The sequence below is a fragment of the Wolbachia endosymbiont (group A) of Volucella inflata genome, assembly GCF_947250665.1.
GTDB classification, from domain to species: Bacteria; Pseudomonadota; Alphaproteobacteria; order Rickettsiales; family Anaplasmataceae; genus Wolbachia; species Wolbachia pipientis.
Map to the genome: position 1 here is coordinate 1,441,787 of NZ_OX366338.1, position 57,671 is coordinate 1,499,457.

Here is a 57,671-nt window from a genome sequence, read left to right on the forward strand (position 1 = left end):
AAGCACTGGAATCTGCCACGCAAATTGCAATGTTCGTACAGTTGGTGCGACCCGAAAGTCGTGATTTTGTGATGGTTAAATTCCATCTTCCCTAGGTGTACAGTCCCAGAGTGTGATGGTATGATAAAATATGAGAAAAAAATACCATCAAAGGAGGAGTTATGGGACAAATATTACATGGGTGCGCCAAAACAACACAGACGATTCGTAGAGCAATACAAAATAGAAAAGAGAGCATAGCAAAACTCTCCAAGCATTATAACCTTAATCCAAAAACTATTATTAAGTGGAGAAAACGTTCATTTACGAAAGATGCTGATATGGGTCCAAAGCGTCCAAGATCGACTGTTTTAACGCTAGAAGAGGAAGCTATAATAGTTACATTTCGCAAGTATACACTACTGCCACTAGATGATTGCCTTTACGCTCTGCAGTCTACAATTCCGCATTTGACTCGCTCTAGCTTGCATCGTTGTTTACAAAGACACAACATTAGCAGATTACCAACTGTTGATGGAGAAGTTAAGTCAAAAAAGAAATTCAAACAATATCCTATCGGTTACTTTCATATTGATATTGCTGAAGTTAGAACTGAGGAGGGCAAATTACATTTGTTTGTTGCTATTGATAGGACATCCAAATTTACCTATGTTGAGTTGCGTAACAGTGCTACAAAACCCATAGCTGCTGAGTTCTTACGTAATTTGATTAGAATTTTACCGTATAAAATCCATACTATTTTGACAGATAACGGTATACAATTTACAAACCAGAAGCGTCATAAGTATGCTTTCCAACATATATTTGATAGAGTTTGCGAAGAGAATGTTATTGAACATCGTTTGACAAAAGTTAGCCATCCTTGGACGAATGGGCAAGTCGAGCGTATGAATAAAACTTTAAAGGATGCTACAGTTAAGAAGTATTACTATCAATCGCACCAGCAACTTAAAGAACACCTTTATAACTTTGTTATGGCTTATAATTATGCAAAGAGACTCAAAACTCTTAAGGGTCTTACTCCTTATGAATTTATATGTTATCAGTGGACACAGTCTCCAGAATTATTTATACTAAATCCACACCATCACACTCTGGGACCATACACCTAGAGTTACAAAAGCGCCAAAAAATACTTAGAACAGTACCGGGAATAGGTATCAAGTTATCTCAAGATTTTGTATGCCTGATGCCAGAACTTGGCTACTTAAACAAAAAAGAAGTTGCAAGTCTTGCTGGAGTTGCCCCGCATCCAAAAGAAAGCGGTAAAACTATTGGTTACCGAAGGATAACAGGTGGTAGAAGCAATGTTCGTGCAAAGCTTTTTACTGCTGCTATGGCTGCTGCAAAGTCTAAATCTGTACTTGGTGCTTTTTATTCTGATCTCATTGGTAGAGGTAAAAAAAAGATGGTAGCTATAACAGCTCTAATGCGTAAAATTATAGTGATTGCTAATGCAAGACTTAAAGAAGCAGTCAACGTAAATTTTTAAAATCTGTATAGAAAATAGGTTGATGAATATGTGCGCCCACACAAATTTAAAGCACATATTCATCAACCATACGGTCTAAGCAGTGGTAGTTGTTTGATATAAATTTCTTTCTGTAGTAAACTAGGGTTTTTGTTGCCAAAAATACATTTTTTAATTGAATAAAAATACAAAGTTATAAACAAGAGTTGTAATAAGACTAAATTCAAAAAATTTAAAAAAACATAGTTGATCTGCTGCAATAAGTCTATAGCCTCTCCAACTCAGGTTCATCCTGATAGGCTGTTTGGATGCTTAAATTCTTGAAAGCCTGTATGGCAAATCTTATACCTTGCTTTAGAAAAAGCTTGCTTTGAGGGTACATGTCAATGGCTCCATAAGTTCATATTCTATTCCCAAACTTTTTTTAACTAACTTTAAAATCATAGAAAATACTGTCGAAAAAGGAAGTTTTCTTGTTCGTGTAAAACTCAACACAATGGATTTTCTGAAAAGTTTTCGAGTATATTATATTTTTAATTTGTAGAATAAGGTTTTTTCCTTTTTGCATATTTCACCTAAAAAAGACACATTTTAAACTTTTTTGTTGCAATAAAATAGAAACAAAAGTGCTGTCCCTTGCACTCTTTGGATAATTTAATGATAAAAAATTTAGAGAGAAATTTTATACACTATCGCTGATATTTTTCCTTAAGTTGACGCCATTGCCTGAACGGATACAACTTAATTTTTAATCTGCAGGAGTCAAGTTGAGAATGTCCAATTTTCCACTTTCTTTATAGCATAACATACTTCAGCGCCTCTTGCTCCTCTTGAAGTCCAATGGGCTCACCACTTATGTGTAAATTAATCGTTAATGTTGTACACGTTCTTTTCTTTTTCTACTCTCTCTTGCTCTTCAATACAATATATAGCAAGCGGATTAGCTTTAAGTCTTTCGACTCCTATTTCTTCTCCTGTTCCATCGCAGTAACCATAAGTGCCTAATTTTATTTTTTCTAACGCCTCCTTAATTTTTTCTTTTCTATCTTTTCGACGCTTGATTAATTCCTCGTTTCCACTATCTCCATCAGAATAGTATGTATCAATACTATTCTCTTCTAGTTCTTGTTTCTCCAGCTCAGCGAGTATTGACTGTAACTTTAAGCTGAAGTATTCCAGTTGTTTTTCGCTCATATATTCTTCATCTTCTGAAGGAGTGTAATCTTCTGGTGACTTTATTTTTGGTAACTTTTCCATAATTGCATTATCAAAAAAATAATAAAACCTATATAATTTATGAACAAAAAATTATACTACCTCAAAGTAAACACTATAATTTATAATAAACATTTAAAAGCCTAGTATGATCGATTCAGCAAAAAAATTAGTAATAGATGACAAGAACTTTACCTATATAGTATGTATTTTTATCATAATGTTAAATTTATCTTCATTTACATTTGAAAACAACAATAAACAAGAAGTTATGTTAACATTAACATGGATATGTGCTACATTTGTTTTGCAGATTTCTACAAATAATTTGTTTACATCTGATTATCATGATGGAATATTAGAGCAAATCTTTGTACAGCCACTCTCTTCTAGGCTTATAGTTGCTTATAAAATTTTCGCTCACTGGTTATTATTTGGGTTACCGATTTCAGTAATTTCTTCCATATTCAGCTTTGCAATTCTAGGCAATAGTATTGAACACTCAATAGCAGTTGGAGTGTCTTTATTATTTAATACGCTGATAATCATTAATATTTCAGCTACTGGAAATGCATTGATGATTGGTCAAAACAACTTAACATCAGGAGTATCGCAAATTCTTGTTTTGCCAATGATAATGCCAACCTTTGTGTATTTTAAAATGCTAACTCAATTTGAAAATTTATCCTTGAATATTTATACACTACTAATCACCATCTTAGTTTTTGTTATTTTGATTGTTAACAGCACCATAACTACTCACATGGCACTAAAATTTGCTGTGGAACAGGATTGAAAAATCTTACTGTTATTCAGTAGACTTCTTGCATAACCTAGGCTCTGTGGACAAAAAATATGAAAAGAGAGAAAAAGATGGTAGTTTAGCCTAATAGGTAAAAAATGGAGAAACTACCATATGCAATATTACATCAAAGAGGAAAATTGGAAACAAATTTTAGAGTTCATAAAAAGCGTAAAAGGAATGCACAGCAAAAATGAAAAACGTTTAAGAATATTCATAGAGGCAGTGTGGTACATAGTGCGAAGTGGTTGCCAATGGAGACTTTTACCAAAAACTTATGGTAATTACAGGAGTATACATAAGCGATTTAAAAGATGGTGTGAAAGAGATGTCTGGAAAAAATTGCTTGAATATACTAAACAAGAGCCTGATTTAGAAGTTGCTATAATCGACGGTACGATCATCCGAGCCCATCCATGTTCATCTGGATATACAAAAAACTCCAAGGATCAAGAAGCTTTAGGGAGGAGCAAAGGTGGCTTTACAACTAAAATACATGCGCTTGTCGATGCACTTGGAAATCCACTTAAATTTACTCTGACTCCTGGTCAAAGAAATGAAATTACGCAGGCACAAGTGTTGACCGAAAGTATCTATAACTCTACTGTAGTAGCTGACAAGGGCTACGATAGCAATGCCTTTGTTACAAGTCTTGAAGACAAGGGATGTACAGTAGTTATTCCGCCAAAACGGAATCGAAAAGTGCAAAGGTATTACGATGAGCATATCTACAAAGAACGTCATTTGATTGAGTGTTTTTTTGGTAAAATTAAAAATTTTAGGCGCATTTTTTCCAGATTTGATAAAACTGCTGAGGTTTTTATGGGTTTTCTCAATTTTGTTGGAGCTCTTGTATGGCTTCTCTAAAATTTTGTCCACAGAGCCTAGACATCGGGGATAATGTATGTCTCACATTTTAGAGAGTGGCAACCTCTAGGATGCAAGCATGAGATAAAAGCAGGTAACACTAAACCTTATAGTAAATCCCTGCAAACAGAGTTAGATATGGTTACGAGAGGAACCAATGCCTGAATTGTCGTAACGAACGATATGCGAAATAAGGTTGGTTAACGCATAGACCAAAAGGTACGGAGAAAGTGGATAATTAGAACTTGACTGGTCTGATTAAGATGTTTCCCATCTCCCGGCAAAAAGTTGGAACCTAAGTCTAACATGAAACAATTTCATGGAACGGAGTAACATTATAGATGCTCTTATTCTTTAAGCAGGGAGCCACCCGTATGCACCTATAATGAGGGATTGTCTAAGAAGCCAAGGCCTAAAATAATGTTTAGGATATGCTGACGTGGACACTGTAATTTGGAAGGTAAAGTTGTGAGTAGTGGTTAATATGTTATGAGCCAACATTAAGTGTTAGGTATGAATGAATACGACTTCTCTAGTAATATAGAGAATGCTGTATTTAAGCTATAAAAACAAATTTACCAAGCTTTGAAATGTTAATTACATGGAGAAGTATGTATGACAAACACCAAGTTAGAGAGAAGCCGGATGTGGTGAAAGTCACAAGTCCGGTTTTGAAGTCGAGTGGGGAGAGGTGACTTTCTCCACTTAGATAACTGCGTCAAGCCTAAAAGTAATTAGCTAATAGGTTTAATAAAAATTCACATATACAGGAAAGATTGGTAACATTACTTGAATAGAGACCGTTATTGTAATTATGCCGAAACGCACAGATATAGAATCTATATTAGTAATAGGAGCAGGCCCAATAGTTATAGGTCAGGCATGCGAGTTTGATTATTCTGGAACGCAAAGCTGTAAAGTATTAAAAAGTGAAGGTTATAAAGTCATTTTGGTTAACTCCAACCCCGCAACTATAATGACAGATCCTGAATTCTCTGATGCAACTTATATTGAGCCGGTACTGCCTGAAATCATAGAGAAAATTATAATTAAGGAGAGGCCAGACGCAATATTGCCAACAATGGGCGGGCAAACAGCACTCAATTGCGCAATAAAACTTGCAGATGATGGAGTGTTAGACAAATACAATGTAGAATTAATAGGGGTAAATAGAGAAGCAATAAAAAAAGCAGAGGATAGAGAGTTATTCCGTCAGTCCATGGATAGAATAGGACTGAAATACCCCAAAAGTATCATTATAAAAAATCAAGAACAAATAAAAAAGGCTTTGGACTACGTTGGATTACCAGCAATCATCCGTTCATCATTCACTCTTGGTGGCGCAGGTAGTGGCATAGCATATAATAAAGAGGAGTTTTTCAATATCGCAGAAAGTGCTCTCAAAATTTCGCCAATAAATGAAGTTCAGATAGATGAATCAATTATCGGCTGGAAAGAATATGAAATGGAAGTTATCCGCGATTGTAAAGATAACTGCATAATAGTCTGTTCGATAGAAAATGTTGATCCGATGGGAGTGCACACTGGGGATAGCATAACTGTTGCTCCTGCTTTGACTCTGCGTGACGTAGAATACCAACAGATGAGAAATGCATCTATAGCAGTGCTGAGAGAAATTGATGTTAGTGCCGGTGGTGCAAATGTTCAATTTGCAGTGAATCCTAAAGAAGATGGAAGCCTCGTTGTGATTGAGATGAATCCAAGGGTTTCTCGCTCTTCTGCACTTGCTTCGAAAGCAACAGGCTATCCTATTGCAAAAGTTGTAACTAAACTTGCTATTGGCTATTCGCTCGACGAAATACGTAACGACTGTGCTCCAATAATACCAGCAGCATTCGAACCAGTGATTGATTATATCGTCACTAAAATTCCTCGATTTGAGTTTGAAAAATTTAAGGGGACGAATTGTGAATTATCAACTTCCATGAAATCAGTGGGAGAAGTAATGTCTATAGGCCGCACTTTTAATGAGTCACTACAGAAAGCTTTCCGTTCACTTGAAACTGATCTTACAGGACTTGATGAAGTATTTCCTGAGAACATTGATATTGATCACGTAAAATCTCAATTAGCAAAATTGCTGCCAAACAGATTACTGATTGCTGCTGACGCAATGCGCCACGGAATTAGCATAGAAGAAATAAATTCGATTACAGGATATGACTTATGGTTTCTGCAAAATATACAGCAAATTATATTAGCTGAACAAAAAATCAAGGAAAATGGCCTTCCTGAAACTGCATATGAAATATTAGAACTAAAAAAGATGGGATTCTCGGATGCAAGGTTGGCAAAGTTAAGTAATAGACCTACCTCTGTCATCCCAGTACCCTCTAATGTCATCCCAGTGCGTGACACTGGGATCCAGCCAGCGTTACACGCTGGAGATCGAGTAAAACAAATCGAAGAAATAAGAAAAAAATTTGGCATTAAACAAGTTTATAAACGCGTAGACACCTGTGCAGCTGAATTTGAATCGAGCACTGCTTATATGTATGGCTGCTATGAGGGTGATGTTGAAAATAAAACGGAATGTGAGGCGAATATTTCTGACCGAGAAAAGGTTGTCATTTTAGGAAGTGGTCCAAATCGCATTGGTCAAGGTATTGAGTTTGATTATGCATGCGTACATGCAGCTTCTGCCGCCAAAGAAATGGGGTATGAAACAATAATGATCAACTGTAATCCCGAAACTGTCTCAACTGACTACGATACCGCTGATCGTTTATATTTTGCACCACTCATTGCAGAGGATGTGCTTGAAATACTAAGTAAAGAACAAGAAAATGGCACACTGGTTGGTGTAATAGTTCAAATAGGCGGTCAAACACCTTTAAAGTTAGCCAAAGTGCTTAACGAGAGAGGTTTCAAAATTCTGGGAACTTCGTTTGATTCTATTGACCTTGCAGAAGATCGCATGAGGTTTAAAAACCTTGCTTTGCAACTTAATTTAAAACAACCTGAAAATTCTATCTGCCATTCAGTAGAAGAAGCGTTAACCAACGCAGAAAAGGTGGGGTTTCCACTAGTAGTCAGGCCATCATATGTCCTTGGCGGTCAGTCTATGTCGATTAGACACGATACTCAGAGCTTCAAAGAGTATCTCTTGAATCAAACCAAAATTTTTGAACACGGATCGCTGCTTCTTGATAAATTTTTAGTCAATGCAGTTGAGGTTGACGTTGATGCTGTATGTGATGGGGAAAAAGTTTTCATTGCAGCGGTCATGGAGCATATTGAAGAAGCTGGTATCCACTCTGGTGATTCAACATGCTCAATACCGACAAATACATTGAGTGACGAAGTAATAAAAGAGATTAAGCTACAAACTGAAAGAATAGCTCTTGCACTAGAAGTGAAAGGTCTGATAAACATTCAGTTTGCTGTTCAAGAGAATAGACCTCTTGCAGAACCTGTTTGTGATGAGAAATTTTTAGAAAAAGTGCAGATGAGCACCACAGAATACTCGAATGTATTTGAGGAGCGCAGACAAGCTTTGACGACAAAATTGCCTTCAGAAATCGAGTTATGCAAGAGGTCTAGTGATGTATACATACTTGAAGTGAATCTAAGGGCTAGTCGCACAGTTCCTTTTATTTCCAAAGTAATTAACATCCTTATTGCAAAACTTGCCACTCAAGTTATTTTGGGTAAAAAATGGAATCAGGAAAACAAGCCTTTCAATCATTTTGCAGTTAAAGCTGCTGTTTTTCCATTTACCCGCTTTGCAGGAGTGGATACTTTACTTGGTCCTGAAATGAAATCAACAGGAGAAGTGATGGGAATTGACTCATCTTTCGAAGCTGCACTTGCAAAAGTGCATATGGCTGCAGGATACAAGTTACCAACAGAAGGAGCAGCTCTGGTTTCAGTAAAAGATGATGATAAAGAGTATATATTGCCTGTTGTACGAATGTTGAAAGAACTGAGTTTTGAAATATATGCCACCAAAGGCACAGCTTTGTATCTGAACAATAATGGCATTGCTGCACAAACTGTAAATAAAGTGAGAGAAGGCAGACCTCACATAGTTGATATGCTCAAAGATGGAAAAATAAATCTAGTGATCAATACTTCAAAAGGTGTGAAATCAGTCTCAGATAGCAAAGATATCAGGAGAACTGCTATTTTGCAAAATATAGCTTACAGTACCACAGCTTCTGGGAGTAAAGCGTTAGTGCTTGCAATTCAATATGTAAAGAATAGCAAATTGGAAGTGAAATCATTACAGCAGATACAAAACGTTTAAATATCAAAACTAGAATAATTCACTCTCAAAATGCTAAAGAGAACATAATAAAAAGATGGAAATTTTGAAGGAAATAGTATACCTAAAAAATCAACTAGCGTAATTGAACAGCCAAATGCTACAACGAATACTCCACAATCTTACCTAGGCTCTGTGGACAAAAAATATGAAAAGAGAGAAAAAGATGGTAGTTTAGCCTAATAGGTAAAAAATGGAGAAACTACCATATGCAATATTACATCAAAGAGGAAAATTGGAAACAAATTTTAGAGTTCATAAAAAGCGTAAAAGGAATGCACAGCAAAGATGAAAAACGTTTAAGAATATTCATAGAGGCAGTGTGGTACATAGTGCGAAGTGGTTGCCAATGGAGACTTTTACCAAAAACTTATGGTAATTACAGGAATATACATAAGCGATTTAAAAGATGGTGTGAAAGAGATGTCTGGAAAAAATTGCTTGAATATACTAAACAAGAGCCTGATTTAGAAGTTGCTATAATCGACGGTACGATCATCCGAGCCCATCCATGTTCATCTGGATATACAAAAAACTCCAAGGATCAAGAAGCTTTAGGGAGGAGCAAAGGTGGCTTTACAACTAAAATACATGCGCTTGTCGATGCACTTGGAAATCCACTTAAATTTACTCTGACTCCTGGTCAAAGAAATGAAATTACGCAGGCACAAGTGTTGACCGAAAGTATCTATAACTCTACTGTAGTAGCTGACAAGGGCTACGATAGCAATGCCTTTGTTACAAGTCTTGAAGACAAGGGATGTACAGTAGTTATTCCGCCAAAACGGAATCGAAAAGTGCAAAGGTATTACGATGAGCATATCTACAAAGAACGTCATTTGATTGAGTGTTTTTTTGGTAAAATTAAAAATTTTAGGCGCATTTTTTCCAGATTTGATAAAACTGCTGAGGTTTTTATGGGTTTTCTCAATTTTGTTGGAGCTCTTGTATGGCTTCTCTAAAATTTTGTCCACAGAGCCTAGCTCTGTTTTTTATAGCAAACCAATGATGCTCAATTTTGTTAAAATCGGGAGAATAAGGCGGTAGATATAAAATTTCTGCACCAACTCCTTTAGCAAGTTCAGTAATCTTATTAGACTTATGAAAAGTAGCATTATCAAGGATAACAGTTTGTCCAGGTTCCAAAATCGGTGTTAGGAACTGCTCAAACCATTTATTAAAGATATCCATATTACAGTGGCCTTCAAATGTTAACGGAACAACTATTTTTCTGCCGTTTAAGGCTGCAATCATACTGATTCGTTGAATTTTTTTACCAGATTTTAGAGCATAAAACCGCTGTCCTTTCTGAGAATATCCATAGGGATAGTCTTCGGTATTATCAATACCAGATTCATCTATATATACTAAGTTTTGAGGTTCTTTTGTTGCTATAATTTTCAAAAATTCAGCACGTTTTTCTTCATTCCTTTCTTTGTATCCATATGTCTTTTTTTGCGTGTGAGTCCAATTTTTTTAAGAGCTCGATGAATCGTTGGGATACTAACATTACTCCAAAGCTTAGCCATTTCCGATAGAGTTTTTCCACCATGTTTTTTGGCAAATTCAGTAAATTTATTCCAGTCGGTAATTTTGTGATTATAACCTCCATTTCCAAGTTTTTTCGACTGAAAATCTCCTGTTTCTTTTTTTCTTTGCTGCCACTCCCATAATGTAGTTCTTCCAATTTTAAATCTTGCTGCTACCGTTTCTCTGCTTTCCCCTTCGTCTAGCACTTCCATTGCTTTTTTTCTTAAATCATAACTATATGCTGCTGGCATACTTACCTTCACTACTATAAACTCTTATTTTAACCCGTTTGGACCATTATGAAAAGAGCTATAACTGATACATCTATAATCAAACAAATAGAGGAACTTCTTGCAATTTTACGTAATCAAATTAAAACTTTAGAAGATGAAATGATTACATTTATCGATCAAAACCAAGAGCTTAAAAGAAAATATATATCAATAACTATATAGTAGCGGGATGACGGTTTTTCAAATTGTCGGTAAATCTAAGTCAGTTTAGCTATAGGCAGCAATTTTCTGTATTTATTTTAAATTGAAGAAAGCTCAAATGAAAGATCGTGTTTTGCTAAAAATCACAGAATGCAGTCTGGTTACTATTTAAAAGGATATGTTCAAAAAAACTGTGTCAAATCAACTCATACACTTCATTACCAACTTCATGATGAAGTTCCGCAGTTGGATGGAAATAATCAAAAAAGAAATAATCCTTTAGTGTCTCTTTGCTACACCCAGGGTTATAGTGAACGTCAAGTTCCCCTTTAAATATCAACTTTAAGAGTATTTTTATATTTTCTTTAAATCTCCCAACTTGGTCTGCAATGTTCGATGTGCATGCATCTTGACAATTTAAACCTTTGCTCTTGTATTCGCTAAACATACTTCTCATTTTAGAGTTAAGATCAAATGCTTTTATTTCAAGATTTGTACTTTTCTTCATATAATCTAAGCCTTTAGCCAGTTTTGCATTGAAACTCTCCGTGAGCTTTGTAGCTAGTTCCCTTGCTTCTTCATCTCTATTAAAAGCTGGTATTAAGCCAACTTCAGGTGCGTTTGCAACAACTACATGCTTAACACCATGTTCATTTAGAACCTTAAGTGCATTACATATTTCACTCACTGCTTGTTCCAACACTTCTTCCGCTTTAGTATTGTCATAAGCAGTGGCAACCATAACATCATTTCCGCCGATTATGATGCAAAATAAATCTTCTTTACCTATATCTGGATGATGTTTAATTACCGCATCTAGCTGGTTAGCTAAACGAAATTTATTGAAGAAATAAGAAAAAATAGAGTCAAAAATTTCAGACGCTGTTGCACATGAAACTGCATAGTTTTGACCTTGCTGTTCGTGACATCTACCAAAAAATGAATAACTCCACCCAGGTTTAAATTCGTCTAAATCTAAATATTTTGCTATATATTCAACAGCAGTAGGGCCATTGCTAAAAGATCCTCCTTGATAAAAAGGGTCATCAAACTTTATGCTTTTTGCAAAGGATAAGTTATTTAAAATTCCAATGATTGCGCCATTATCGGATAAACTATCACCCAGAACATAAAAATTTCTATACTTTGAATTAGAATTGTCATTTTTGTTTGTCATAATATTTACCGTAGATTAGCATGTTGTTTCACTAGATTCATAAAAAAAGAAAAATAGCGGTGAAATTATACAACTTTGGCCTAACTTGCTCTCCACTTTTTCCGGGCAAAATCAGCTTCTTCTTAACTTGACACGTATACTTAAAAGAACCCTCTAAGTTTTCTAGCACGGCTTGGATGTTTCAACTTGCGCAGTGCTTTTGCCTCTATTTGCCTAATTCTCTCACGTGTTACATTAAAAATTTTTCCTACTTCTTCTAAGGTATGTTCCTTCCCATCTTTACCAAGGCCAAAACGCATTCTTAAAATTCTTTCTTCCTTTGGCGTTAAAGTTGCAAGAACATTGGTTGTAATGCCACGCAAGTCAGCAAGTATTGCAGCATCCTCTGGCCTGGAGACTCGCTTGTCTTCTATACAATCACCAAAGGTACTACTATCATCTTTTCCTGTTGGAGCTTCAAGACTTACTGGATCCCTTGCTATTTTCATAACTTTGCGTATTCTTTCCAGTGGCATTGTCAGTTCTACACTCAATTCCTCTAACGTCGGCTCTCTTCCCATCTCATGAGTCATCTTTCTTAATGCTCTGTTGATTTTACTGATAATTTCCACCATATGAACTGGTATTCTAACTACTTTAGACTGCTCAGGTATTGCCCTAGTGATTGATTGTCTTACCCACCAAGTGCCATAAGTTGAAAATTTATATCCACGTTTGTAATCAAACTTATCCACGGCCTTCATAAGACCAATATTGCCTTCTTGTATCAAATCAAGCAGATCAAGGCCTCTTTTTGAATACTTCTTAGCAATGGAAACTACTAGCCTTAAGTTAGCCTTAATCATCTCTTGCTTTGCTTCAGAGACTTCTCGTTCGTGTTTTTGTATTCTCCTGATTAGCTCCTTAAATTCTTGTACGTTATCTTCCTGTATATGCTGCTTAATACCGTTCAAGGTACTAGCTATATGTTCAGAGTTATCGTCTATAAACCTTAAAAATTTGTTTTTTAATTCACCTGTAAAAGAGGACTGATTTTCATTGATCTTTAAAAGACTTATCTTTTTCAATTCGTGCTTTAAAAGCACGTCATCATAAACTTTATAGAAACTTTCTCTATCGATATCGTATTTTCTAGCCTCAGCAATAAGATTAGCCTCTTCAAGCGTAATGGATCTATTTATCTTATAAAGTTCTTGTGTAATTCTGGCAACAGCAGCATCACTTAACTTAATTTGTAATGCTATAGACCATATTTGATTATACAAATTTTCTAGCTCATTAGAGAAATTTTTAGAATTTTTTCTTAATATCAACGCTTCATTTGTTAAAGTAATTATCTCATCCAATGCAACTATGACCTTTGGCAATAAGTCACTTTCCATTTCAAGAATAGAAACATTTAAATTGACTGAACTTATATCTTCATTATTACCGTCTTTCTCATCATCGCTTTTTTTACTATCTTTCTCATCATCACTACAGTACTCAGCATCTTCAGAAACATCCTCAGAATCCTCAACATCTTCAGCACTTTCTTCACTCTCTTCACTTTCTTCTTTGGGTACCACATTAAAATCAGAGTTATAAATTGCATCCAGATCTATAATTTCTCTCAGTAAGAGAGCTCCATTACTTAAATCATCACGCCATACTTTTATCACCTTTAATGTTACTGATGTTTCAATTATTGCACGTAACATGTTATGCTTTTCAGATTCAATTTTTTTTGCTATCTCGATTTCATCTGCCCTTGATAAAAGCTTTACGGAGCTCATGTCTTGTAAATAAATCCTCACTGGATCATCATTTTGTACTAAAGTTGCAGTAACATTTGGCGATGTGTCATCATCATCAAGTTTACTATCATCACTGTTGGAAGGAATATCTTCTTCATCTTCGCTACTTTCAAGCACATTAATTCCGGAATCCTGCAATAAAGATATAGCATCATCTATAAAGTCAGACGAAAAATTTTCATCTGATAATTTATCATTTATATCATCAAAGGTGATAAAACCACCCTTTTTTATACTCTTAGTTACCAGATCTTTGATAATTTTTTTCTTATCTTCTGCATCATTAATAGTTGACATCATTACCTTTATAGTTTATAATTTTATTTCTTATTAACAAACAAACTTACAACGAGCAAGTCTATAATTTTACTTTTAACTTGTGGCTATTTGTTACTTCATATAGTTTAAGATACTGTTAATTTATGTACACTTGTCTTAATCAATTGTTCCATACTTTTCTTCCATTTTTACTGCTATGGATAATCCAACTGAAAATGTTGCAATTCCAACCACTATAGCAGTAAGCATTAAAACATGGGGTACAGGATTGCTATATGAATAAAAATTTGAAACCAATATAGGAGGCAAGGAACTTTTTATATATCCTAGAGATATGTAAAATAACAAAACAGATGCTTGGAAGACGCTTACCCCTATCATTTTCTTGATTAAATTTTTATCGTTTATAATAATGTATAAACCTAGCACCATTAATACAATAATAATCGTATAATTATATAAAGTCATTGTTTTTTCCTACGAGCAAAATTTATATATATAATTAACATAGAGGAGCAGACAGTAAATGCTACACCTAATTCCACCAAAAAAATACCTAATTTTTGACCGGTTCTATTATTGGTTAACAAGATATCATAAGATAAAAAATTTTGGCCAAGTAAAGTTGTTGCAACGCCCGTTCCTCCATAAATTAAAATACCTAACACGTCAGTCAATCTAATCACAGAATAAGGTATTGCTTTTAGAGTTGTAGATACACCAAATAGCATTGAATATAATATTATCCCGGAGGCAATAATTATCCCTGCTTGAAAACCTCCACCCGGAGTATAATCACCGTGAAATTGTATGTATAAACCAAATAAAATGATAAAAGGTATCATCAAAAATGTTACTGCATTTAATATCGGATCTTTAATCATTTTCTTTTTCTTCTTTTAATATCAACGTTATACAAAGCGCAGCAGTAAAAACTACTATAGTTTCTCCAAACGTGTCATAACCACGAAAGCTTGCCAAAATAGCTGTCACTATATTAGGAATACCGGTAGCTTTTTCGGTATTTTCCACATAATAAGGAGCAACATGCAAGTGGATCGGAGCATTGTGGCTGCCAAAATCTGGCAATTGAATCATAAAATATGACAAACATACAGCCAGAAATAACATAAAAAAAAGCGTTATAGGGTTATGAGATAGATTTACTTTATGATTCTTTATCAAGGAGAGTGCTGCAAACGTAAAAACTGTACTGAGCCCCGCACCAACAGAAGCTTCAGTAATTGCAACATCAGGTGCATTCATAATTAAGTATATAAGCGCAATCAGTGAACTAAATACACACATTAGAACAGCACTTACGACTAAATGTTGCGAGAAAACTATAAAAACCGTAACTGTTAGTAACAACAAAAGTAACACTACATTTAATATTTCTAACACCTTAGCCTTCTTTAACAGTTTTTTTCTTAACTTTATAATGAGTGCGCGCTAAAATATAGCTATTAGTTGAGTTAGCTACCCATATTATAAAAATTAATAATACTATTTTAACAGTATTGATTGAAAATCCATTCTGCAAAGCAAAACCAATTAACAATAACGTTGCACCGCTAGAATCTGTAATACCTGCTGCATATAACCTAGTATAGAAATCAGGAAATCTGATCACCTCTATATTTGAAATAATTATCAAACAAATACCTAAAAATATGAAAATGGATCCTATCATAAATTATCAAAACAACATTAATCTCATTAGTGCTATAGTTGATATAAAGCTAACGCTAGCATACAACAATGCTATATCAATTAAAAAAAAATTATTCAGAATGATTGATATTGCTGTTATAAGTACAACTACTTGCGTTGAGAAATTATTGAACGCTAAAACCTTATTGTACACATCATTTGACTTAGACACTATGCAACACAACATTACACTCATACAGAACAACAGTGTATAGATAGCAATGCAAATCATTTAAAGACTATGTAACTTCAGTAGATTTCTAAACGGATACTTCTTCATCGCCATCTTGATCATTTATTTCATCATCTATTTCACCATCCACTTCATAATCTTGGCTTTCTTGACTTGCATCAAGATCTGTGTTATCAGAAAAATTTAATAAATTCGCTAGCTTACTTGTATTACTGCTGTAAACATTATTCATATTTCCTTTCATGTATTCCTTGCATCTACCTACCAAAAGACTAAACAGCTCATGAGTATCCACCTGTTTTCCTGCTATTTCATGTAAGGAAACTATGGTATTTTTATGACCTTTAAACTTAGCTGCTTGAATTGGATTACTTGCCCCTGTATTTAAATCATGTGTTCTTTGACTTGCCAACAGAACCAATTTGAAACGGTTACTTACCCGTTCTATACACTTTTCTACAATAGACTCAGCCATAAGATACTACCTTAATAAGTTTTATACTATATCACAAAAAACAAGTTGTCAACTTTGTATCTATTGCGATTCAACTTCATGTTTTACTTTTTCTGCCTCAGATTTTATTTCTTGGCTTTCTGTCATCGTGATTGTTATCTCATGATCAAGTTTTTTTAGAAATCCTAACAATCGCTCTAAAGAAAAACCATCTATTTTACCATTTTTAATTTGCGATACCTTTGGCTGATCAATACCAAGTTTCTCAGCTGCAAAAGCCTGAGTCCAAGCATTTTTTTCTATAATTTTATTTATTATATAAAGCAACTTTGTTTTTATTCCTGCACTGTCTAAGTTATTTAACGATATTATTTCCATAATTCTTACACTCACATATCAATTAACTTTATTAAACATTATAACATAATATTTAATATACCAAGATATTAATATCATGTAACTTGTCAATAATTATATGATATCAATATTTAAAACTTTAAGTTGATTATATATTAATATTTTTATCAAATTTCTAGTAATTTTAAATTACCATTTTACCATCAGTCTATCTGAAAAAACCATTTATAGAAAGAACAAGCTAAGATTACAAAGCTTGAAATACAAAAATAATTATTTTATAAATTTATCTTACATAAGAAGTTTATATCTCTATATCTTAATATAAATATTTATTTAAATTTTTAAAATTTCTATTTTAACGAGAATTCTATATATTATATTTATAATATAATTTAAATATTTGTTGCTTTTTAGCTGGAACATTATTTAGTTAGTAAGTAAAATTGTGTTGAATATGACAAAAATAAAAAAAGATGTTGCTGTTATTATGGGAAGTGAGTCAGATTACACCACTATGGTCCATACTGTTGATATGTTAAAAGCATTAGAAGTTTCACATGATATATTCATAATATCTGCACATAGAACACCAGAAAGGCTCTTCAATTTTGCTAAATCTGCACAAGAAGAAGGTTTTAAGGTTATTATAGCTGGTGCAGGAGGTGCAGCTCATTTACCTGGTATGGTTGCGTCACTAACTTGTTTACCAGTTATCGGCGTTCCTGTGCATAGTAAACAATTAAATGGGCTGGACAGTCTACTCTCTATAGTTCAAATGCCAAAGGGTGTTCCAGTTGCAACCATGTCTATAGGAGAAAATGGAGCATATAATGCTGCCATTACTGCCGTATCTATATTGTCAATTTCCAACAGTGAAATTGCAGGTAGGTTAAAAAAGTGGAGAGAGAAACAGACCAAAGAAGTAAAAGAAAAACCAGTTTCATAATAAATCTATGGCAATAATTCTTTTAGACACAAAAACCATAAACCGTATAGCAGCGGGGGAGGTGATAGAAAGGCCAGCAAGTGTAGTAAAGGAATTAGTGGAAAATGCAATAGATGCTGGAAGTTTAGAAATAGAGATTAAAATAGAAAGTGGTGGGCGTAACCTTATTATTGTGACAGATGATGGTAACGGAGTAGAAAAAAACGATTTAGAACTTGCGTTTATGCGCCATGCTACTTCAAAATTGAGCGACAATGAGTTGATAGAAATCAAGCATCTTGGCTTTAGAGGAGAAGCTCTGCCTTCAATAGCAGCAGTAAGTAGGATAAAATTATCGTCTAAGGCAAGAGAAGCAAATGAAGCATGGTCTATAAGTTATGAGGGTGGAGAGAAAATAGGGGAGCAAACTCCTTACTCTTTATCACAAGGCACACATATTGAAGTACGAGATTTATTTTTTGCCACTCCAAATAGACTAAAATTTCTAAAAACTGAAAGAGCAGAAACTCAAAGCATTTTTGATATTGTAAACAACCTAGCAATAATTAACTATCATATAGGGTTTACTCTCACTTCAGGTAATAAAAAGCTCTTAAAATACGCTAAGCAGACTTCGTTATTTCATAGATTGTGTGAAGTAGAAGAAAAATTTCAGGGCAGTTCTCTGGAGATTAATGAAGAAGACGGCATTAAACTTACGGGACACATCTGTAAACCGACCGTCAATCGTGGTAAGTCAACTCAGATCTATACGTTTGTTAATGGAAGGCCAATCAAAGATAATCTACTTATTGGCGCAGTTAGGTATGCATATCATGATTTTATTCCAAGCGATAGGTATCCTTTCGCAGCGTTACATTTAGAGATACCTTATGATCAAGTAGATGTAAATGTGCATCCAAATAAGTCAGAAGTAAGGTTTCAGAATAAGAAGCTCATATATGAGATAATGACAAGAGGATTAATTAAAGCATTGTCAAGAAGGATAGGCACTTTTCCAGCGCATGACCAGAAAATGGATTCAACATTGCCGGATCCTTTTGATAAACCTAATGTTCAAAAGGAATTTTATGAAAAAAGACCAAGTCCTTTTAAAAATCAACTAATAAAAGAATTTGCTTCTCCAAATGAAAAAGCAAAAGGCTTATCAGAACAGTCAAAATCGTTTGATTATACCGGCATACAGAAATTTCCATCACAAGCGGAGACTATGGTTCTAGAAAAAAAGGTGTTAGAGCAAGTTGATTTGATAGAGAGCCACCCGCTCGGGTTTGCACGCTGTCAGGTCTATAATACTTACATTATTGCAGAGGTAAGAGACAAATTGATTATAGTCGACCAGCATGCAGCCCACGAAAGGCTAGTATATGAATGCTTAAAACAAAAATCAAGTATAAAAAGACAAAAACTACTTCTTCCTGAAATGGTTGAAATCAAAAATCAAGCCGGAATGGAGATGATTGAAATCTATAAAGATAAGTTATTTGAAATGGGTTTTGATATTGAAATCAAATCAGAGAATAAAGTGATAGTAAAAGAAATCCCTGCAATTTTGGGAGCAATAGATGTGAAAGAGATGCTAATTAATATAGTCGATAGATTAACGGAAATAGAAGATACATTGCCAGTAGAAGATAAAGTGAACAAAATATTGGCCACTATTGCTTGTCATGGATCAATTAGAGCGGGTAGAAAAATGAGGTTAGATGAAATGAATGAGCTGCTGAGACAAATGGAAAAAACCCCATATTCCGGGCAATGCAACCACGGAAGACCAACTTATATAGAAATGAAACTCAGTGATATTGAAAAACTTTTTGAGCGGAGGTAAGAGGTTGCCATAAATATGTAAGTGCTCCTTCCTCGTCATCCAAGTGGCTCATAGAAACGGATTAAATGCAAAACTTACTTGACACATTTTGCCAGCCCCCTTATTATGGCATTAAGGGTATTTATGACTCAAAACTTGTTTTTGACCTGCAGGCTCAATGACAAAATTCAGTAAAAAACTTAGGGCATTTTTTGGCAGATTACATAAAATTATAGCGGCTGCATGTCTTTTAAATTTTTTCTACATTCAGCCAAACCGCGCTTAAACTAAGCGTCAGCACATTATTACAGCACCAATTTACAGTATTAGAGAGTCAAAACCAGCACCACGGGATTTTTTTACCTTTTTTTTCGTTTGGTAAATTTCTTAAATATTTATGGCTAAAGTAACTTAGGTTCACCGACAATCGTCATCCCGCTACGTGTTAGCTGATGAGATACCGCGAATGAATCACGGTATGACGTAGAAGCTATACTTTTATACTCACCAACTCAGTATGCAATCTGGATCCAAGTGTCGGCTACTCGGATGACACCATAATAAAGTGAAACTAGATTCCACCTTCACGCACTGGGATGACACTATTTGCTATGTAATTTGTGCCATATTACAATAGTTGTAAGTGCAACTTAATAATTAGAAACGAAAGGAGTTCTTTTTTAAAAAACTTAAGTTATACTTATAAGTGTTTGATATCTTATATAGTAATTATGTCGAGTTTAAGCTGCCTTTATGGTGATAATGCAGAATTTGTGGAAGAAATGTATAGCCGTTATTTGCAGGGTGATAAATCAATCGGGGAGGATTGGTATAGAATTTTTTCAAGCAATTTAGAAGTTAATAAAGCGGAGACCTGCGGTGCACAACATGTAACTAAGGTGGATGATTCAGTTTCTAGTTTAGCAAATTTTTTCAGATCTTACGGTCATTTTTTTGCGGATCTTAATCCGTTATCACCCAATGTGAATAAGGAAGTAGATTATCAGAAATATTCGAATCTATATCCGGCAAGTGACGCTGGAATCTATAGAGATATTTACTGCAAGAACATCGGTTTTGAATTTATGCATATCTCCTCTTATGAGGAGAGGATGTGGCTGCAGGAAAAGATCGAAAATCAAACCTATACGCTGAGTTCACAAGATAAAAAGGAAATACTGAGGCACTTAATTGAATCTGAGATGTTCGAGCAATTTCTTCATATGAAATTTCCTGGATATAAACGTTTTTCTATCGAAGGTGGGGAATCAGCTATCGTTGCAATTGAGAGAATCATTAGTGATTCTGCAGCTTTTAGTATTGAAGAAATAGTTCTTGGCATGGCTCACCGCGGACGACTCAATATTCTAACCAAAGTTATGGGCAAAGAATATGCGGCAATGCTATCTGAATTTCAAGGCAATCTTGCATATCCAGGTGGTCTTGAGGTGTCCGGTGATGTTAAATATCACCTTGGTTACTCTTCTGATCAAACACTCGCCGGTGGTAAGAAAATACATTTAAGTTTATGCCCTAATCCATCTCACCTTGAAGCGGTAAATCCGGTTTTGGCTGGAAGAATAAGAGCAAAACAGAATATAAGATCTGTGCTTGGCATATCAATTCATGGTGATGCGGCTTTCATCGGCCAAGGAGTGGTTGCTGAAACTCTAACCTTAAGCAATATTGAAGGTTATAAGGTAGATGGCATTGTGCACATTGTTATTAATAACCAAGTTGGTTTTACTGCTAATCCGTGTTGTGCGCGATCCTCTTTTTACTGTACTGATGTAGCAAAATCAATAGAAGCTCCAGTGTTTCACGTTAATGGAGATAACCCAGAAGCTGTGAGTTTTGCTACAAGTCTGGCGATGGAATATAGGCAGAAATTTAAAAAGGACGTAGTGATTGACATAATATGTTACCGCAAATATGGCCATAATGAAGGTGATGAACCGAATTTCACTCAGCCACTCATGTATAAGGTAATATCAAAGCATAAAACTCCAGGAACACTGTATGAAGAGAAGTTGATCGCAGAGAAAGTATTAAGTGGTGATGAGGTAAATAAATTGCGCAGTGAGTTCAGGGCAAGATTGGATAAAAGTCTTGCTGAATCAGCGGCTTATACTCCAAAAAAAGCTGACTGGTTTTGTGGAGTATGGTCAAAATTAAGAAAGGCAAGGTTGAACGATTTGAGCGAATACTATACAGATTCTGGTGTTCCGCCAGATGAGTTGAAAAAATTAGGTGTACATATAAATAGCAACATCCCAAGTAGCTTTAACATTAACAATAAGGTTAGAAAAATACTTGATGGCAGAATAGACAGCATAAATTCCGGTAGTAATATAGACTGGGCAACTGCCGAAAGTCTTGCGTTTGCATCACTGCTCACAGAAGGAATAGGAGTGCGTTTATCAGGACAAGACTCTGGTCGTGGAACTTTCTCGCACCGTCATTCAAGGCTTGTTGATCAGGTAACAGAAGAAGCGTTTATTCCGCTAAACAATATAAATGAAAAGCAAGCTCACTTTGAGGTCATAGATAGCGCTTTATCAGAGTATGCTGTAATGGGCTTTGAATATGGATATAGCCTTGATTCCCCATATTCACTGGTGCTCTGGGAAGGACAATTTGGTGATTTTGCAAATGGTGCACAAATTATGATCGACCAGTTTATTGCATCTGCAGAAACAAAGTGGTTGCGATCAAGCGGTCTAGTTTTGTTGCTGCCTCATGGTTATGAAGGACAGGGACCTGAGCATAGCTCCGCGCGTATAGAGAGATTTTTGCAACTCTGCGCAGAAGATAACATGCAAGTTGTTAATTGCTCTACTCCAGCAAATTATTTTCATGCTTTACGCAGGCAAATCCACAGAGACTTTCGCAAGTCTTTAGTAGTGTTTACACCTAAATCACTATTGCGTCATAAAAGAGCAGTTTCTAACCTATCTGACTTTGAAGGAAAATTCCTCACGGTAATCCCAGAATATAGAACAGATTTGGTTCTAAATGATAAAATACGTAAAGTTGTAATATGCAGTGGTAAAGTTTACTACGACATAATTGAAGTATGTGAAGCACAAAAAATAAACGATATAGCAGTAATACGTTTGGAGCAATTCTATCCGTTTCCGGCCGATAAACTAAGCAGTGAACTTGAGAAATACGAGAACGCTGAAATTATATGGTGTCAAGAAGAACCAAAAAATATGGGAGGATGGTTTTTTGTCAACCCATTGATAGAGGAAGTGTTATCCAATCTCAATATTCAAGCAAAAAGACCTAAGTGTATCGCAAGACCTGCTGCTGCATCTCCTGCATGTGGTTATGTTAGTGTTCACACTCAGCAGCAGGAGGAAATTTTAAAGCAGGTTATGCAGGGGATCTAGCACAATTGTGCAAATATTGAAGCGAAAGCTGGCAAGCGAACATTGTTCATCAGATCTTGACGCTGGGCACTGCAGCCAGGCGCGATAGAAAACGTATCACACCAATCAAACCTCTTTGATGCTCAGACAAATATAAAAAGACTTTCATTCGTATCTGTTCAGGATAGCGGCAAGACCATAGAGTAAATGTGAGGTAAGTCCTTACAATAAATGGTGTCATCCCAGTGCTTGACACTGGGATCCAGCTTTTGATCGAAAATGTTGTATAGTGCGTTTGTTTACAATTTTTCTGGATCCCAGTGTCTGGGCACTGGGATGACACCTTTGTGTTTGAGGCAAAATCGGCTATAACACTTAACATACTGCCTTTGCAAACAAATGTTCGTACAGTTAGTGCGACCCGAAAGTCGTGATTTTGTGATGGTTAAATTCCATCTTCCCTAGGCTCTGTGGACAAAAAATATGAAAAGAGAGAAAAAGATGGTAGTTTAGCCTAATAGGTAAAAAATGGAGAAACTACCATATGCAATATTACATCAAAGAGGAAAATTGGAAACAAATTTTAGAGTTCATAAAAAGCGTAAAAGGAATGCACAGCAAAAATGAAAAACGTTTAAGAATATTCATAGAGGCAGTGTGGTACATAGTGCGAAGTGGTTGCCAATGGAGACTTTTACCAAAAACTTATGGTAATTACAGGAGTATACATAAGCGATTTAAAAGATGGTGTGAAAGAGATGTCTGGAAAAAATTGCTTGAATATACTAAACAAGAGCCTGATTTAGAAGTTGCTATAATCGACGGTACGATCATCCGAGCCCATCCATGTTCATCTGGATATACAAAAAACTCCAAGGATCAAGAAGCTTTAGGGAGGAGCAAAGGTGGCTTTACAACTAAAATACATGCGCTTGTCGATGCACTTGGAAATCCACTTAAATTTACTCTGACTCCTGGTCAAAGAAATGAAATTACGCAGGCACAAGTGTTGACCGAAAGTATCTATAACTCTACTGTAGTAGCTGACAAGGGCTACGATAGCAATGCCTTTGTTACAAGTCTTGAAGACAAGGGATGTACAGTAGTTATTCCGCCAAAACGGAATCGAAAAGTGCAAAGGTATTACGATGAGCATATCTACAAAGAACGTCATTTGATTGAGTGTTTTTTTGGTAAAATTAAAAATTTTAGGCGCATTTTTTCCAGATTTGATAAAACTGCTGAGGTTTTTATGGGTTTTCTCAATTTTGTTGGAGCTCTTGTATGGCTTCTCTAAAATTTTGTCCACAGAGCCTAGTAATATAGAGAATGCTGTATTTAAGCTATAAAAACAAATTTACCAAGCTTTGAAATGTTAATTACATGGAGAAGTATGTATGACAAACACCAAGTTAGAGAGAAGCCGGATGTGGTGAAAGTCACAAGTCCGGTTTTGAAGTCGAGTGGGGAGAGGTGACTTTCTCCACTTAGATAACTGAGCTAGTGTACATAATTGCACATGGGTTTTTACAAATTTGAAAATTAGTGTTAAATAAAAATATAAATGCAAAAGGAAAAGAAATGATTGAACTTAAAGGCCCAGAAATTTGTGCAGGCGGAAATAAGAAAAATTTGATTATTTTTTTACATGGTTGGGGCTCAAGTGGCGATAATTTCATTCACCTTGTTAAAGTTATGAGCAAGTTTTTACTGGGTTCATATTTTGCAGTACCCAATGCTCCGTTTGAAAGAGAAATAGGTGATGGTTATCAGTGGTTCAGCTTGGAAGATCGTAGTGAGGAAGCGCTATATAATGGAGTAAAAAATGCTACATCAATTGTAAATCATTTCATTGATACAAAATTAAAGGAGCTTAATTTAAAAGATACGCAACTTTCTTTAGTTGGATTTTCTCAAGGAGCAATGCTTGCAATACATACAGCTCTCACCCGCTCTCAATTCTGTGCATCAGTTGTTGCATACTCTGGTAGATTTCTTTCACCTTCAAAAACTGCACCAGAGATCAAGTCAAAACCTAACATATGTGTTATCCATGGTGATGCTGACGACGTGGTACCTTTTTCGTCCCTCGACTTAGCGGTTAAAGCTCTGAAAGAAAATGGAGTAAATGTTGAAGGACACCCAATTCATGCATTAGGGCATATTATTAATGAAGAGGGAATAAAATTAGGAGTAGAATTTATCAAGAAGAATTTTAAAAATTAATTTTCATGCACTTGTTTTGCTTTGGTTATGGATATGTAGCTAAATTTTTATCGAAAAAATTACTGAACTTAGGTTGGAAAGTCAGTGGCACATCAAGAAGTAAAGATATACAAAATGTAATCCTCTTTAATTATGAGAAGGTTAGCCAAGATCTGCTTAAAAGCGCAACGCACGTTTTAATTTCTATTCCTCCAGATGGTGATGATGTTGTGGAGAGATACGGTGATTGCCTGCAAAATGTTAAATGGTTTGGTTATTTGTCTGCAACTAGCGTCTATGGTGATCACTCTGGTAATTGGGTGAATGAGGAATCTGAAACAAAACCTATAGAAATCAGAGGAGAAAAGCGCCTTAGATCTGAAAAGAGGTGGCTGAATAGCAAACTGCCTGTACATATTTTTCGTTTAGCTGGAATATACGGTCCTGGTAGGAACGTGTTAATTGACTTGCAGCTTGGCAAAGCAAGAAATGTGAAAAAAGAAGGGCATTTTTTTTCTCGTATTCACGTTGAAGATATATCGAATATTTTATTTTCTTCCATGCAAAACATAAAACCTGGTGAAATATACAATTGTGCAGACGATTTACCCACTACACAATCTGAAGTGGTAATATATGCGACCAAACTTCTCAATGTTAGCCCTCCAGAACCAATTAAGGCTTCTTCCCTACCAGATTATGCACAGAGTTTTTATTTAGGATCAAAAAAAGTAAGTAATGTTAAAATTAAAAAAGATCTTAATGTCTCTCTAATTTACCCTAACTACAAGGTGGGATTAGAAAGTTTGCATGTAAAAAAAACTGAAATCACATCAGAATGATAGATAGGCTTATTGTCACTGCCATTAAGTTAAGGAAAGAATGGTTAAAAACTGAACTAAAAAGTCAGAAATAATTAAGGATTTATGACAAATGCTGAAACAGAATAGAGTAAACTTTAAAGCAGATAAACTCTGAAGTGTAAATTACTTAAGAAATAGTGACCTTACCCAGAAAAAGTGGAGAGAAAGAAAAGAGTTTTTTTTGGTAAAATAAAATTTTGGAGGATTAGAAATGGTAAGAGAATATACAGCAGAATTCAAATTGGAAGCTGTTAAACTGGCAAATGAACAAAGAAAGGCAGGTCAAACAATTACAAAAATAGCAAAGGATTTAGGAATAAAGGGTGGTTTATTAGGAAAATGGATAAAGAAACACAACGAAAAAAAGTCGGCAGCAGATGCATTTCCAGGTAGAGGTAACATGGCTCCTTACGACAAAGAGAGGTTTGATTTACAAAGAGAGTTAGCAAGAGTAACAAGGGAAAGAGACATTTAAAAAAAAGCCCTGGCCAGTCAAAAAGAGTAAAATATTTTTTTATAAAAGAGCATAGTAACTGCTATAAAGTACAGGAATTATGTAGGATTTTCTGCTAGTGGCTACTATAAGTGGACCACAAGAAAAATAAGCAGTAGAGAATCAGCAAATAAAGAGCTACTCGCAGCTATTCAAAAAATATATCAAGTTTCTAAATGTAGATATGGAGCTCCTAAAATTCATGCTGAATTGAAGGCTTTGGGTAAAAGTTGCAATTTGAAAACGGTGCAAAGTATTATGCAGAAAAATGACATCAGGGCTATACTGAGAAGAAAGTTTAAAATTAAAAAACAACAAACAGATAATAGAGCTGTAGCTCCCAATATACCAGATCAAAACTTTATTGTTGATCAACCAAATAAAGTATGGGATTACTTACATCAAAACCAAGGAGGGATGGCTATATTTGGCAGCAATAATTCTCACGTATGGTAGTTAATGAGTAGTGCAATAAATAAACAATTGGTTATGAACTCTTTATTAATGGCCATTAATAGGCGTAAACCTGTTAAAAATCTACTGCTGCACAGTGACCAAGGTTCACAATATACTGCGCAAGGGTATCAATATCTCTTAGCTGTAAAGAATATAGATGAATAATAAAGGCTGTTGTTACGACAATTCTGTTGCAGAAAGCTTCTTTAGCTCATTGAAAAGAGAAATACTTATTGATACTTCACAACACTCTGCTCAACAAACTAGAACTGCAATATTTGAATACATAGAAATTTTTTATAACAAACAACGTCACTATTATAGCTCTTTTCATAATAGTCCGGAAAGTTCATAGAAAAGCAGAATCAACAGCATGACGAAAAGATGTGAATAGAGGAATGTTTTTCCTAGCTCTGTTTTTTATAGCAAACCAATGATGCTCAATTTTGTTAAAATCGGGAGAATAAGGCGGTAGATATAAAATTTCTGCACCAACTCCTTTAGCAAGTTCAGTAATCTTATTAGACTTATGAAAAGTAGCATTATCAAGGATAACAGTTTGTCCAGGTTCCAAAATCGGTGTTAGGAACTGCTCAAACCATTTATTAAAGATATCCATATTACAGTGGCCTTCAAATGTTAACGGAACAACTATTTTTCTGCCGTTTAAGGCTGCAATCATACTGATTCGTTGAATTTTTTTACCAGATTTTAGAGCATAAAACCGCTGTCCTTTCTGAGAATATCCATAGGGATAGTCTTCGGTATTATCAATACCAGATTCATCTATATATACTAAGTTTTGAGGTTCTTTTGTTGCTATAATTTTCAAAAATTCAGCACGTTTTTCTTCATTCCTTTCTTTGTATCCATATGTCTTTTTTTGCGTGTGAGTCCAATTTTTTTAAGAGCTCGATGAATCGTTGGGATACTAACATTACTCCAAAGCTTAGCCATTTCCGATAGAGTTTTTCCACCATGTTTTTTGGCAAATTCAGTAAATTTATTCCAGTCGGTAATTTTGTGATTATAACCTCCATTTCCAAGTTTTTTCGACTGAAAATCTCCTGTTTCTTTTTTTCTTTGCTGCCACTCCCATAATGTAGTTCTTCCAATTTTAAATCTTGCTGCTACCGTTTCTCTGCTTTCCCCTTCGTCTAGCACTTCCATTGCTTTTTTTCTTAAATCATAACTATATGCTGCTGGCATACTTACCTTCACTACTATAAACTCTTATTTTAACCCGTTTGGACCATTATGAAAAGAGCTATAACTGAGGAAATAAATATAGGTAATCAACTATTTCACACACACGGTATAGAGGCTGGTCTTACTTTCCATTTTGCCAGCAAAGCTTAAACGTGTTGCCCTTTAAAAAATGCATAAAACCGTTCCTGTCATCCTATGGCTTGACCATAGGATCTAGTTAAATATAGATCCCAGTGTCACGCACTGGGATGACGAGGTAAAGGGTACTGGGATGACATAGGATAATATGGGATGAAGGAGATAATACAAGAAAACATTAGCTATGTTTTTTGCATAACAATGCATCTCTTCATTCCCGTTAAGTCATATACATATTCCTGAAAAGCTAATTCGTATGAGGGGATTATTTTGTCAATATTGCTTTGATCTTCACCTATCTCCAATATCGCAAACCCATTTTTTTTAAGGCACCTCCTTAATATTGGAAAAATGCTCAAGTAACAGCTCAAACCATCAATACCACCATCAAGGGCAATTCTTGGTTCCTTTTGCACTTCAGCTTGCAAGTCTTTCAATTTGCTTCTTTTAATATATGGAGGATTACTGATTATAAGATCGAATGAACCTCTGCACTCTGTCCACGAACTTGGAAATATTTTGGCTCTGCTGAGAAGATCATGTTTTTTTGTGTTCTGATAGGCAACTTTATATGCTTCCAAGCTTTTTTCAAAACCGACGCCAACAGCATATTCATACTCACTAAGTACGGATATCAATAAACAACCTGTGCCTGTACCAAAATCTGCAATTTTTAGTTTCTGTTTTTTGTTTGGGTAATATTTTAACACTGCTAGGATTATTGTTTCACTATCTGGCCTTGGATCTAAAACATGCTGGTTAACTATAAAATTTTTACTCCAGAATTCACGATTACCTATTATTTGCGATATTGGATATCTTTCCGCTCTTTTTTTTGTTAACTTCCAAAATAAAAGTTCTTTCTCCATCGGCACTTGATCAGCATGGTTCATAATTATGAATGATCTTTCCACTCCAAGTACGTGCTGCATGATGATTTCACAATCCAAATGTGGTGATTCAACTTTATGTGACGATAATAACTCCGATCCTTCTTGAATTAAAGTGCTGATTGTTTTCATTATTCTAAAAATGTGTTCCTTTCAGCCAAAAATAGCAAGATGAGCTTCCAGTTTAGGGTAGCTGCACTAAATCCCAGTGTCAAGCACGCAGCTGTACGAACATTGCAATTTGCAGATCCAAGTAGCTTGGCTACTTGGATCCAGCTAAGTTGGTGAGCATAAAAGTATAGCTAATGCGAGCTTTACGTCATACCGCCGCAGTATCTCTTAGCCGCTAACACGTAGCGGGATGACGGTTGTCGTTTAGCCATAAACATTAAGAAATTTACCAAATAGAAAAAAAAGACAAAAGAAGCCCCGGCTAATATCTATTTAAAAACATTGGCGTTTTTTAAGTCTTAAACACTGCAATTTAGCTGCATTTTAAATGCAACTCACCTTAGTTTAAATGTTTAAGAAATTTACTAAGTAGAAAAAAAGGCAAAAGATATCCCGTATTAGCTAGTTGTCACTCTCTAATCCTGCAAATTGGCGTACTATACTGTCTTAAACGCTTTATAAGCGCGTTTCAGCTTATATAGGTAAAAACCCAGAAATGTTGTGAAGACGTAAAGTGTGCATAGTGCAAAAAATTAAAAATAAGACGCCAATTACGTAATACTGTTGTCATTTAATCTGCACAGATTGAAGATAAATGAATACCTTCAGTACCATGATAATGGGGCTGGCGAAGGGTGTCAAGTAAGTTTTTTCGTTTCTACTGAATGACAGTTGTGGCTTGGGAGGTAGTGCAAGAAGTCTACTGATGGCTTTCAAGGCAGTTGAGCTTAATTATTAGAGTAGTAATGTTTATTTTTATATTGACTATTGAGGTTTATTATTTTATAACTAAAAACTTAGTTATTTTAATGAGCTTGAGTTTATAACATATGCCTACGATAAATCAATTAATACGTAAGGGTAGATTAGGATTGACCCATAAGAAAAAGGTACCAGCTTTGGGAGAAAGCAACCCTCAAAGGAGAGGTGTTTGCACTAAGGTGTATACTACAACTCCTAGAAAGCCTAACTCAGCACTCCGTAAAGTAGCCAGAGTAAAAATTAGTGGGTATGGTGAAGTGACGGCTTATATACCTGGTGAAGGTCATAATTTACAAGAACACTCTGTTGTTTTGATACGTGGTGGGCGGGTTAAAGATTTGCCAGGTGTGCGTTATCACATAATAAGAGGTGCCCTTGATCTGCGTGGTGTGCAAAATCGAAAGAAAGCTCGTTCAAAATATGGTGTAAAGAAATCTGGTTAAAGTTTATGGCTCGTCGGAATAAAGCAAAAAAAAGAGAAATAAGTCCTGATTCGCGTTACAGCAGTGTTTTGCTGATGCGTTTCATTAATACAATCATGAAATGTGGTAAAAAATCTACTGCAGAAAAGATTATCTATGACGCTTTGTCTTTAGCTGAAAAGAAAATAGGCGAAGGTGGGTTATCAATTTTTGAGACAGCAGTAGGAAATGTTACTCCTTCTATAGAAGTGCGTTCTCGACGCATTGGTGGTGCAACTTATCAAGTACCTGTTGAAGTTCGACAAGATAGAGCGGTTTCTTTAGCGTTAAGGTGGATTGCTAAAGCAACTTCTGCTGCTCGAAAAAAGAGTGGAAAAACCACTGTTGATTGTTTGCAATCTGAAATACTGGATGCTTATAATAAACGCGGTGGTGCGTTTAAGATGTGCGAAGAAAAATATAAAATGGCTGAAGCTAATAAGGCATTTTCTCATCTTCGTTTTTAATGTTAGCTAATTAATTGTGATATGGAAATTGGAATATCTAAATACAGAAATATAGGGATAATGGCTCACATAGATGCTGGTAAGACTACCACAACAGAGCGTATTTTATTTTATACTGGTAAGCAAAATAGAATTGGTGAAGTGCACGATGGTGCAGCTTCTATGGATTGGATGGAGCAGGAAAAAGAGCGTGGTATTACAATCACATCTGCTGCAACAACATGTTTTTGGAATGATCATAGGGTCAATATAATAGACACTCCTGGTCACGTTGATTTCACTATTGAAGTTGAGAGATCTTTAAGGGTTTTGGATGGTGCAGTTGCTGTATTTGATGGAGTTGCTGGAGTTGAACCTCAATCTGAGACAGTGTGGCGTCAAGCTGATAAATATAGCGTTCCTCGTATCTGCTTTGTTAATAAGATGGATAGAATAGGGGCAAATTTTTATCGATGTGTTGATATGATAAAGACGAAGCTTGGTGCAGCACCTTTAGTTATTCATTTACCAATAGGGAGTGAGAAAGATTTCAAAGGTATAATTGACCTTATTTCTATGAAAGCAATTATATGGCAAGAAGAAACGTTGGGCGCTAAATTTTCTTATGAAGATATTCCTTCTGATTTGCTTGATAAGGCTCAAGAATATCGAAATCTTTTATTAGATGCTGCAGCTGAGATGGATGATGAAGCGATGAATACTTACTTTGAGTCTAATGATCTGCCAGTCGATTTACTGAAAAAATGCGTGAGAAATGGGGCCATTAAAGGAAAATTTGTTCCTGTCTTATGTGGATCAGCTTTTAAAAATAAAGGCGTACAACCACTTTTAGATGGTGTGGTTGACTTTTTACCTTCTCCTATTGATGTTGATGTAATTGTTGGAATTGATCCTAAAGATTCAGAAAAGAAAATTGAGGTCAAACCTTCAGAAAAAGAGAAATTTGTTGCTCTTGCATTTAAAGTGATGACGGATAAATTTGTAGGCAGCTTGACGTTTATCCGTATTTATTCTGGTAAATTAAAGTCTAAATCTACCGTTTCAAATGCGTTAAAAAACGAAACTGAAGGGATTGGCAGAATGTTACTTATGCATGCAAATAACCGAGAAGATATAACTGAGGCTAGGGCTGGAGATATAGTTGCTTTAGTTGGGCTAAAGAAAACAACCACCGGAGATACTTTATGTTCTGTTGATTTTCCTATATTATTGGAGCGTATGGAATTTCCTGAGCCTGTTATTGAAATTGCTGTGGAACCTAAAACCACTTCAGATCAGGAAAAATTAGGTATTGCTCTAAATAGGTTGGTTGCAGAAGATCCTTCTTTGAGAATGTCAGTAAATGCGGAAAGTGGCCAGACTATATTGAAAGGCATGGGTGAGCTCCATCTTGAGATTATTGTTGATAGAATGAAGCGCGAATTTAATGTTGAGGCTAACGTCGGTGCTCCTCAGGTTGCATATCGTGAAACTATCACTAAATCTGTTGAAATTGATTACACTCATAAAAAACAATCTGGTGGAGCTGGTCAGTTTGCTAAGGTTAAAATAAAATTTGAACCTCTTGAGCCTGGTTCTGGGTTTCAATTTGAAAGTAAAATTGTAGGTGGTGCTATTCCAAAAGAGTATATTCCTGGGGTAGAAAATGGCTTGGAGTTGATAAAAGAAGGTGGTATAATTTCGGGATTTCCGTTGATTGATTTTAAGGCTACCCTTCTTGATGGTGCTTTTCATGAGGTTGATTCTAGTCCTTTAGCTTTTGAACTTGCTGCTAAAGGTGCTTTTAAAGAGATGGCAAATAAAGCTGGTCCAAAAATGCTGGAGCCTATAATGAAAGTTGAAATCATTACTCCTGAAGAATATATGGGTGATGTTATGGGTGATATAAATAGTAGAAGAGGAAATGTTGCTGATATGCTCGATTTAGGTAATAATAGTAAAATAATTACTGCTTCGGTACCTCTTGCAAATATGTTTGGTTATATCAACGTTTTGCGTTCTATGTCTCAGGGAAGGGCGCAGTATAGTATGCATTTTTCTTGTTATGAGCAAGTGCCACAATATGTGGTTGATGAGTTAAAGTTAAAGTATAATTAAGGGTAATAATTATGACAGCAATAGTGGAAGCATTTGGAAAGCCGCATGTAAATGTGGGAACAATAGGACATGTGGATCATGGGAAGACGACGTTAACAGCGGCGATAACGAAGCATTATGGAAATTTTGTAGCGTACGATCAGATAGATAAAGCGCCAGAAGAAAGGAAGAGGGGGATAACGATAGCAACAGCGCATGTTGAGTATCAGACGGAAAAAAGGCATTATGCACACGTTGATTGTCCTGGACATGCTGACTATGTAAAGAACATGATAGTAGGTGCAGCACAGATGGATGCGGCGATATTGGTAGTGTCGGGAGTTGATGGGCCAATGCCACAAACGAGAGAGCATATATTGCTGGCGAAGCAGGTAGGTGTTGGATATATCGTGGTGTATATAAATAAAGCTGATGTTGCTGATGCTGATATGATAGATTTAGTAGAAATGGAAGTGAGGGAATTGCTGAGTAAATACGGATTTCCAGGGGATGAAGTGCCTGTGATAGTTGGTTCAGCACTCAAGGCGCTGGAGGATGACAGCAGCGAATATGGAAAGAAATCAATAGACAAATTGATGGAAAAGTTAGATGAATATGTAGCGGTTCCACCAAGGCCTGTGGATTTACCATTTTTATTGCCAATTGAAGATGTATTTTCGATATCGGGGCGAGGAACGGTGGTAACAGGAAGAATAGAGAAGGGAGAGATAAAGACGGGAGAAGAGATAGAGATAATAGGTCTGAAAGCAACGCAAAAGACGATATGCACAGGTGTTGAGATGTTTAAGAAGTTGCTGGATAAGGGAAGTGCAGGACTCAATGTAGGAATATTGTTAAGAGGAACAAAAAGAGAAGAAGTGGAGAGAGGGCAAGTATTAGCGAAACCGGGGACGATAACACCGCATAGAAAGTTTAAGGCGGAGGTTTATATATTAAAGAAAGAGGAAGGAGGAAGGCATACACCATTTTTTGCGAATTACCAGCCACAGTTTTATTTAAGGACAACGGATGTAACTGGGAGCATAAAATTGCTAGATGGGAAGGAGATGGTAATGCCAGGAGATAATGTGAGTGTAGAAGTAGAATTGCAAGTACCGATAGCAATGGATAAGGGATTGCGTTTTGCGATAAGAGAAGGCGGTAGAACTGTTGGTTCTGGTGTTGTTTCTGAAATTTTGGAGTGAGAGTTTGAGTTATAGGAGTGTAGCTCAATTGGTAGAGCGCTGGTCTCCAAAACCAGAGGTTGTAGGTTCAATTCCTATCGCTCCTGCATTAATGTTGTGGTGGAAATGTTAAAAAGTTTGTGTGGTTTTTTCTGTGATATAAAGCAAGAAATACGAAGAATTGCTTGGGTAAAGAAACAGGAGGTGTTGTCATCTCTATTTGTTGTAATGATTGTTATATTATGCTTTTCGATTTTCTTCTGTTTTGTGGATTTTATGTCTCTTTACGTAATTAAGGCTTTATTTGGAATTATTTATGGAATGTGAATATAAATGGTATATCATTAAAGTTGATTATGGATATGAGCAAGGTATACGCGAATTGGTAAGTAATGCTGTTTATTTTAAGGAAGTGTTTATTCCTTATCAAACGGTATGTAATTCAAAGTCTGATATAAAAGAATTATGTGAAGTGTATGTATATATGCATCTGTGTGATGAAAGCAAAAATATTTTGAATCAAACGCCTGGATTCTGCAGTGGCGAATCTGGTAATTTTGAGATGATTTTAGATGATGAGATAAGTTTAAAGTGTAAAGAATTTAATAGGTATAAATGGTATATCTTGAGAGTTGCTTCTAATTGTGAAGAGAAAGTGCGCCAACATATATTGGAAAATTCTATGAGATTGGGTGTTAATGATTACTTTAAGGAAGTTTTTATTCCATATGAAGAGCTAAGTGAAGTAGAGTTGAAATCTAAGAAAATTGCTACACGAAGGAAATGCTTTCCTGGTTATGTCTTTTTATACGTGAATTTATGCGATGAAGTATTGAATTTTATCAATAATATACCAAAATCTCTTAAGGTTTATGAATTTTTGAAAAACGGTAATATTCCAAAGGTGATTTTGGATGATGAGATTCACTCAATGTGTAATGCACTTTATAATGCTCAAGAGACAAAGAAGTTAGGTTATGGTTATGAAAAAGGTGAAAAAGTGAAAATTAATGATGGTCTTTTTCAAAATTTTACTGGTAAGGTAAATATGGTAAACGATGAGAAAAAAATTATTAATGTGGAAGTATCGATTTTAGGTAAGCCGACAATAATAGAGCTTGATCTGGCTCAAGTAGAGAAAATAGAGGATTAATTATGAGTGTTATAGTTGCTAAGATTAACTTACTTATGGAAGCTGGGAAAGCAGTTCCAGGACCGAAAATTGCTTCAGTACTTGGTCCACGTGGTATACCTGTTCCTAAGTTTTGTGAAGCTTTTAATAAAGTTACTAGTGCTGCTAACGCTAATTATAAAGTAGGCGATTTAGTAACAGTGCGAATTTCCATAAAGGATGATCGCTCTCATGATTTTACTGTCAGCGGTCCGCCTGTGGCTTATTTACTTAAGCAGGAGGCTAAATTAAGTAAAAGTTCTGGTAATCCTGGTAAAGAATTAGTGGCTAAATTACCTATTTCTGCTATAATTAAAGTAGCAAAGTGCAAGATGGTTGATATGAAAGTGGATAATGAAGATTCAGCAGTGAAAATGGTTGTAGGCACTGCAAAATCTATGGGTATAGAAGTTGTGGAAGGTTAGGTAAATGAATACATATAATGATAATCCTAAGCAGTGTTTGAAGAAGATTGTTGAGTCTGCTTCAGCAAAATTTAATGAATCAGTTGATATTGCGGTCAATTTAGGCGTAGATTCACGTAAATCTGAAGAGCAGGTGCGTGGTACAGTAGTTTTGCCTAAAGGTATCGGGAAGAATATTAAAGTAGCTGTTTTCGCTCAAGATAAACATTTATTAGAAGCTGAAAAAGCTGGTGCTGATATTGCAGGAGAAGAGGATTTAGTTGAAGAAATAAAAAAAGGTAGAAAGTTAGATGTTGATTGGTGCATTACTACTCCTGATTTTATGGCAAAAATCACTCCTATTGCAAAAGTATTGGGTGCTAAAGGGCTGATGCCTAACCCTAAATTTGGTACTGTGACTTCTAACATTGCAGAAGCTATTAAAACTATTAAGTCTGGTCAGGTAAAATTTAGAACAGATAAAAATGGTGTTATTCATGGTAAATTAGGAAATATTAAATTTGATATTGATGACTTGCTAGAAAATTTAAAAGCCTTTCTTAAAGTAATTAAAGATAATAAACCTATTTCTGCGAAAGGAATTTACTTTAAGGGTGTTTTTTTAAATTCAACTATGGGTAAAGCTTATAAGATAGGCAAAGTGGAAGATATAATTTAAGGGAGTGATACCGTGAAGCGTAAAGATAAGGATGAATTTATACAGAGCACAATAAATGTATTTGTAAATAATGATTTCTTGATATTAGTAAATTTTAAATCTATAAATGCTAATGATTCATTAACTCTGAGGAATAGTCTGAAGTCTATAGCAGGTGGGGTATTAGTAGTTAAAAACACTCTAGCGCGCTTGGCTTTGGAAAGGACTGGTAAATTCTCTTATTTATCAGGCAAATTTTCCGGTCCTGTTGCTATTATATACTCTAGTGGCATAGTAGAAGCTGCAAAATTAATAGTTGATTTTACTAATGCTGACAAAGAAAAAATGTCTGTGATTTGCGCAGCTCATTTAAATGAATTGTTAACAGTGGAAGATGTTAATAAACTGGCTAAGTTGCCTTCTCTGGATGAATTGCGTGTTAAAATTATGCGTTTAATATCTTATGATATTCCTGCTCGGTTAGCGTTGTCTATTAATTCATCTTCTATGAGGCTTATGAGAGTTTTGGATTATTATAGTTCTAAAAAATAAATTTGTTGTTAAGTAAGGTGGTAATTATGAGTAATGTAACAAGTGATTTGGTTGATAAAATATTATCTTTAAACCTATTAGAGGCTTCTGAACTTGTAAAAGTTTTAGAAGAGAAAATAGGGTTGCCTGCTGGTTCTTTTCTTGGTGGAGCTGTTGGTGCTGGGGCGCCTATTGGTGATAATGCTGCTGCTCCTGCTGCTCAAGAAAAAGCTGAGTATAAAGTTGTGATTAAAGAAATTGATGCGAGTAAAAAAATAGGAGTTATTAAAGCTGTGAGAGAGGTTAATTCTACATTGGGTTTAAAAGAAGCAAAAGAGTTGGTTGAATCTTTACCTAAAGATTTGACTGCTAATGTTCCTAAAGACGAAGCAGAAAAAATCAAGCAAAAACTTATTGAAGCAGGAGCAACTAAAGTGGAGCTTGAATAATATTTAATGTATTAATTTTATATTGATATAGCTCTTTTAGTTAGTTTGGGGTATTTTAATGGTTGATTCTTCTTATATGTACGCTTCTGGTGCTTTTGTTCCTAGAGTTTCTTATTCTAGGTCGATTGATTTAAAAGATTCTTTATTGGATTTGGTTAAGGTTCAAAAAGAATCATATGATTCTTTTACTCCTAAGAATAAGGGTAATGAAAGACTTGAAGTTATCTTTCATACAATCTTTCCAATAAATGATCCTTTGCGTAGGGCTACTATTGAGTTTATAAGTTGTAGGGTAGATGATCCTAAGTATGATGAATCTGAGTGTATAAAGCGTGGTGTAACTTTTTCTGCTCAGGTTATTGCTTCTATACGTCTTGTTGTTATGCAGGATGGTATTTCTCTTGATGAATATAAATCGATTAAAGAGAGTGGAGATCATTCTAAACTTGCAACCGTTGTAAAATCTATAGAAGAGCAGAAAGTCCACTTTTGTGGGTTGCCTATGATGACTGATAAGGGCACTTTCATCATTAATGGTGTGGAAAAAGTTATCGTCTCACAAATGCATAGGTCTCCTGGTGTATTTTTTGATAGCGATAAGGGAAAAACTTACAATTCTGGTAAATTGATCTATTCTGCTAGAATTATTCCTTATAGGGGTTCTTGGCTTGATATTGAATTTGATGTTAAAGACCATTTGTATTTTCGTGTTGATAGAAAAAGAAAATTGCCAATTTCAGTTTTATTAAAGGCGTTGGGTCTATCAAATAATGATATACTCGATAGATTTTATGAGAAAATAAAGTATGTAAAACATAAAGATGGTTGGAAAGTGCCTTTTGTTCCTGATAAATTTAAAGGAGTGAGGCTGCCTTTCGATTTAATGGATATTGAAGGTAATGTGCTGCTTAAAGCTAACGTTCGTATTACCTCAAGACTAGCTAAAAAGCTATATGATAATGAATTGAAAGAGTATCTGGTTCCTTTTAATTCTATATGTGGTTTATTCCTCGCAGAAGATTTAATGGATAGTGCTAGCTCTACGAAAATTTTATCTGCTGGTGAATCTATAAAGCTGGAAGACATAAAGAAGCTTGAGTTATTATCTGTAGATGAAATATCAGTGTTGAACATAGATAATTTGTTTGTTGGACCTTATATATTAAATACGCTTTTCTTAGATGAAAACATGTCTTATCAGGATGCACTATATGAAATATATAGAGTTTTGCGTCCTGGTGAAGTTCCTGTTTTAGAGATAGTAGAAGAGTTTTTCCGTAATCTTTTCTTCAGTCCGGAATATTATGATTTGTCTAACATTGGTAGGTTGAAGCTTAACTCTTACCTTGGATTAAATTATGATGAGCATTTAACTGTTTTAACGCATGAAGATATTATTGAAATTGTGAAAAAAATAGTATTGTTACGTGACGGTCAAGGATCTGTAGATGATATTGATCATTTAGGAAACAGAAGAGTAAGATCAGTTGGAGAGTTTATAGAAAATCAATTTAGAACTGGGTTGTTGAAATTGGAACGCGCAATAGTTGATTCTATGTCCACTTCTAGTTTAGATAAGGTTTCTCCATCTGATTTTATTAATCCAAAAGTGTTAACTAATGTCTTAAGAGATTTCTTCAATTCTTCTCAATTATCTCAATTTATGGATCAGACTAATCCGTTATCTGAAATAACACATAAAAGAAGGTTATCCGCGTTAGGTCCTGGCGGTTTAACAAGAGAACGGGCAGGATTTGAGGTGCGTGATGTTCATCCAACTCATTATGGAAGAATTTGCCCTATTGAGACTCCTGAAGGGCAAAATATAGGGTTAATCAACAGCTTAGCTATATACGCGCGTATTAATAAATATGGTTTCATTGAAAGCCCTTATAGAAAAGTAGTCAATAGGGTTGTTACTGATCAAATTGAGTATCTTTCTGCTATAGACGAAGGCTCACATCATATAGCTGACACTAGCGTAAAGCTTGATGAAAATAATTGCTTTGTTGATGACATGCTATACTGTAGATATGCTGGTAGCTTCGTCATGGTAAGTAGCGACCAAGTTAGTTACATTGACGTATCTCCTAAGCAGGTAATATCAGTTGCAGCTTCCTTGATTCCATTTTTAGAAAATGATGATGCTAATAGAGCATTAATGGGCTCAAATATGCAACGTCAGGCCGTACCTTTATTGAAGCCTACCGCTCCTCTGGTTGCTACTGGTATGGAGTCTTTTGTAGCTTCTGGCTCTGGTGCTGTAGTTTTAGCAAAACGCGATGGCATAGTTGATAGTTCTGATAGTAACTCTATAGTTATACGTGCTTTTGATAAAGAAAGGGTTAACTACTTGGACGTAGATATTTATCATCTAAGGAAATTTCAGCGTTCTAACCATAATACTTGTATTAATCAAAGACCGCTAGTGTGCGTAGGTGATTATGTTAAAAAGGGTGATGTAATAGCTGATGGTCCTGCAATTAACAGTGGTGAGTTGGCGCTTGGTAAAAATTTGCTAGTCGCTTTTATGTCTTGGCAAGGTTATAATTTTGAAGACTCTATTATTATTTCTAGTGAAGTTGTTAAAAAAGATCTCTTTACTTCTATTCATATAGAAGAATTTGACTGTGTTGTACATGATACCCCTTTAGGATCAGAAAAAATAACTCGTGCTATACCTGGTGTTAATGAAGAAAATCTATATCACTTGGATGATAGTGGTATAGTGAAAATTGGTACAAGAGTTGGTCCAGGCTATATTCTGGTAGGTAAAGTTACACCTAAACCTTCTCTTTCATTGCCTCCTGAAACGAAGTTATTAATGACAATTTTTGGTGAAAAGTCATTCGATTGTGCGGATTCCTCTTTATATACATCTCCAGATGTTGAAGGGACAGTAATTGATGTACAAGTCTTTACACGCAGGGGGGTTGAAGAAAATGAAAGGGCATTACTCATCAAACAAAAAGAGATAAATGACTTTGAGGAAGAGCGAGATTATATAATCAATGTTACTAGTGAATATTTCTATGATGAACTGAAGAAACTTCTTATTAATTCTGGTTCTCAAGATCGAGAAAAATTTGACCCTATTGAACGTGAGCAATGGTGGGATATAGGATTAAAAAACCAATCCATTTCTGAGCAAGTTAAGAGCTTAAAAAAAGATTTTGATGAAAAAGTATCACATGCAATAGCACAGTTTAAGCGAAAAGTAGAAAAATTACATGAAGGTTATGACCTGCCTCAAGGTGTGTCGATGTCAGTAAAAGTTTTCATTGCTGTGAAACATAGTCTGCAACCAGGGGATAAAATGGCTGGTAGACATGGAAATAAAGGTGTGATTTCTCGAGTTGTGCCAGTGGAAGATATGCCTTATTTGGAAGATGGTACTCCTGTTGATATTATTCTTAACCCTCTTGGTGTTCCTTCACGAATGAATGTAGGGCAAATACTGGAAACGCATGTAGGTTGGGCTTGTAGAAAATTAGGGGAAAAGGTAAGTAATATTCTCGATGAGATCAATAAGATCAAAAGTGCTTTTTGCAAGGGAATTAGGTCCCTTAACGATGATAATTTTACACAATTTACAGTAGCATACCTTGATAATAAAAAAATTGAAAATATTGATGATGATGAAATAACGGCTTCTGTTTTAAATACACCTAATAAGAATGCACTAAATGACGAGTTGAATGAGTTAGTAGAGAACTATTTGAACTCTTGTAAAAGTTCATACAGCAATTTACGTAACTTCCTGATTGAGGTTTATAGCTATGGCAGTAACGTATCTATCTGTAATGATATTCGTAATATTAGTGATAATAATCTCATTGAATTTGCACGCAAATTACGTGATGGCGTTCCTGTTGCTGCACCTGTATTTGAGGGTCCAAAAGATGAACAAATAGCAAAATTATTTGAACTTGCTGGTTTAGATAACTCTGGACAAGCTGTATTATATGACGGTTGCAGTGGTGAAAAATTCGACCGCAAGGTTACAGTTGGTTACATGTACATGCTTAAGTTGCACCACTTGGTTGATGGTAAAATTCATGCGCGTTCAGTAGGGCCTTATAGTTTGGTTACTCAACAACCTCTTGGAGGAAAATCTCATTTTGGTGGTCAGCGTTTTGGTGAAATGGAATGTTGGGCATTACAAGCCTATGGTGCTGCTTATACTTTGCAGGAAATGTTAACTGTGAAGTCTGATGATATTAATGGTAGAGTTAAGATTTATGAATCGATAATAAAAGGTGACAGTAATTTTGAATGTGGAATTCCTGAATCCTTTAATGTGATGATAAAAGAACTACGTTCTTTATGTTTAAATGTAGATTTAAAGCAAAATGATGTAGTGATTGAAGATATATCTCACACTAACATTGCACAACCTTTTAATGAGGTTAGCATATCGATTGCTAGCCCTGAAAGTATTAAGCGTATATCTTGTGGTGAGATAGAAGATGTTTCAACTGCAAATTATCGTACGTTCAAAGTTGAGAAAGGTGGATTATTTTGCCCTAAGGTTTTTGGCCCTGTCAATGACGATGAATGTTTATGTGGAAAATACAAAAAAAGAAGACACAGAGGTCGCATATGCGAAAAATGCGGAGTAGAAGTTACATCTTCTAAAGTAAGAAGAGAAAGGATGGGTCATATAGAGCTTGCATCTCCTGTTGCTCATATATGGTTTTTGAAATCGCTTCCTTCAAGAATTGGAGCATTATTGGATATGTCTCTCAGAGATATTGAGAATATTTTATATAGCGATAATTATATCGTAATAGATCCTCTTGTTTCGCCTTTTGAAAAAGGTGAGATTATTAGTGAAAAAGCTTATAATGAAGCTAAAGATAGCTATGGGGTCGATAGTTTTGTAGCTATGCAAGGTGTTGAAGCTATAAGAGAGTTGCTAACGCGCCTTGATTTACATGAAATTAGGAAGGATTTAAGACTAGAATTAGAATCTGTTGCTTCTGAGATAAGAAGAAAGAAAATTATAAAGAGATTGCGTATTGTTGAAAACTTCATTAAATCTGGAAATAGGCCTGAGTGGATGATACTTACAACTATACCTATTTTACCACCTGATTTGCGTCCTTTGGTATCGCTTGAGAGTGGTCGTCCTGCAGTTTCTGATCTAAATCATCATTATAGGACTATTATTAATAGAAATAACAGGTTGAGGAAATTGTTGAGCTTAAATCCTCCTGAGATTATGATTCGTAATGAAAAAAGGATGTTACAAGAAGCAGTTGATTCTCTTTTTGATAATAGTCGTCGTAATACTTTGGTAAATAAAGCTGGTGCTGTTGGATATAAAAAGTCCATTAGTGATATGTTAAAAGGAAAACAGGGTCGTTTTCGCCAGAACCTCTTAGGAAAAAGGGTAGACTACTCTGGACGTTCTGTAATAGTTGTTGGTCCAACTTTGAAACTAAATCAGTGTGGATTACCAAAAAGAATGGCTCTTGAACTATTCAAACCTTTTGTTTACTCAAAGCTTAAGATGTATGGTATGGCTCCAACTATTAAGTTTGCTAGTAAGTTGATAAGAGCAGAAAAACCAGAAGTTTGGGATATGCTTGAAGAGGTAATAAAAGAGCATCCTGTTTTGTTGAATAGAGCGCCTACGCTACATAGACTTGGTATTCAGGCTTTTGAGCCAATCCTTATTGAAGGCAAAGCAATACAGCTTCATCCGCTTGTCTGTACGGCGTTTAATGCTGATTTTGATGGTGATCAAATGGCAGTGCATGTGCCAATTTCATTGGAAGCTCAGCTTGAAGCTAGGGTGTTGATGATGTCCACTAATAACGTTTTAAGTCCTTCTAATGGCAGACCGATTATAGTTCCTAGTAAAGATATAGTACTTGGTATATATTATCTGACTTTACAAGAACCTAAGGAAGATAATTTACCATCTTTTGGTGCTTTTTGTGAAGTTGAGCATTCCTTGAGTGATGGTACTTTACATATTCATTCTAGTATAAAGTGTAGGATGGAGTATATTAATAGCAGCGGTGAAACTCACTATAAAACTGTTTGTACAACTCCTGGCCGTTTAATATTATGGCAAATTTTTCCTAAGCATGAGAATCTAGGCTTCGATCTAATAAATCAGATATTAACAGTCAAGGAAATAACTGGTATAGTTGATTTGGTATATCGTAACTGTGGTCAAAGTGCTACAGTGGCATTTTCTGATAAATTAATGGTACTTGGCTTTGAGTATGCCACATTTTCTGGTGTCTCTTTTGGTCGTTGTGATATGGTTATACCTGAAACTAAAGCTACACATGTTGATCACGCGAGGGGTGAAATTAAGAAATTCTCTATGCAATATCAAGATGGGCTAATAACTAGAAGTGAGAGGTATAACAAGGTTATAGATGAATGGTCTAAGTGTACGGATATGATAGCTAATGATATGTTAAAAGCAATATCTATATATGATGGAAATAGTAAGTACAACTCAGTGTATATGATGGTTAACTCTGGTGCAAGGGGTTCTACTTCACAGATGAAACAGCTAGCAGGAATGCGAGGGCTCATGACCAAACCTTCTGGTGAGATTATAGAAACACCTATAATTTCTAATTTCCGTGAAGGATTGAACGTATTTGAATACTTTAATTCTACTCACGGTGCGCGTAAAGGTTTAGCTGACACTGCACTTAAAACTGCAAACTCTGGATACTTAACTCGTCGTTTAGTTGATGTATCTCAAAATTGCATAGTTACAAAGCATGACTGTAAAACAAAAAATGGTCTTGTTGTGAGAGCTACAGTTGAAGGAAGTACTATAGTTGCATCTCTAGAGAGTGTTGTGCTGGGTAGAACATCTGCAAATGATATATATAACCCAGTGACAAAAGAATTATTAGTAAAAGCAGGGGAATTAATTGATGAGGATAAAGTAAAGCAAATCAGCATTGCAGGTCTTGATGTTGTAAAAATTAGATCGCCTTTAACTTGTGAAATAAGTCCTGGTGTATGTTCTTTATGTTATGGAAGAGACCTTGCAACTGGTAAAATTGTTTCAATAGGTGAAGCAGTTGGTGTTATAGCTGCTCAATCTGTTGGAGAGCCAGGTACTCAGTTAACGATGCGTACTTTTCATATAGGTGGAGTAATGACTAGAGGGGTTGAATCCTCGAATATTATAGCTTCTATTAATGCTAAAATAAAGTTAAACAATAGTAATATAATTATAGATAGAAACGGAAATAAAATTGTGATAAGCCGTTCCTGTGAAGTCGTGTTAATTGATAGCCTTGGTAGTGAGAAGTTGAAGCACAGTGTACCTTACGGCGCTAAGCTTTATGTAGATGAGAGTGGGTCAGTAAAAATTGGCGATAAAGTTGCGGAATGGGATCCTTATACATTGCCTATTATCACGGAGAAGACTGGTACAGTGTCTTATCAGGACTTAAAAGATGGAATTTCGATCACTGAAGTGATGGATGAATCTACAGGAATATCAAGCAAAGTAGTAAAAGACTGGAAATTGCATTCTGGTGGAGCTAATTTACGTCCTCGTATTGTGCTGCTTGACGATAATGGTAAAGTAATGACACTCGCAAGTGGCGTTGAAGCATGTTATTTTATACCAATCGGTGCAGTGCTCAATGTACAAGATGGCCAGAAGGTTCATGCAGGTGATGTTATTACAAGAACACCAAGAGAGTCAGTTAAAACTCGTGATATTACTGGTGGTTTACCGAGGGTTATAGAGTTATTTGAAGCACGTCGTCCTAAAGAGCATGCTATTGTTAGTGAGATAGATGGCTATGTAGCGTTTTCTGAAAAAGACCGTAGAGGAAAACGCAGTATATTAATTAAACCTGTAGATGAACAAATTTCTCCAGTTGAATATTTGGTATCAAGAAGTAAGCATGTAATAGTCAATGAAGGTGATTTTGTACGTAAAGGTGATCTATTGATGGATGGTGACCCTGATCTCCATGATATTTTACGTGTGCTTGGGTTAGAAGCTTTAGCGCACTATATGATTTCTGAAATACAGCAAGTTTATAGATTGCAGGGTGTTCGTATAGACAATAAGCATTTAGAGGTGATCTTAAAACAAATGCTACAAAAAGTGGAAATTACTGATCCTGGTGATACTATGTACTTGGTTGGCGAAAGCATTGACAAGCTGGAAGTTGATAGGGAAAATGATGCTATGAGTAACTCTGGCAAACGGCCTACTCATTATCTTCCTATTCTGCAGGGGATTACTAGGGCAAGTCTTGAAACTAGCTCCTTTATTTCTGCTGCCTCTTTCCAAGAGACAACAAAAGTACTTACAGAAGCAGCATTCTGCGGGAAGAGTGATCCTTTAAGTGGATTAAAAGAAAATGTTATAGTAGGAAGATTAATTCCTGCTGGTACAGGTTTGATTATGAATAAGATCAGAGCACTTTCACTTTGTGATAATGTGGATAAATATGAAAAATATTTTGATATTGAAACTTATGACGAGGAATGGTTGATAGATAATGGTTGTCATTTACACTCTGGTGAGGAAGAGAGCGTAGTGGCATACGATCAGTCGAATTGAGTACAGCTAGTGTGTCTCTTGGCCAAAAAAGCCAATAATATTTTCTTTCACTTCTGTGCTATCTGTCATGTTATTTACTCTCACACGAAATTCAGATGAGCCTTGAAGCCCGCTACTGTACCAACCTATGTGTTTGCGGGCCATCTTTATTCCTGTGTCATTTCCATAGTACTCAAGAATATTGTCGTAATGCTCGAGTATGATGCTTAATCTCTCTGAAGCTGTTGGCTCAGAAGTTTCACTTCCACTGAGAAAGTTCATTGCTTGATTAATCAGCCAAGGTTTACCGTAGGCACCACGACCTATCATCACTCCGTCTGCTCCAGATTCTTTGAGAGCATTCTGAATATCATTTAAATTTTTAATATCGCCATTTACTATAACTGGAATTTTCACTTGCTCTTTAACATTTCTAACGAATTTCCAATCTGCTTGACCATTATAAAGCTGCGCTCTTGTTCTTCCATGCACAGTGATCATTTTTGCTCCTAAGTCTTCGGCAATTTTCGCAAGTCTCGGGGCATTGCGATTTTCATCGTTCCATCCAGTGCGCATTTTCACCGTAACTGGCATATTCACTGCTTTGACCACAGCTTCAATTATCTCAGCGGCTTTTTTCTCATCACGCATTAGCGCTGATCCTGCATAACCGTTTACAACTTTTTTAACAGGGCAACCAAAGTTTATGTCTATAATTTTTGCTCCCATGTCCTCGTTTAATTTTGCAGCCTCCGCCATAACATCTGGCTCACACCCAGCAAGCTGGACAGCAGTTAATGCATCGACTTTTGCTTTTTGCAAACTCTGGCGAGTTTGCATAATCATAGCTCTGCTTGCAATCATCTCTGAAACTAACAAACTTGCACTAAGTTTCTTCACAATACTTCTAAACGGATAATCAGTCACTCCAGTCATTGGAGCTAAAATAACTGGAGAATCAATTGTCAAATTTCCTACTTGTAGGGACATATATTTTATGTGTTCAAACCTAGCGCATTTACACATACTGTTACAACACTTTGTATAGCCGAACTTACTTTTTCCATAAGAGAAGGCTCTACCTCTACTATCTCAGCTCTCTCATAATGACCAGGTGCCAAGTATACCGTTTCTTGTTCTTTATTTCCCCATAGCTCGTTGTTCTGCTGATAACCTTCATTTATCATTCCCGCATTTGGCAGAAACAATATATTTACATCATTACCATTATTTTTATAGTAGACGTCAATTTCAATATTAGCCAGCGAAGCTAAGATAGGAATTTCTTCTATGAAAACATGGTAACTTTGGCTGCTGATTGCCTCTAGATAAGATCTATAAATGGATTTGCCATTGAGAAAAGAATTTGCTGCAGTATCACTATTATAATTTCTATCATATTTTCTTTCACTAATATTGAGATTACTAGCACTAATGCTTCTTAAATCACCTATAACTTCATTTTCTTTTAATGTCGTAAGACAACATAACTTTTTTATTAATTTATTAGTCTTTTTTTTGATCTTCTCTACCCGTCTGTTTGTATGCTGAACCAAATCTTTTATTGAGTCCGACATACCAATCAAATGATTTGGATTTTCTAAGAATGCACCAAAAACTTTCTGCATCTGTCCCTTCAATAACTCAAGCATCCTTGGATCATTCAAAGAGTTAAATTGACTTAAAAATTTGTGCCATTCCATTCTCATATCTTGTGCTTTTTCAGCCTTATATTGACCAGAGCTATTATCACCAAATACCGCATGGAAAAAGCAGTTACCATCACCTGTAGTATTATATTGAACAATTTTTGTTTGCTTACTTTCTACTGAATCTAAACTTACTCCGCTATCTTTACGACTTATATTTCCTGGACCACCTAATACAGGGCTTGGCGTGCCAGCCCTGCTTTGTTCATCCTTTTTCAACGCTTTTGCAAATTCTTTTCTCTTCTCTATTAATTGCTCTGAACTAAGTTCATATTTTAGCTGATCATCAATTTCATCAAATGATTTACTTGTCTTCAGCATATCTGTAATTTTCTTAGCATTCTCTAAGGCAAATATTCCACAATTCCATGTATCTTCTTGTTGTTTGTTCTTTAAATTTCCAACACAACTATTGTCTATTCCTAGAGTTTTCTGTAGCGCACTTGATACCTTTTCTGGTAATGGTTTACCAAATGAATCGCAATAGCAAGCTCTAAACTTTTCACTCTTTTCGTCGTAAGAAACACCCAGTGTTACCCAATGGTTTCCATTTAAATTAAGGATTGAAGTGAACACTAAATCACTACCCTCTCGTTCTACTTTATTTTTATATTCTTTTAGTTCTTGCTCTAAAGATGATGTAGAGTCAGGACAAGCAAAAATCACACCTTCAGAAGTATCTTTTAAGCCTTTTTTATTTTTGTGTGCTATCCACCCATATTTGCTTTTTACAATATCTCTAATATCAGTAGTAGTTAATTTGTAATTATAATTCTTTTCTTTCTCTGTTTGATGTAAAAAAGAATTATTATCTATAGCTATTTCCGATGTAATAACACCACTATCCCTATCAGGAGTTTTCGGTCTTGCTTGCTTTTCTGGAGTCTTGCCTTGCAAATCTTGTAGTTCTGTATCTTTTTCTTCACTCTTTTCCCCCTTTGAAGCTCTTTTTCCATTAATATAGTTCTTTGCTAAGTGAAATAAAGGTTCAACAACCATTTTGTATGCTGCTGTAAGAACTACTTCCATTATAATCCAAATCACAGGATGAGAAATTAGCATAGCAAGTGGGAAGGTCAATAGAGGAAATCCTATTATCAACCCCAAACAGCCAACAGCAAATGTGGCTGCTAGGCATACACAAGTAGCGTAGATAACGAATTTCCCACCAGCAAAGTAAGTGCTCTCTTTAATTTGATTACATTTTTTTGTGATGCCCAACATACTATATCCTATGAACGCTAAGTTAATTAAATTTTAACAAATTCTAACAAAAAAATCAACCATAATAATTTTAGTAGTATGAGAAAATATTGAATATTAAGAGCTTTTGGAGTACAGTAACAATGTTAGTAATAGCACAATATATGCACGATATAGAATATATACGCAAAAACCCTGAAGGATTTGAAAAGGCAATGAAAAGCAGGGGAATTAGAGAATCTACTGCGGAAGAGATATTAGAAATCGATCACGAGAAAAGGTCATTAACCACTAAATTGCAAGATTTAAATAGGCAGCGCAATGAAATCACAGAGGAAATAAAAAAGCTAAAAATGAGCAAGAGCCCCTGTGAAGAGCAAATAAAATCATCAAAAAACATCACGAATGAGATAGAGGCAATTAGCTTAAAAGAACAAGCGGAAAAGGATAAGTTAGTGAATGTTTTATCTAACTTGCCGAATATTTCTGCGCAAGATGTGCCAATAGGCGCAGATGAGAATTCTAACTTAGAAGTTAGAAAATACGGAGAAAAAAGGCAATTTGATTTTACAGCAAAATCTCATTATGAACTCGGAGAAAAGTTAGGTTTAATGGACTTCGAACAAGCGGCGAGAATTTCCGGATCAAGATTTGCGATATTAAAAGGACAGTTAGCTAAGCTTGGACGAGCGCTAATAAATTGTATGCTTGAAATGCATGTTAATGAATTTGGCTATACTGAGGTGTACCACCCGGCTTTGGTGAAAAACGAAGCTATGTATAATGTTGGTCAGCTACCGAAATTTTCTGACGATTCGTATTTAACTACCGACGAATTGAGGTTGATTCCCACAAGTGAAGTGTTTTTAACAAATTTGGTTGCTGATAAAATAGTAGAGGAAAAAGAACTGCCTATTCGTTTTACTGCGTATTCAGAGTGTTTTCGTAAAGAATCAGGCAGCGCAGGGCGAGACACGAGAGGCATGATAAGGCAACACCAATTTGGTAAAGTGGAATTGGTGAGTATCACAACTGAAGACCAATCAAATGATGAACTTGAGCGCATGACGAGTATTGTTGAAGAGATATTAAAAAAACTAGAATTACCGTATAGAGTAATGCTACTCTGTAGTGGTGATATGGGTTTTGCTGCACAAAGGACTTATGACATAGAGGTATGGTTACCTGAGCAAGATAAATATAGAGAAATATCAAGCTGCTCAAATTGTGGTGCATTTCAAGCAAGAAGGATGAACGCTAAATACTCTTCAGAAACTGATAAAAAGATGAAAAAATATATTCACACTTTAAACGGCTCAGCTTTAGCTATAGGAAGAACGATTATTGCCATAATGGAGAATTATCAAAATTCTGACGGGTCGATTGCAATACCAAACGTGTTGCAAAAATACATGAGTAATGATACTGTTATAAGCAAATAATAATTTTGACATATAGAAAAGCGAGGAAATAAAGATGAAGGTTCTGGTTATAGGTTCTGGTGGGCGTGAGCACGCTCTACTTTGGGCTCTAAAAAAATCTCCTATCTTGACTGAGTTATATGTAACTCCTGGTCGCCAGGCCATGGAAAATTTGGGAGTTCTTGTGGATGTAAATATTCAAAATTCAGTGGATGTTACACAATTTTGCAAGAGAGAAAATATAGAGTTGGTTGTTATTGGTCCAGAACAACCAATAATTGATGGGCTTGCTGATGATTTAGTTGCAGAGGGAATAAATGTTTTTGCTCCAAGTCAAGCAACTGCAAAACTTGAGGGATCGAAGTCTTTCACCAAGGGACTATGTAAACGATATGGTATACCAACTGCCAAGTACGAGTGTTTTGTTGATGAAGGGTTAGCTAAAGATTTTGTACGTAGCAATAAAATAAAGTTTCCACTTGTAGTGAAAGCAAATGGAATTGCAGCAGGAAAAGGGGTGGTTATATGTAATACAGAAAGCGAAGCTTTTTCAGCAATAAATTCAATGCTAGTGGAGAAAAAATTTGGTGAATCAGGTGAAGAAATAATCATAGAAGAGTTTTTAGTTGGAGAAGAAGTAAGTTTTTTTGCTCTTATTGATGGGTTGAAAGTAGTAACTCTTGGGTGTGCAAAAGATTATAAGAGAGTTGATGAAAGTAATGAAAGCCAAAATACTGGAGGTATGGGGTCGTACTCATCACCTTCAATTATAAGTAAGGACATGGAGCAAAAAATTATCCAAAAAATAATATACCCTACAGCTCAAGCATTGGTTAACATGGGTACGCCTTATAAAGGAGTACTCTTTGCTGGTTTAATGATTTGCAAAGATAGCCCAAAACTTCTCGAGTATAACGTTAGATTCGGTGATCCAGAAACGCAATCTATATTACCTAGATTTGATTCAAATTGCGATTTGTTAAAATTGATGTTGTCAGTTGCAGAAGGAAAGTTAAATGTCAAAATGGTGGAACTTAACAACAAATCTACAGTTTGTGTAGTTGTTGCAAGTAAAGGCTATCCGGGTGATTATCAAAAGGGAGAAGTAATTAAAGGATTAGATAAGATTGAAAGCATTCCTGGTGTGTTGGTGTTTCATGCTGGTACTAAATTGGATGAAAGTGGTAACTTAGTTTCAGATGGCGGAAGAGTGCTAAATATAGTAGCAGAAGGGAGCACTATAGAGGAAGCCAAAAGTAAGGTGTACTCAGCATTAAATTTTTTAGAATGGCCAGGGTGCTTCTTCAGATACGATATCGGTAGTTAATGTTAGCTGTCGGTTAGCAGGTGGTTCACAGAAACGAAAAACTTGCTTAACACCCTCCGCCAGCCCCCTTATCATGAAACTGAAGCTATTTATTTATCTTCGCAATCTGTGCAGGTTAATGACAAAAAACTTAGGGTATTTGGCGTCTCATGTTTAATTTTTCGCACTATGTGCATCGCATGTCTTTAAAAATTTCTAGGCTCTGTGGACAAAATTTTAGAGAAGCCATACAAGAGCTCCAACAAAATTGAGAAAACCCATAAAAACCTCAGCAGTTTTATCAAATCTGGAAAAAATGCGCCTAAAATTTTTAATTTTACCAAAAAAACACTCAATCAAATGACGTTCTTTGTAGATATGCTCATCGTAATACCTTTGCACTTTTCGATTCCGTTTTGGCGGAATAACTACTGTACATCCCTTGTCTTCAAGACTTGTAACAAAGGCATTGCTATCGTAGCCCTTGTCAGCTACTACAGTAGAGTTATAGATACTTTCGGTCAACACTTGTGCCTGCGTAATTTCATTTCTTTGACCAGGAGTCAGAGTAAATTTAAGTGGATTTCCAAGTGCATCGACAAGCGCATGTATTTTAGTTGTAAAGCCACCTTTGCTCCTCCCTAAAGCTTCTTGATCCTTGGAGTTTTTTGTATATCCAGATGAACATGGATGGCCTCGGATGATCGTACCGTCGATTATAGCAACTTCTAAATCAGGCTCTTGTTTAGTATATTCAAGCAATTTTTTCCAGACATCTCTTTCACACCATCTTTTAAATCGCTTATGTATACTCCTGTAATTACCATAAGTTTTTGGTAAAAGTCTCCATTGGCAACCACTTCGCACTATGTACCACACTGCCTCTATGAATATTCTTAAACGTTTTTCATCTTTGCTGTGCATTCCTTTTACGCTTTTTATGAACTCTAAAATTTGTTTCCAATTTTCCTCTTTGATGTAATATTGCATATGGTAGTTTCTCCATTTTTTACCTATTAGGCTAAACTACCATCTTTTTCTCTCTTTTCATATTTTTTGTCCACAGAGCCTAGCTGTACAGTCCCAGAGTGTGATGGTATGATAAAATATGAGAAAAAAATACCATCAAAGGAGGAGTTATGGGACAAATATTACATGGGTGCGCCAAAACAACACAGACGATTCGTAGAGCAATACAAAATAGAAAAGAGAGCATAGCAAAACTCTCCAAGCATTATAACCTTAATCCAAAAACTATTATTAAGTGGAGAAAACGTTCATTTACGAAAGATGCTGATATGGGTCCAAAGCGTCCAAGATCGACTGTTTTAACGCTAGAAGAGGAAGCTATAATAGTTACATTTCGCAAGTATACACTACTGCCACTAGATGATTGCCTTTACGCTCTGCAGTCTACAATTCCGCATTTGACTCGCTCTAGCTTGCATCGTTGTTTACAAAGACACAACATTAGCAGATTACCAACTGTTGATGGAGAAGTTAAGTCAAAAAAGAAATTCAAACAATATCCTATCGGTTACTTTCATATTGATATTGCTGAAGTTAGAACTGAGGAGGGCAAATTACATTTGTTTGTTGCTATTGATAGGACATCCAAATTTACCTATGTTGAGTTGCGTAACAGTGCTACAAAACCCATAGCTGCTGAGTTCTTACGTAATTTGATTAGAATTTTACCGTATAAAATCCATACTATTTTGACAGATAACGGTATACAATTTACAAACCAGAAGCGTCATAAGTATGCTTTCCAACATATATTTGATAGAGTTTGCGAAGAGAATGTTATTGAACATCGTTTGACAAAAGTTAGCCATCCTTGGACGAATGGGCAAGTCGAGCGTATGAATAAAACTTTAAAGGATGCTACAGTTAAGAAGTATTACTATCAATCGCACCAGCAACTTAAAGAACACCTTTATAACTTTGTTATGGCTTATAATTATGCAAAGAGACTCAAAACTCTTAAGGGTCTTACTCCTTATGAATTTATATGTTATCAGTGGACACAGTCTCCAGAATTATTTATACTAAATCCACACCATCACACTCTGGGACCATACATACCTTCAGTTTCATGATAAGAGGGCTGGCAAAGGGTGTCAAGTAAGTTTTTATAATATCAGAGGATAATTTCGACCATAAACCCCTATCAATAAATTTTAACAAAAATACTTCAGTGCATTTTCAAATATAAGCATTCCATCGCCATATTTTGGCACAGCAACACCTAAACGCTTGCTCTTTTCTTTTTCAAGGGGCCAATTATCTTGCTGGGTAAAAAATATTCCCCTTTCTGGATGGGGCATTAAAGCTAGCACTCTTCCACTTTTATCTGATAAAGCTGCTAGGTCGTATGTAGATCCATTCGGATTGTAAGGAAATTGTAGGTTAGCATAGTTGCCATTTTTATCAATGTAACGTAATGCGGTGGAATTGCTCTCAATCAATTGGTTCAAAATATCTTGATCCATAAAAAATTTGCCTTCCCCATGAGCAACAGGGAGATATAGTTCACTCAGACCCCGTAGCCAAACAGAATTACTCTGCGGATTAACTCTCACTCTAATCCAGCGGCATTGGTAATTGCCTATATCATTATGGATTAAAGCTAGATTAGAGAACTCTGGAATTAATTTTACTAATATCTGACAACCATTACATATTCCTATAATCAGCTTGTCCTGAGATAAAAACTCTTGAAACTCATCCAACAAGTTGTTTTTAATACGTAAAGCAAACGCATTACCAGCACCAGTGTCATCACCATAGGAAAAACCCCCTGGAATTGCAAGTATATTGCTTAATTTCAGTTCACCTGGATTATCTATGATATCGTTAATGTGAACGATTTTTACTTCAATATTACCAATACCAAGTTTTCTGCTGCATTCCATAAATGCAAATGCAGTTTCTTTTTCGCAATTTAAGCCATAACCAGATAGGACTGTGATTTTCATGAATTGCTAAAAATTAAAAAATTCGAATTTCCTTTTTACAAAATTTGCTACTAAATTTAACGCAAATAACATCAATAATAAAGCTATAATTGCAATAGCAGCAAGTTCAATAAATGCAATTTCAGGACTACTTGACCATATGTATATTTGTACAGGCAGAACAGTCGCCGGATCGAAAAAGGACGTAGGTGTATCAGCAATAAATGCCACCATACCCATCATAAGTAAAGGAGAAGATTCACCTAAAATCCTTGCAATTGCAAGCACAGTACCATGTATTATTCTTGGTAACGCAATCGGTAAAGAGTGATCTAATATCACCTTGATGTGAGATGCACCGAGCGCAAACGCTGCATCTTTTATCGTAATAGGAACATTCGCAAAGGCATTTTTTGTTGCAATTATAATATTAGGTAACATCATAAATGAAAGAGTCATTCCACCAACAAGTGGTGAAGAGCGTGGTAGCCCAAATATGCCAAGATAGAGAGTTAAGCCCACTACACCAAATATTATTGAAGGCACTGCAGCAAGATTATTCATGCTAATTTCTACAACATTAGTCATTAGCCTATTTTTAGGCATAAATTCGTAAAGACAGATGCCCGACATAATTCCTATTGGTAATGCTAATGCTAGGCACACTATAATTGTCATTAATGAACCGATAAATGCCCCTAAAATCCCTGCATTCTCAGGTTCACGAGAGTCAGATTTAAGGAATAAAGACTTATTAAAAAATTTTTTCACTCTCCTCTTTTCTTTTAGCCAATCAAGTAATTTAGCATAACGATCATTCAAATGTTTATCTTTATTTATTGAATTAATTATACTTGACGCGGTAAACCAGATCTCATATTCACCACTATCTTTTACTTTCTTACGAAAAAATTTCTCTAGTTCTTTGTAAGAATTACGACTTAAAATTTCGTCACCGTCTTTAAAATCAGTTCCTCCAAACACCTTACGTAAAGAATCGTTGAGTAAGCCAATGGACTTATACCGCAAATCACTAGGATTACTCGCCAAAGTAAGATCAGCATTTATTTCAACTGGCAATAAAATTTTCGTTACTGTTAAGGCACTGTAAGAGTTAACTAATATACTCAACAATATACACACAGGACAGCCAAGTGAGATAACTAGTGCCGTGAAAGAACAAAAGCGTAGCGCTCTGTTCTTTTTATTTTTCCTTTTTATACGAGCATGTACACGCCTTGACTGAAGTAATTTAAGGAATTTTTTCTTTATACTCATTTACTTTTCTTTACACGAGGATTTGAAAAAACTTTCCCCTTTTTTGTCATGCAAGTAGCTGACACTGGGATCCAGCAGGCTTTGCCTGCAAATAATTTTTACATTTTCCATGAAAGCACAAACCAAAAGGAGAATAATGAATGCTGGATCCCAGTGTCGAAGCACTGGGATGACACCACAGCGGGAGGCAAACACAATGTTCGTACAGTTGTGTGTCACGCACTGGGATGACAAGAGAGAGTTCTGAGATGACACAATTGACATCACTCCCTATTGTATCTACTTAGATTTCTTTTTAACATAAGTAGTACGCTCTTTGATCCTTGCAGCTTTTCCAAATAGTTTGCACAGATAATACAGTTTTGCTCTACGAACCTTTCCTTTTCTTGTCACTTGCACTGAAACCAGTGCAGGAGAATAAACAAAAAACTGAGACACTATACTTTCTCCATGGCTCACTTTTCTGACTGCAAAAGAAGAATGTAACCCGCGGTTCCTTTTTGATATACATACACCTTCAAATATCTGTATACGTTCACTTGTACCGTCAACTACTTTAAAAGTGACCTTCAAATCATCGCCAGGACGAAATTCTGGTATTTCTTTAGCTAACACTTGCATTTGCTGTTCGTTAAATTTTTTAAGTAAATTTGTCATTTATCTCTCCATTCAATAATTCAGGCCTACGCTTTTTTGTTATAACATGAGACTGCTTCTGCCTCCAATCACTTATTTTTTTGTGATTGCCAGATAACAAAACCTCAGGTACTTTATATCCCTTCCACTGCTCAGGTCTAGTATATTGAGGATATTCAAGTACACCACCACCATAATTAAAACTTTCTTCAGTAATACTATCGGTATTATTTACTACACCTGGAAGAAGTCTAATGCATGCATCAAGAACCACCATTGCAGCTGGCTCACCTCCTGAAAGTATATAATCTCCAATACTTAACTCATAAGGAGTATACGCATCAATTATCCTTTGGTCAATACCTTCAAATCGACCACACAATATTGTTATATGAGGAAACTCTAATAATTCTCTGGCAATATTCTGATTAAACTTAGTTCCAGATGGAGTCATGTAAATAAACTTAGTGTTTTTATGAACAGAGAGCATACTATCTACTGCATCACCAACTACATCAGAACGCATAACCATTCCTGCTCCACCTCCATATGGAACATCATCCACAGTTGAATGTTTATCTTTCGCAAAAGAACGAATATTTATTACTTCAAGGTTCCATATTTTTTTTTCTAACGCTTTTCCGGCAAGAGAATAGTTCAAAAACCCGGGGAACATTTCTGGAAATATGGTTAATATTGTAACATTGAATGCCATTAAGGTTTATTTTAAGTTATTTGGGGCTATACTCTAAGAACAGTAAATTGATATAATATATAGTTAAATTAAGCATGTCACTGAATAAAACGATATACGAAGGTAAAGCGAAAGCCATTATTGAAACTGAAGACTCATCAACTGTTATACAGCACTTTAAAGATGATGTTACAGCATTCAATAAGGAAAAATATGAAATTATTGAGAGCAAAGGAATAATTAATAATCATGTTAGTGCTTTTATCATGGAAAAGCTTGAGAAAGCAGGAATTAGCACACACTTTATAAAAACTCTGAATGAAAGAGAGCAGCTAGTCAAAAAACTCAAAATCATACCTCTTGAAGTAGTAGTGAGGAATGTTGCAGCTGGCAGCTTTTGCAAACGTTTTAATATCAAAGAAGGTGAGAGGCTTGCATCTCCTATAATCGAGTTTTTTTACAAAAATGATGACCTAGCCGACCCAATGGTAAATGAAAATCACATACTGTATTTTGATTGGCTATCTAGCAAAGAAATGGATGAAGTAAAAACTACAACTTTAAAGATCAACGAAATCCTAATTGATTTATTCTCAAATGCAGGCATAGATCTAGT

Annotated in this window: 48 protein-coding genes, 1 tRNA gene and 3 pseudogenes (1 of these 52 cut by a window edge); 31 read left to right on the top strand and 21 right to left on the bottom strand. The window is 35.5% G+C overall.

All coding sequences use genetic code 11. From position 1 onward, the window contains the following. Window positions 1-161: 161 nt before the first annotated feature. Window positions 162-1,112, top strand: coding sequence for an IS481 family transposase (locus tag OOK85_RS07415; RefSeq protein WP_264702189.1), 951 nt, complete (start codon window positions 162-164; stop codon window positions 1,110-1,112). Next, window positions 1,112-1,492 (top strand): annotated as a pseudogene (locus OOK85_RS07420) (transposase); the annotation flags it as partial. The gene OOK85_RS07415 and the pseudogene OOK85_RS07420, both read left to right, overlap by 1 nt. Window positions 1,493-1,720: 228 nt before the next feature. Here OOK85_RS07420 and OOK85_RS07425 read toward each other — a convergent pair. After that, window positions 1,721-2,039, bottom strand: a pseudogene (locus OOK85_RS07425) (IS4-like element ISWosp8 family transposase); the annotation flags it as partial. Between the two features lie 296 nt (window positions 2,040-2,335). Next, window positions 2,336-2,728 carry a TraR/DksA family transcriptional regulator gene (locus OOK85_RS07430; protein ID WP_264703141.1) on the bottom strand — a complete coding sequence of 131 codons (393 nt, stop codon included), beginning with the start codon at window positions 2,726-2,728 and terminating at the stop codon, window positions 2,336-2,338. A gap of 106 nt (window positions 2,729-2,834) precedes the next feature. Here OOK85_RS07430 and OOK85_RS07435 point away from each other — a divergent pair, with 106 nt between their 5' ends. The 4 genes from OOK85_RS07435 to OOK85_RS07450 all read left to right on the top strand — a co-directional run bounded on the left by OOK85_RS07435 (window position 2,835) and on the right by OOK85_RS07450 (window position 9,605). After that, window positions 2,835-3,482, top strand: coding sequence for a heme exporter protein CcmB (locus OOK85_RS07435; protein WP_264703143.1), 648 nt, complete (start codon window positions 2,835-2,837; stop codon window positions 3,480-3,482). A gap of 120 nt (window positions 3,483-3,602) precedes the next feature. Continuing rightward, window positions 3,603-4,355 carry an IS5 family transposase gene (locus tag OOK85_RS07440; RefSeq protein ID WP_264702263.1) on the top strand — a complete coding sequence of 251 codons (753 nt, stop codon included), beginning with the start codon at window positions 3,603-3,605 and terminating at the stop codon, window positions 4,353-4,355. An 814-nt stretch (window positions 4,356-5,169) separates the two neighbouring features. Next, entirely contained in the window at window positions 5,170-8,625 is a 3,456-nt protein-coding gene (gene carB, locus OOK85_RS07445) for a carbamoyl-phosphate synthase large subunit (protein WP_264703146.1), read from the top strand. 227 nt (window positions 8,626-8,852) lie between these two features. After that, a complete protein-coding gene (locus OOK85_RS07450; protein WP_264702604.1) occupies window positions 8,853-9,605 on the top strand; it encodes an IS5 family transposase in 753 nt (250 codons plus the stop codon). Here OOK85_RS07450 and OOK85_RS07455 read toward each other — a convergent pair. Further along, window positions 9,571-10,424 (bottom strand): IS630 family transposase gene (locus OOK85_RS07455; RefSeq protein WP_264702478.1). Its coding sequence is split into 2 segments (ribosomal slippage): window positions 9,571-10,104 and window positions 10,107-10,424, totalling 852 coding nucleotides; the frame shifts between segments, so codons are not numbered across the junction. The two genes, OOK85_RS07450 and OOK85_RS07455, sit on opposite strands and share 35 nt — an antisense overlap. A 48-nt stretch (window positions 10,425-10,472) precedes the next feature. On the opposite strand from OOK85_RS07455, the gene OOK85_RS07460 reads away from it, so the two are divergent. Then, on the top strand, window positions 10,473-10,628 hold the full coding sequence (locus tag OOK85_RS07460) for a hypothetical protein (protein WP_264703148.1): 156 nt from the start codon (window positions 10,473-10,475) through the stop codon (window positions 10,626-10,628). 175 nt (window positions 10,629-10,803) lie between these two features. Here OOK85_RS07460 and OOK85_RS07465 read toward each other — a convergent pair whose 3' ends face one another. From OOK85_RS07465 to OOK85_RS07505, 9 genes are all read right to left on the bottom strand, one after another. Continuing rightward, window positions 10,804-11,784, bottom strand: a complete 981-nt coding sequence (locus OOK85_RS07465; RefSeq protein WP_264703150.1) for an SGNH/GDSL hydrolase family protein — start codon at window positions 11,782-11,784, stop codon at window positions 10,804-10,806. Window positions 11,785-11,924: 140 nt separating this feature from the next. Then, the gene (gene rpoD / locus OOK85_RS07470) at window positions 11,925-13,877 is read right to left on the bottom strand and encodes an RNA polymerase sigma factor RpoD (protein ID WP_264703152.1); all 1,953 of its coding nucleotides are present in this window, start codon (window positions 13,875-13,877) and stop codon (window positions 11,925-11,927) included. A gap of 138 nt (window positions 13,878-14,015) precedes the next feature. After that, on the bottom strand, window positions 14,016-14,327 hold the full coding sequence (locus tag OOK85_RS07475; protein WP_264703154.1) for a cation:proton antiporter subunit C: 312 nt from the start codon (window positions 14,325-14,327) through the stop codon (window positions 14,016-14,018). Next, window positions 14,324-14,743 (bottom strand): Na(+)/H(+) antiporter subunit B, encoded by a 420-nt coding sequence (locus OOK85_RS07480; protein WP_264703155.1) that lies wholly within the window; start codon window positions 14,741-14,743, stop codon window positions 14,324-14,326. The genes OOK85_RS07475 and OOK85_RS07480 overlap by 4 nt, the downstream gene beginning before the upstream one ends. After that, window positions 14,736-15,263 carry a DUF4040 domain-containing protein gene (locus OOK85_RS07485; protein WP_006280630.1) on the bottom strand — a complete coding sequence of 176 codons (528 nt, stop codon included), beginning with the start codon at window positions 15,261-15,263 and terminating at the stop codon, window positions 14,736-14,738. Before OOK85_RS07485 ends, OOK85_RS07480 begins: the two co-directional genes overlap by 8 nt. 1 nt (window position 15,264) lies before the next feature. Then, complete coding sequence (locus tag OOK85_RS07490; protein WP_264703158.1) at window positions 15,265-15,552, bottom strand: monovalent cation/H(+) antiporter subunit G; 288 nt, start codon at window positions 15,550-15,552, stop codon at window positions 15,265-15,267. A gap of 6 nt (window positions 15,553-15,558) precedes the next feature. Beyond that, window positions 15,559-15,804: a monovalent cation/H+ antiporter complex subunit F gene (locus tag OOK85_RS07495; RefSeq protein ID WP_007548527.1), complete on the bottom strand. Its 246-nt coding sequence runs from the start codon at window positions 15,802-15,804 to the stop codon at window positions 15,559-15,561. A gap of 28 nt (window positions 15,805-15,832) precedes the next feature. Further along, window positions 15,833-16,240, bottom strand: a complete 408-nt coding sequence (gene rpoZ / locus OOK85_RS07500) for a DNA-directed RNA polymerase subunit omega (RefSeq protein ID WP_007548528.1) — start codon at window positions 16,238-16,240, stop codon at window positions 15,833-15,835. A 60-nt stretch (window positions 16,241-16,300) separates the two neighbouring features. Beyond that, a complete protein-coding gene (locus tag OOK85_RS07505) occupies window positions 16,301-16,597 on the bottom strand; it encodes a helix-turn-helix domain-containing protein (protein ID WP_010081926.1) in 297 nt (98 codons plus the stop codon). A 436-nt stretch (window positions 16,598-17,033) separates the two neighbouring features. Here OOK85_RS07505 and purE point away from each other — a divergent pair, with 436 nt between their 5' ends. The 7 genes and pseudogenes from purE (at window position 17,034) to OOK85_RS08050 (ending at window position 27,081) form a co-directional block, all read left to right on the top strand. Beyond that, complete coding sequence (gene purE / locus OOK85_RS07510) at window positions 17,034-17,525, top strand: 5-(carboxyamino)imidazole ribonucleotide mutase (protein ID WP_006280351.1); 492 nt, start codon at window positions 17,034-17,036, stop codon at window positions 17,523-17,525. A gap of 7 nt (window positions 17,526-17,532) precedes the next feature. Then, a complete protein-coding gene (gene mutL / locus OOK85_RS07515) occupies window positions 17,533-19,356 on the top strand; it encodes a DNA mismatch repair endonuclease MutL (RefSeq protein ID WP_264703164.1) in 1,824 nt (607 codons plus the stop codon). Between the two features lie 710 nt (window positions 19,357-20,066). Next, window positions 20,067-22,730, top strand: a complete 2,664-nt coding sequence (locus OOK85_RS07520; RefSeq protein ID WP_264703165.1) for a 2-oxoglutarate dehydrogenase E1 component — start codon at window positions 20,067-20,069, stop codon at window positions 22,728-22,730. Window positions 22,731-23,253: 523 nt separating this feature from the next. Then, window positions 23,254-24,006, top strand: coding sequence for an IS5 family transposase (locus OOK85_RS07525; RefSeq protein ID WP_264702263.1), 753 nt, complete (start codon window positions 23,254-23,256; stop codon window positions 24,004-24,006). 284 nt (window positions 24,007-24,290) lie between these two features. Then, window positions 24,291-24,935, top strand: coding sequence for an alpha/beta hydrolase (locus OOK85_RS07530; RefSeq protein ID WP_319803679.1), 645 nt, complete (start codon window positions 24,291-24,293; stop codon window positions 24,933-24,935). A 5-nt stretch (window positions 24,936-24,940) separates the two neighbouring features. Continuing rightward, entirely contained in the window at window positions 24,941-25,756 is an 816-nt protein-coding gene (locus tag OOK85_RS07535; RefSeq protein ID WP_264703169.1) for an SDR family oxidoreductase, read from the top strand. Between the two features lie 232 nt (window positions 25,757-25,988). Continuing rightward, window positions 25,989-27,081, top strand: a pseudogene (locus OOK85_RS08050) (IS3 family transposase). Here the strand turns inward: OOK85_RS08050 and OOK85_RS07555 are convergent. Both OOK85_RS07555 and prmC read right to left on the bottom strand, forming a co-directional pair. After that, a protein-coding gene (locus tag OOK85_RS07555) for an IS630 family transposase (protein WP_264702431.1) occupies window positions 27,076-27,935 on the bottom strand; the annotation gives its coding sequence in 2 pieces (ribosomal slippage) (window positions 27,076-27,611 and window positions 27,611-27,935; 861 coding nt in all). The pseudogene OOK85_RS08050 and the gene OOK85_RS07555 overlap by 6 nt on opposite strands. Window positions 27,936-28,255: 320 nt before the next feature. Next, a complete protein-coding gene (prmC, locus tag OOK85_RS07560; RefSeq protein WP_264703172.1) occupies window positions 28,256-29,095 on the bottom strand; it encodes a peptide chain release factor N(5)-glutamine methyltransferase in 840 nt (279 codons plus the stop codon). Between the two features lie 869 nt (window positions 29,096-29,964). On the opposite strand from prmC, the gene rpsL reads away from it, so the two are divergent. The 12 genes from rpsL (at window position 29,965) to OOK85_RS07620 (ending at window position 45,869) form a co-directional block, all read left to right on the top strand. Next, the gene (gene rpsL, locus OOK85_RS07565; protein ID WP_006279787.1) at window positions 29,965-30,339 is read left to right on the top strand and encodes a 30S ribosomal protein S12; all 375 of its coding nucleotides are present in this window, start codon (window positions 29,965-29,967) and stop codon (window positions 30,337-30,339) included. 5 nt (window positions 30,340-30,344) lie between these two features. Beyond that, window positions 30,345-30,824 (top strand): 30S ribosomal protein S7, encoded by a 480-nt coding sequence (rpsG, locus tag OOK85_RS07570; RefSeq protein ID WP_264703177.1) that lies wholly within the window; start codon window positions 30,345-30,347, stop codon window positions 30,822-30,824. A gap of 21 nt (window positions 30,825-30,845) precedes the next feature. Then, on the top strand, window positions 30,846-32,921 hold the full coding sequence (gene fusA, locus OOK85_RS07575; RefSeq protein WP_264703179.1) for an elongation factor G: 2,076 nt from the start codon (window positions 30,846-30,848) through the stop codon (window positions 32,919-32,921). A gap of 11 nt (window positions 32,922-32,932) precedes the next feature. Beyond that, window positions 32,933-34,105, top strand: a complete 1,173-nt coding sequence (tuf, locus tag OOK85_RS07580; RefSeq protein WP_264703181.1) for an elongation factor Tu — start codon at window positions 32,933-32,935, stop codon at window positions 34,103-34,105. A gap of 13 nt (window positions 34,106-34,118) precedes the next feature. Then, window positions 34,119-34,191: transfer RNA gene (locus tag OOK85_RS07585), tRNA-Trp, on the top strand. A 19-nt stretch (window positions 34,192-34,210) separates the two neighbouring features. Further along, the gene (gene secE / locus OOK85_RS07590) at window positions 34,211-34,411 is read left to right on the top strand and encodes a preprotein translocase subunit SecE (protein ID WP_022626186.1); all 201 of its coding nucleotides are present in this window, start codon (window positions 34,211-34,213) and stop codon (window positions 34,409-34,411) included. Further along, complete coding sequence (nusG, locus tag OOK85_RS07595; protein WP_264703184.1) at window positions 34,401-35,237, top strand: transcription termination/antitermination protein NusG; 837 nt, start codon at window positions 34,401-34,403, stop codon at window positions 35,235-35,237. Before secE ends, nusG begins: the two co-directional genes overlap by 11 nt. Window positions 35,238-35,239: 2 nt before the next feature. Beyond that, complete coding sequence (locus tag OOK85_RS07600) at window positions 35,240-35,680, top strand: 50S ribosomal protein L11 (RefSeq protein WP_264703186.1); 441 nt, start codon at window positions 35,240-35,242, stop codon at window positions 35,678-35,680. Window positions 35,681-35,684: 4 nt separating this feature from the next. Continuing rightward, on the top strand, window positions 35,685-36,338 hold the full coding sequence (gene rplA / locus OOK85_RS07605) for a 50S ribosomal protein L1 (RefSeq protein WP_264703188.1): 654 nt from the start codon (window positions 35,685-35,687) through the stop codon (window positions 36,336-36,338). 12 nt (window positions 36,339-36,350) lie between these two features. Further along, entirely contained in the window at window positions 36,351-36,869 is a 519-nt protein-coding gene (rplJ, locus tag OOK85_RS07610; RefSeq protein WP_264703190.1) for a 50S ribosomal protein L10, read from the top strand. A gap of 26 nt (window positions 36,870-36,895) precedes the next feature. After that, the gene (gene rplL, locus OOK85_RS07615) at window positions 36,896-37,297 is read left to right on the top strand and encodes a 50S ribosomal protein L7/L12 (protein ID WP_007551887.1); all 402 of its coding nucleotides are present in this window, start codon (window positions 36,896-36,898) and stop codon (window positions 37,295-37,297) included. Window positions 37,298-37,355: 58 nt separating this feature from the next. Further along, window positions 37,356-45,869 (top strand): DNA-directed RNA polymerase subunit beta/beta', encoded by an 8,514-nt coding sequence (locus tag OOK85_RS07620; RefSeq protein ID WP_264703193.1) that lies wholly within the window; start codon window positions 37,356-37,358, stop codon window positions 45,867-45,869. A gap of 6 nt (window positions 45,870-45,875) precedes the next feature. Here OOK85_RS07620 and dusB read toward each other — a convergent pair whose 3' ends face one another. Further along, the gene (gene dusB, locus OOK85_RS07625; protein ID WP_264703195.1) at window positions 45,876-46,838 is read right to left on the bottom strand and encodes a tRNA dihydrouridine synthase DusB; all 963 of its coding nucleotides are present in this window, start codon (window positions 46,836-46,838) and stop codon (window positions 45,876-45,878) included. 5 nt (window positions 46,839-46,843) lie between these two features. Further along, on the bottom strand, window positions 46,844-48,781 hold the full coding sequence (locus OOK85_RS07630; RefSeq protein ID WP_264703197.1) for a hypothetical protein: 1,938 nt from the start codon (window positions 48,779-48,781) through the stop codon (window positions 46,844-46,846). Between the two features lie 143 nt (window positions 48,782-48,924). Between OOK85_RS07630 and serS the strand changes: the two genes are divergently transcribed. Both serS and purD read left to right on the top strand, forming a co-directional pair. Then, window positions 48,925-50,202 carry a serine--tRNA ligase gene (serS, locus tag OOK85_RS07635; RefSeq protein ID WP_264704229.1) on the top strand — a complete coding sequence of 426 codons (1,278 nt, stop codon included), beginning with the start codon at window positions 48,925-48,927 and terminating at the stop codon, window positions 50,200-50,202. Between the two features lie 34 nt (window positions 50,203-50,236). Then, entirely contained in the window at window positions 50,237-51,508 is a 1,272-nt protein-coding gene (purD, locus tag OOK85_RS07640; RefSeq protein ID WP_264703199.1) for a phosphoribosylamine--glycine ligase, read from the top strand. A 216-nt stretch (window positions 51,509-51,724) separates the two neighbouring features. Here the strand turns inward: purD and OOK85_RS07645 are convergent, their stop codons facing one another. Continuing rightward, on the bottom strand, window positions 51,725-52,477 hold the full coding sequence (locus OOK85_RS07645; protein ID WP_264702164.1) for an IS5 family transposase: 753 nt from the start codon (window positions 52,475-52,477) through the stop codon (window positions 51,725-51,727). A 66-nt stretch (window positions 52,478-52,543) separates the two neighbouring features. Here OOK85_RS07645 and OOK85_RS07650 point away from each other — a divergent pair, with 66 nt between their 5' ends. Both OOK85_RS07650 and OOK85_RS07655 read left to right on the top strand, forming a co-directional pair. Further along, a complete protein-coding gene (locus tag OOK85_RS07650; protein ID WP_264703201.1) occupies window positions 52,544-52,705 on the top strand; it encodes a hypothetical protein in 162 nt (53 codons plus the stop codon). Beyond that, window positions 52,636-53,589, top strand: a complete 954-nt coding sequence (locus OOK85_RS07655; RefSeq protein ID WP_406720043.1) for an IS481 family transposase — start codon at window positions 52,636-52,638, stop codon at window positions 53,587-53,589. Before OOK85_RS07650 ends, OOK85_RS07655 begins: the two co-directional genes overlap by 70 nt. An 81-nt stretch (window positions 53,590-53,670) precedes the next feature. On the opposite strand, the gene OOK85_RS07660 is transcribed toward OOK85_RS07655, so the two are convergent. The 4 genes from OOK85_RS07660 to trmD all read right to left on the bottom strand — a co-directional run bounded on the left by OOK85_RS07660 (window position 53,671) and on the right by trmD (window position 57,076). Next, window positions 53,671-54,468 carry a phosphoribosylformylglycinamidine synthase subunit PurQ gene (locus OOK85_RS07660; protein ID WP_182319642.1) on the bottom strand — a complete coding sequence of 266 codons (798 nt, stop codon included), beginning with the start codon at window positions 54,466-54,468 and terminating at the stop codon, window positions 53,671-53,673. A 6-nt stretch (window positions 54,469-54,474) separates the two neighbouring features. Further along, window positions 54,475-55,725 carry a PstA family ABC transporter permease gene (locus OOK85_RS07665; protein WP_264703204.1) on the bottom strand — a complete coding sequence of 417 codons (1,251 nt, stop codon included), beginning with the start codon at window positions 55,723-55,725 and terminating at the stop codon, window positions 54,475-54,477. Between the two features lie 279 nt (window positions 55,726-56,004). Beyond that, window positions 56,005-56,382, bottom strand: coding sequence for a 50S ribosomal protein L19 (rplS, locus tag OOK85_RS07670; RefSeq protein ID WP_006279489.1), 378 nt, complete (start codon window positions 56,380-56,382; stop codon window positions 56,005-56,007). Further along, on the bottom strand, window positions 56,366-57,076 hold the full coding sequence (gene trmD, locus OOK85_RS07675) for a tRNA (guanosine(37)-N1)-methyltransferase TrmD (RefSeq protein WP_151807826.1): 711 nt from the start codon (window positions 57,074-57,076) through the stop codon (window positions 56,366-56,368). The genes rplS and trmD overlap by 17 nt, the downstream gene beginning before the upstream one ends. Window positions 57,077-57,150: 74 nt before the next feature. Here trmD and purC point away from each other — a divergent pair, with 74 nt between their 5' ends. Further along, window positions 57,151-57,671 carry the 5' portion of a phosphoribosylaminoimidazolesuccinocarboxamide synthase gene (gene purC / locus OOK85_RS07680; protein ID WP_006279491.1) on the top strand. It continues 202 nt past the right edge of the window, so only the first 521 of its 723 coding nucleotides appear in the window; the start codon lies at window positions 57,151-57,153; its stop codon lies off the right edge, out of view.

Bases quoted from the DNA above. Each gene is read 5' to 3' on its own strand.
- trmD (WP_151807826.1), bottom strand. From the start codon at position 57,076: ATGGCATTCAATGTTACAATATTAACCATATTTCCAGAAATGTTCCCC.
- OOK85_RS07600 (WP_264703186.1), top strand. From the start codon at position 35,240: ATGAGTGTTATAGTTGCTAAGATTAACTTACTTATGGAAGCTGGGAAA.
- rplL (WP_007551887.1), top strand. From the start codon at position 36,896: ATGAGTAATGTAACAAGTGATTTGGTTGATAAAATATTATCTTTAAAC.
- purD (WP_264703199.1), top strand. From the start codon at position 50,237: ATGAAGGTTCTGGTTATAGGTTCTGGTGGGCGTGAGCACGCTCTACTT.
- rpsG (WP_264703177.1), top strand. From the start codon at position 30,345: ATGGCTCGTCGGAATAAAGCAAAAAAAAGAGAAATAAGTCCTGATTCG.
- mutL (WP_264703164.1), top strand. From the start codon at position 17,533: ATGGCAATAATTCTTTTAGACACAAAAACCATAAACCGTATAGCAGCG.
- rpoD (WP_264703152.1), bottom strand. From the start codon at position 13,877: ATGTCAACTATTAATGATGCAGAAGATAAGAAAAAAATTATCAAAGAT.
- OOK85_RS07535 (WP_264703169.1), top strand. From the start codon at position 24,941: ATGCACTTGTTTTGCTTTGGTTATGGATATGTAGCTAAATTTTTATCG.
- OOK85_RS07630 (WP_264703197.1), bottom strand. From the start codon at position 48,781: ATGTTGGGCATCACAAAAAAATGTAATCAAATTAAAGAGAGCACTTAC.
- rpsL (WP_006279787.1), top strand. From the start codon at position 29,965: ATGCCTACGATAAATCAATTAATACGTAAGGGTAGATTAGGATTGACC.
- OOK85_RS07450 (WP_264702604.1), top strand. From the start codon at position 8,853: ATGCAATATTACATCAAAGAGGAAAATTGGAAACAAATTTTAGAGTTC.
- OOK85_RS07430 (WP_264703141.1), bottom strand. From the start codon at position 2,728: ATGGAAAAGTTACCAAAAATAAAGTCACCAGAAGATTACACTCCTTCA.
- rplS (WP_006279489.1), bottom strand. From the start codon at position 56,382: ATGACAAATTTACTTAAAAAATTTAACGAACAGCAAATGCAAGTGTTA.
- OOK85_RS07480 (WP_264703155.1), bottom strand. From the start codon at position 14,743: ATGATTAAAGATCCGATATTAAATGCAGTAACATTTTTGATGATACCT.
- OOK85_RS07645 (WP_264702164.1), bottom strand. From the start codon at position 52,477: ATGCAATATTACATCAAAGAGGAAAATTGGAAACAAATTTTAGAGTTC.
- OOK85_RS07490 (WP_264703158.1), bottom strand. From the start codon at position 15,552: ATGATAGGATCCATTTTCATATTTTTAGGTATTTGTTTGATAATTATT.
- tuf (WP_264703181.1), top strand. From the start codon at position 32,933: ATGACAGCAATAGTGGAAGCATTTGGAAAGCCGCATGTAAATGTGGGA.
- OOK85_RS07495 (WP_007548527.1), bottom strand. From the start codon at position 15,804: ATGATTTGCATTGCTATCTATACACTGTTGTTCTGTATGAGTGTAATG.
- secE (WP_022626186.1), top strand. From the start codon at position 34,211: ATGTTAAAAAGTTTGTGTGGTTTTTTCTGTGATATAAAGCAAGAAATA.
- OOK85_RS07520 (WP_264703165.1), top strand. From the start codon at position 20,067: ATGTCGAGTTTAAGCTGCCTTTATGGTGATAATGCAGAATTTGTGGAA.
- OOK85_RS07665 (WP_264703204.1), bottom strand. From the start codon at position 55,725: ATGAGTATAAAGAAAAAATTCCTTAAATTACTTCAGTCAAGGCGTGTA.
- prmC (WP_264703172.1), bottom strand. From the start codon at position 29,095: ATGAAAACAATCAGCACTTTAATTCAAGAAGGATCGGAGTTATTATCG.
- nusG (WP_264703184.1), top strand. From the start codon at position 34,401: ATGGAATGTGAATATAAATGGTATATCATTAAAGTTGATTATGGATAT.
- OOK85_RS07415 (WP_264702189.1), top strand. From the start codon at position 162: ATGGGACAAATATTACATGGGTGCGCCAAAACAACACAGACGATTCGT.
- fusA (WP_264703179.1), top strand. From the start codon at position 30,846: ATGGAAATTGGAATATCTAAATACAGAAATATAGGGATAATGGCTCAC.
- OOK85_RS07525 (WP_264702263.1), top strand. From the start codon at position 23,254: ATGCAATATTACATCAAAGAGGAAAATTGGAAACAAATTTTAGAGTTC.
- OOK85_RS07660 (WP_182319642.1), bottom strand. From the start codon at position 54,468: ATGAAAATCACAGTCCTATCTGGTTATGGCTTAAATTGCGAAAAAGAA.
- OOK85_RS07505 (WP_010081926.1), bottom strand. From the start codon at position 16,597: ATGGAAATAATATCGTTAAATAACTTAGACAGTGCAGGAATAAAAACA.
- OOK85_RS07440 (WP_264702263.1), top strand. From the start codon at position 3,603: ATGCAATATTACATCAAAGAGGAAAATTGGAAACAAATTTTAGAGTTC.
- OOK85_RS07620 (WP_264703193.1), top strand. From the start codon at position 37,356: ATGGTTGATTCTTCTTATATGTACGCTTCTGGTGCTTTTGTTCCTAGA.
- purE (WP_006280351.1), top strand. From the start codon at position 17,034: ATGACAAAAATAAAAAAAGATGTTGCTGTTATTATGGGAAGTGAGTCA.
- rpoZ (WP_007548528.1), bottom strand. From the start codon at position 16,240: ATGGCTGAGTCTATTGTAGAAAAGTGTATAGAACGGGTAAGTAACCGT.
- OOK85_RS07435 (WP_264703143.1), top strand. From the start codon at position 2,835: ATGATCGATTCAGCAAAAAAATTAGTAATAGATGACAAGAACTTTACC.
- OOK85_RS07475 (WP_264703154.1), bottom strand. From the start codon at position 14,327: ATGACTTTATATAATTATACGATTATTATTGTATTAATGGTGCTAGGT.
- OOK85_RS07460 (WP_264703148.1), top strand. From the start codon at position 10,473: ATGAAAAGAGCTATAACTGATACATCTATAATCAAACAAATAGAGGAA.
- OOK85_RS07530 (WP_319803679.1), top strand. From the start codon at position 24,291: ATGATTGAACTTAAAGGCCCAGAAATTTGTGCAGGCGGAAATAAGAAA.
- serS (WP_264704229.1), top strand. From the start codon at position 48,925: ATGCACGATATAGAATATATACGCAAAAACCCTGAAGGATTTGAAAAG.
- rplA (WP_264703188.1), top strand. From the start codon at position 35,685: ATGAATACATATAATGATAATCCTAAGCAGTGTTTGAAGAAGATTGTT.
- OOK85_RS07465 (WP_264703150.1), bottom strand. From the start codon at position 11,784: ATGACAAACAAAAATGACAATTCTAATTCAAAGTATAGAAATTTTTAT.
- carB (WP_264703146.1), top strand. From the start codon at position 5,170: ATGCCGAAACGCACAGATATAGAATCTATATTAGTAATAGGAGCAGGC.
- dusB (WP_264703195.1), bottom strand. From the start codon at position 46,838: ATGTCCCTACAAGTAGGAAATTTGACAATTGATTCTCCAGTTATTTTA.